Source organism: Polyangium fumosum (assembly GCF_005144585.1).
GTDB lineage: Bacteria > Myxococcota_A > Polyangia > Polyangiales > Polyangiaceae > Polyangium > Polyangium fumosum.
In genome coordinates, this window is record NZ_SSMQ01000016.1 from 57672 (window position 1) to 113794 (window position 56123).

53 protein-coding genes (2 of these 53 cut by a window edge) are annotated in these 56123 nt (G+C 69.8%); 23 read left to right on the top strand and 30 right to left on the bottom strand.

The window, feature by feature from the left end:
* Window positions 1-193: the 3' end of a PEGA domain-containing protein gene (locus E8A74_RS17230; RefSeq protein WP_170229186.1), read on the top strand. It extends 458 nt beyond the left edge of the window; only the last 193 of its 651 coding nucleotides appear in the window; its start codon lies beyond the left edge, outside the window; its stop codon occupies window positions 191-193.
* Between the two features lie 3 nt (window positions 194-196).
* Here the strand turns inward: E8A74_RS17230 and E8A74_RS17235 are convergent, their stop codons facing one another.
* From E8A74_RS17235 to E8A74_RS17270, 8 genes are all read right to left on the bottom strand, one after another.
* On the bottom strand, window positions 197-2281 hold the full coding sequence (locus E8A74_RS17235; RefSeq protein ID WP_136930111.1) for a thioredoxin domain-containing protein: 2085 nt from the start codon (window positions 2279-2281) through the stop codon (window positions 197-199).
* Between the two features lie 69 nt (window positions 2282-2350).
* Entirely contained in the window at window positions 2351-3592 is a 1242-nt protein-coding gene (fabF, locus tag E8A74_RS17240; RefSeq protein ID WP_136930112.1) for a beta-ketoacyl-ACP synthase II, read from the bottom strand.
* A gap of 10 nt (window positions 3593-3602) precedes the next feature.
* Entirely contained in the window at window positions 3603-3854 is a 252-nt protein-coding gene (locus E8A74_RS17245; protein ID WP_136930113.1) for an acyl carrier protein, read from the bottom strand.
* Window positions 3855-3858: 4 nt separating this feature from the next.
* A complete protein-coding gene (locus E8A74_RS17250) occupies window positions 3859-4743 on the bottom strand; it encodes a class I SAM-dependent methyltransferase (protein WP_136930114.1) in 885 nt (294 codons plus the stop codon).
* The gene (locus E8A74_RS17255) at window positions 4743-6509 is read right to left on the bottom strand and encodes a fatty acyl-AMP ligase (protein WP_136930115.1); all 1767 of its coding nucleotides are present in this window, start codon (window positions 6507-6509) and stop codon (window positions 4743-4745) included. Before E8A74_RS17255 ends, E8A74_RS17250 begins: the two co-directional genes overlap by 1 nt.
* Window positions 6510-6716: 207 nt before the next feature.
* Window positions 6717-10106 carry a beta propeller repeat protein gene (locus E8A74_RS17260; RefSeq protein WP_136930116.1) on the bottom strand — a complete coding sequence of 1130 codons (3390 nt, stop codon included), beginning with the start codon at window positions 10104-10106 and terminating at the stop codon, window positions 6717-6719.
* Window positions 10103-11281 carry a hypothetical protein gene (locus E8A74_RS17265; protein WP_232379610.1) on the bottom strand — a complete coding sequence of 393 codons (1179 nt, stop codon included), beginning with the start codon at window positions 11279-11281 and terminating at the stop codon, window positions 10103-10105. Before E8A74_RS17265 ends, E8A74_RS17260 begins: the two co-directional genes overlap by 4 nt.
* 64 nt (window positions 11282-11345) lie before the next feature.
* Complete coding sequence (locus tag E8A74_RS17270) at window positions 11346-11831, bottom strand: hypothetical protein (protein WP_136930117.1); 486 nt, start codon at window positions 11829-11831, stop codon at window positions 11346-11348.
* Window positions 11832-11995: 164 nt separating this feature from the next.
* Between E8A74_RS17270 and E8A74_RS17275 the strand changes: the two genes are divergently transcribed.
* Genes E8A74_RS17275 through E8A74_RS17290 form a run of 4 tightly spaced genes read left to right on the top strand, consistent with a single transcriptional unit; the run spans window position 11996 to window position 16226 of the window.
* On the top strand, window positions 11996-12571 hold the full coding sequence (locus tag E8A74_RS17275) for a Uma2 family endonuclease (protein ID WP_136930118.1): 576 nt from the start codon (window positions 11996-11998) through the stop codon (window positions 12569-12571).
* Between the two features lie 19 nt (window positions 12572-12590).
* Complete coding sequence (locus E8A74_RS17280; protein ID WP_232379611.1) at window positions 12591-13685, top strand: MBL fold metallo-hydrolase; 1095 nt, start codon at window positions 12591-12593, stop codon at window positions 13683-13685.
* Window positions 13686-13737: 52 nt separating this feature from the next.
* Window positions 13738-15282 carry a benzoate-CoA ligase family protein gene (locus E8A74_RS17285; protein WP_136930119.1) on the top strand — a complete coding sequence of 515 codons (1545 nt, stop codon included), beginning with the start codon at window positions 13738-13740 and terminating at the stop codon, window positions 15280-15282.
* A 50-nt stretch (window positions 15283-15332) separates the two neighbouring features.
* Window positions 15333-16226 (top strand): formylglycine-generating enzyme family protein, encoded by an 894-nt coding sequence (locus E8A74_RS17290; protein ID WP_136930120.1) that lies wholly within the window; start codon window positions 15333-15335, stop codon window positions 16224-16226.
* Window positions 16227-16229: 3 nt separating this feature from the next.
* Here E8A74_RS17290 and E8A74_RS53965 read toward each other — a convergent pair whose 3' ends face one another.
* The 5 genes from E8A74_RS53965 to E8A74_RS17315 form a co-directional block, all read right to left on the bottom strand.
* Complete coding sequence (locus E8A74_RS53965) at window positions 16230-16988, bottom strand: hypothetical protein (RefSeq protein ID WP_136930121.1); 759 nt, start codon at window positions 16986-16988, stop codon at window positions 16230-16232.
* 68 nt (window positions 16989-17056) lie between these two features.
* Window positions 17057-17797, bottom strand: a complete 741-nt coding sequence (locus E8A74_RS53970; RefSeq protein WP_211365384.1) for a TPM domain-containing protein — start codon at window positions 17795-17797, stop codon at window positions 17057-17059.
* Between the two features lie 10 nt (window positions 17798-17807).
* Window positions 17808-18431, bottom strand: coding sequence for a LemA family protein (locus E8A74_RS17305; RefSeq protein WP_136930122.1), 624 nt, complete (start codon window positions 18429-18431; stop codon window positions 17808-17810).
* Window positions 18432-18518: 87 nt separating this feature from the next.
* Window positions 18519-21227: an MYXO-CTERM sorting domain-containing protein gene (locus tag E8A74_RS55520; RefSeq protein WP_170229187.1), complete on the bottom strand. Its 2709-nt coding sequence runs from the start codon at window positions 21225-21227 to the stop codon at window positions 18519-18521.
* Between the two features lie 48 nt (window positions 21228-21275).
* Window positions 21276-22400, bottom strand: coding sequence for a glycosyltransferase (locus E8A74_RS17315; RefSeq protein WP_170229188.1), 1125 nt, complete (start codon window positions 22398-22400; stop codon window positions 21276-21278).
* A 109-nt stretch (window positions 22401-22509) separates the two neighbouring features.
* On the opposite strand from E8A74_RS17315, the gene E8A74_RS53975 reads away from it, so the two are divergent.
* The gene (locus E8A74_RS53975) at window positions 22510-22857 is read left to right on the top strand and encodes a hypothetical protein (RefSeq protein ID WP_211365385.1); all 348 of its coding nucleotides are present in this window, start codon (window positions 22510-22512) and stop codon (window positions 22855-22857) included.
* Between the two features lie 614 nt (window positions 22858-23471).
* Here the strand turns inward: E8A74_RS53975 and E8A74_RS17325 are convergent.
* On the bottom strand, window positions 23472-25514 hold the full coding sequence (locus tag E8A74_RS17325) for a serine hydrolase domain-containing protein (RefSeq protein WP_211365386.1): 2043 nt from the start codon (window positions 25512-25514) through the stop codon (window positions 23472-23474).
* A gap of 102 nt (window positions 25515-25616) precedes the next feature.
* Entirely contained in the window at window positions 25617-27524 is a 1908-nt protein-coding gene (locus E8A74_RS17330; RefSeq protein ID WP_136930124.1) for a lipoxygenase family protein, read from the bottom strand.
* A 542-nt stretch (window positions 27525-28066) separates the two neighbouring features.
* On the opposite strand from E8A74_RS17330, the gene E8A74_RS52350 reads away from it, so the two are divergent.
* The 5 genes from E8A74_RS52350 to E8A74_RS17350 are packed head-to-tail and all read left to right on the top strand — an operon-like array spanning window position 28067 to window position 32604.
* The gene (locus tag E8A74_RS52350) at window positions 28067-29164 is read left to right on the top strand and encodes a hypothetical protein (RefSeq protein WP_170229189.1); all 1098 of its coding nucleotides are present in this window, start codon (window positions 28067-28069) and stop codon (window positions 29162-29164) included.
* Window positions 29161-29874: an SDR family NAD(P)-dependent oxidoreductase gene (locus tag E8A74_RS52355; protein ID WP_170229190.1), complete on the top strand. Its 714-nt coding sequence runs from the start codon at window positions 29161-29163 to the stop codon at window positions 29872-29874. Before E8A74_RS52350 ends, E8A74_RS52355 begins: the two co-directional genes overlap by 4 nt.
* Complete coding sequence (locus tag E8A74_RS17340) at window positions 29871-30431, top strand: hypothetical protein (RefSeq protein WP_170229191.1); 561 nt, start codon at window positions 29871-29873, stop codon at window positions 30429-30431. Before E8A74_RS52355 ends, E8A74_RS17340 begins: the two co-directional genes overlap by 4 nt.
* Complete coding sequence (locus E8A74_RS17345) at window positions 30404-31864, top strand: radical SAM protein (RefSeq protein WP_136930126.1); 1461 nt, start codon at window positions 30404-30406, stop codon at window positions 31862-31864. The genes E8A74_RS17340 and E8A74_RS17345 overlap by 28 nt, the downstream gene beginning before the upstream one ends.
* A complete protein-coding gene (locus E8A74_RS17350; RefSeq protein WP_136930127.1) occupies window positions 31861-32604 on the top strand; it encodes an SDR family NAD(P)-dependent oxidoreductase in 744 nt (247 codons plus the stop codon). Before E8A74_RS17345 ends, E8A74_RS17350 begins: the two co-directional genes overlap by 4 nt.
* Before the next feature lie 13 nt (window positions 32605-32617).
* Here E8A74_RS17350 and E8A74_RS17355 read toward each other — a convergent pair whose 3' ends face one another.
* From E8A74_RS17355 to E8A74_RS17380, 6 genes are all read right to left on the bottom strand, one after another.
* Window positions 32618-33022, bottom strand: coding sequence for a phosphopantetheine-binding protein (locus tag E8A74_RS17355; protein WP_136930128.1), 405 nt, complete (start codon window positions 33020-33022; stop codon window positions 32618-32620).
* Window positions 33023-33041: 19 nt separating this feature from the next.
* Window positions 33042-33998: an aldo/keto reductase gene (locus E8A74_RS17360; RefSeq protein WP_136930129.1), complete on the bottom strand. Its 957-nt coding sequence runs from the start codon at window positions 33996-33998 to the stop codon at window positions 33042-33044.
* Window positions 33964-34335 (bottom strand): divalent-cation tolerance protein CutA, encoded by a 372-nt coding sequence (cutA, locus tag E8A74_RS17365; RefSeq protein ID WP_136930130.1) that lies wholly within the window; start codon window positions 34333-34335, stop codon window positions 33964-33966. Before cutA ends, E8A74_RS17360 begins: the two co-directional genes overlap by 35 nt.
* A gap of 3 nt (window positions 34336-34338) precedes the next feature.
* Window positions 34339-35211, bottom strand: coding sequence for a hypothetical protein (locus E8A74_RS17370; RefSeq protein ID WP_136930131.1), 873 nt, complete (start codon window positions 35209-35211; stop codon window positions 34339-34341).
* Window positions 35208-36206, bottom strand: coding sequence for an aldo/keto reductase (locus E8A74_RS17375; protein ID WP_136930132.1), 999 nt, complete (start codon window positions 36204-36206; stop codon window positions 35208-35210). Before E8A74_RS17375 ends, E8A74_RS17370 begins: the two co-directional genes overlap by 4 nt.
* Window positions 36207-36405: 199 nt before the next feature.
* A complete protein-coding gene (locus tag E8A74_RS17380; protein ID WP_136930133.1) occupies window positions 36406-37770 on the bottom strand; it encodes a M20/M25/M40 family metallo-hydrolase in 1365 nt (454 codons plus the stop codon).
* 110 nt (window positions 37771-37880) lie between these two features.
* Here E8A74_RS17380 and E8A74_RS17385 point away from each other — a divergent pair, with 110 nt between their 5' ends.
* The 6 genes from E8A74_RS17385 to E8A74_RS17410 are packed head-to-tail and all read left to right on the top strand — an operon-like array spanning window position 37881 to window position 41162.
* Complete coding sequence (locus E8A74_RS17385) at window positions 37881-38450, top strand: carboxypeptidase regulatory-like domain-containing protein (RefSeq protein WP_136930134.1); 570 nt, start codon at window positions 37881-37883, stop codon at window positions 38448-38450.
* Window positions 38451-38470: 20 nt separating this feature from the next.
* Window positions 38471-38677, top strand: a complete 207-nt coding sequence (locus E8A74_RS17390) for a hypothetical protein (RefSeq protein WP_170229192.1) — start codon at window positions 38471-38473, stop codon at window positions 38675-38677.
* Window positions 38674-39192: a V4R domain-containing protein gene (locus E8A74_RS17395; RefSeq protein ID WP_136930136.1), complete on the top strand. Its 519-nt coding sequence runs from the start codon at window positions 38674-38676 to the stop codon at window positions 39190-39192. Before E8A74_RS17390 ends, E8A74_RS17395 begins: the two co-directional genes overlap by 4 nt.
* Window positions 39192-39845, top strand: coding sequence for a V4R domain-containing protein (locus E8A74_RS17400; RefSeq protein ID WP_136930137.1), 654 nt, complete (start codon window positions 39192-39194; stop codon window positions 39843-39845). Before E8A74_RS17395 ends, E8A74_RS17400 begins: the two co-directional genes overlap by 1 nt.
* The gene (locus E8A74_RS17405) at window positions 39842-40234 is read left to right on the top strand and encodes a hypothetical protein (protein WP_136930138.1); all 393 of its coding nucleotides are present in this window, start codon (window positions 39842-39844) and stop codon (window positions 40232-40234) included. The genes E8A74_RS17400 and E8A74_RS17405 overlap by 4 nt, the downstream gene beginning before the upstream one ends.
* 10 nt (window positions 40235-40244) lie before the next feature.
* The gene (locus E8A74_RS17410; RefSeq protein ID WP_136930139.1) at window positions 40245-41162 is read left to right on the top strand and encodes an STAS domain-containing protein; all 918 of its coding nucleotides are present in this window, start codon (window positions 40245-40247) and stop codon (window positions 41160-41162) included.
* Between the two features lie 15 nt (window positions 41163-41177).
* Here the strand turns inward: E8A74_RS17410 and E8A74_RS17415 are convergent, their stop codons facing one another.
* A complete protein-coding gene (locus E8A74_RS17415) occupies window positions 41178-43316 on the bottom strand; it encodes a hybrid sensor histidine kinase/response regulator (RefSeq protein ID WP_136930140.1) in 2139 nt (712 codons plus the stop codon).
* A 325-nt stretch (window positions 43317-43641) separates the two neighbouring features.
* Between E8A74_RS17415 and E8A74_RS17420 the strand changes: the two genes are divergently transcribed.
* Both E8A74_RS17420 and E8A74_RS52360 read left to right on the top strand, forming a co-directional pair.
* Window positions 43642-43980, top strand: a complete 339-nt coding sequence (locus tag E8A74_RS17420) for a hypothetical protein (RefSeq protein ID WP_136930141.1) — start codon at window positions 43642-43644, stop codon at window positions 43978-43980.
* 58 nt (window positions 43981-44038) lie between these two features.
* The gene (locus E8A74_RS52360) at window positions 44039-44887 is read left to right on the top strand and encodes a response regulator (protein ID WP_170229193.1); all 849 of its coding nucleotides are present in this window, start codon (window positions 44039-44041) and stop codon (window positions 44885-44887) included.
* Between the two features lie 6 nt (window positions 44888-44893).
* On the opposite strand, the gene E8A74_RS17430 is transcribed toward E8A74_RS52360, so the two are convergent.
* From E8A74_RS17430 to fabZ, 7 genes are read right to left on the bottom strand one after another with little or no spacing between them, the layout of a single operon-like run.
* Window positions 44894-45559, bottom strand: coding sequence for a nitroreductase family protein (locus E8A74_RS17430; RefSeq protein WP_170229194.1), 666 nt, complete (start codon window positions 45557-45559; stop codon window positions 44894-44896).
* Window positions 45556-46311 (bottom strand): SDR family NAD(P)-dependent oxidoreductase, encoded by a 756-nt coding sequence (locus tag E8A74_RS17435; RefSeq protein ID WP_136930143.1) that lies wholly within the window; start codon window positions 46309-46311, stop codon window positions 45556-45558. Before E8A74_RS17435 ends, E8A74_RS17430 begins: the two co-directional genes overlap by 4 nt.
* Window positions 46308-47498: a beta-ketoacyl synthase N-terminal-like domain-containing protein gene (locus E8A74_RS17440; protein WP_136930144.1), complete on the bottom strand. Its 1191-nt coding sequence runs from the start codon at window positions 47496-47498 to the stop codon at window positions 46308-46310. Before E8A74_RS17440 ends, E8A74_RS17435 begins: the two co-directional genes overlap by 4 nt.
* The gene (locus E8A74_RS17445; RefSeq protein ID WP_136930145.1) at window positions 47495-48772 is read right to left on the bottom strand and encodes a beta-ketoacyl-[acyl-carrier-protein] synthase family protein; all 1278 of its coding nucleotides are present in this window, start codon (window positions 48770-48772) and stop codon (window positions 47495-47497) included. Before E8A74_RS17445 ends, E8A74_RS17440 begins: the two co-directional genes overlap by 4 nt.
* The gene (locus tag E8A74_RS17450; protein ID WP_136930146.1) at window positions 48772-49836 is read right to left on the bottom strand and encodes a beta-ketoacyl synthase N-terminal-like domain-containing protein; all 1065 of its coding nucleotides are present in this window, start codon (window positions 49834-49836) and stop codon (window positions 48772-48774) included. The genes E8A74_RS17445 and E8A74_RS17450 overlap by 1 nt, the downstream gene beginning before the upstream one ends.
* Window positions 49827-51083 carry a beta-ketoacyl-[acyl-carrier-protein] synthase family protein gene (locus E8A74_RS17455; protein ID WP_170229195.1) on the bottom strand — a complete coding sequence of 419 codons (1257 nt, stop codon included), beginning with the start codon at window positions 51081-51083 and terminating at the stop codon, window positions 49827-49829. Before E8A74_RS17455 ends, E8A74_RS17450 begins: the two co-directional genes overlap by 10 nt.
* Window positions 51080-51547, bottom strand: coding sequence for a 3-hydroxyacyl-ACP dehydratase FabZ (gene fabZ / locus E8A74_RS17460; RefSeq protein ID WP_170229196.1), 468 nt, complete (start codon window positions 51545-51547; stop codon window positions 51080-51082). The genes E8A74_RS17455 and fabZ overlap by 4 nt, the downstream gene beginning before the upstream one ends.
* A gap of 88 nt (window positions 51548-51635) precedes the next feature.
* Here fabZ and E8A74_RS17465 point away from each other — a divergent pair, with 88 nt between their 5' ends.
* The 4 genes from E8A74_RS17465 to E8A74_RS17480 all read left to right on the top strand — a co-directional run bounded on the left by E8A74_RS17465 (window position 51636) and on the right by E8A74_RS17480 (window position 55827).
* A complete protein-coding gene (locus E8A74_RS17465; protein ID WP_170229197.1) occupies window positions 51636-53357 on the top strand; it encodes a radical SAM protein in 1722 nt (573 codons plus the stop codon).
* Complete coding sequence (locus E8A74_RS17470) at window positions 53354-54097, top strand: SDR family NAD(P)-dependent oxidoreductase (RefSeq protein WP_170229198.1); 744 nt, start codon at window positions 53354-53356, stop codon at window positions 54095-54097. Before E8A74_RS17465 ends, E8A74_RS17470 begins: the two co-directional genes overlap by 4 nt.
* 24 nt (window positions 54098-54121) lie before the next feature.
* Window positions 54122-54679 carry a hypothetical protein gene (locus E8A74_RS17475; protein ID WP_136930151.1) on the top strand — a complete coding sequence of 186 codons (558 nt, stop codon included), beginning with the start codon at window positions 54122-54124 and terminating at the stop codon, window positions 54677-54679.
* 101 nt (window positions 54680-54780) lie between these two features.
* Entirely contained in the window at window positions 54781-55827 is a 1047-nt protein-coding gene (locus E8A74_RS17480; protein ID WP_136930152.1) for an arginase family protein, read from the top strand.
* Window positions 55828-55833: 6 nt separating this feature from the next.
* Here the strand turns inward: E8A74_RS17480 and E8A74_RS17485 are convergent, their stop codons facing one another.
* Window positions 55834-56123 carry the final stretch of a hypothetical protein gene (locus tag E8A74_RS17485; RefSeq protein ID WP_232379612.1) on the bottom strand. The gene runs 457 nt beyond the window's last position, so 290 of the gene's 747 nt are visible here — the last part of the coding sequence; its start codon lies beyond the right edge, outside the window; it ends in the stop codon at window positions 55834-55836.

Sequence of the window (56123 nt, forward strand, 5' to 3'; positions counted from 1 at the left end):
CGCGCCGCACACGAACGTGTCGCTCCCCCCAGGCAAACACGAGATCACGATCCAGCGCAAGGGCGCGCCCGACAAGGTGATCACCGTGAACCTCGTCCCCGGACAATCCACGGCGTTCAAGGTCGCGATGCAGATCGAGGCGGAGCGCACCATCCCCGCCAAGGCGCCCGCCCCCCCGCAGCCGCGGCGCTGATCGTCATCCCCTGTCGAGCAGCGCTTCGAGCGCTGCCACGTCCGACACGGGCGCCGAGCAGGTTCGATTCCGACAAACGTACGCCACGGTGTCGTCGCCCCGCGCGCCCTTGCCCTCGGCGAGCACCTTGACGGCCTCGGCCGTCTCCGGCCGGCGCGGATCCACCCACACCACGTTCCTGTGCGGCAAGAAGCGGCGGAACACCGCCTTTGCGAACGCTTGTGCCCGCTCGCCCGACGGATCGCCCACGAGCACCACGTCCACCGTCCCGCGCACGAGCCGATCGAGCACGGCGACGGCCTTGCCGAGGCCGAGCGGGTTGTCGATCGCCGTCGGGCCGATCGGCTCGATCTGCCGCCGCCCGTGCGCGGCGAACCGTTCGTCCGTGATCTCGCCGAGCCGCAGGCAAAGCTCCGCGGCCATGGATGCGCCCGAAGGCACGGCCTGATCAAAGACGTCCTTCGTGCGGGCGATGAGCGCGTCCCCGTCATCGGGCGCGAAGAAGAAGCCACCTTCGCGCGGATCCTCGTGATGCTCGATCATCGCGTCGGCGATCGCGCGGGCCAACGCCACGTACCGCGGGTTGCCCGTGGCTTCGTAGAGATCGAGCGCCGCGCTGCCGACGTACGCTTGATCGTCGAGGAAGCCGCGCCTCTCCTCCGGCGCCTCGTTCTCGCCCGGCATGTAGTACCGGCGCACGCGCCCGTCCCGCACGAGCCGCTCTTCGATCGCCGCGAACGCGACCTCGGCCGCGCCGATCCACGAAGGCTCGTCGAGCGCACGGCCGGCCTCGGCGAGCGCGCCGATGAGCAGCGCGTTCCAGCTCGCGAGGATCTTGTCGTCGCGGGTCGGCCGCGGCCGCTTCTCCCGCGCCGCGAGCATCTTCGTCCTCGCCCGTTCGAGCGCGCTCGCCGCCGCGCCCGGCGCGAGATCCACGATCGCCGCCGTCCGTTCGATCGAGCGCACCTCCGAGAGCACGGTCGCGCCCGTCTCCTCGAAGTTGCCTTCGTCCGTGATGCCGAAGTGGACCCGCGCGACCTCGTACGCCTCGTGATCGTCACCCACGGCCGCGCGCAGATCGCCGAGCTTCCACACGAAAAACTTTCCTTCTTGGCCCTCGGAGTCCGCGTCCTGCGTCGCGTAAAACGCGCCCGACGCGTCGCGCATCTCGGCGAAGAGGTAGGCGACGAGCGCGCGCGCCGTCTCGGCGAAACGCGGGTTTCCGAGCGCGCGGTAGCCGTCGACGTAGAGGCGCAAGAGCAGCGCGTTGTCGTAGAGCATCTTCTCGAAGTGCGGCACGAGCCAGCGCGCGTCCGTCGAGTAGCGGTGGAAGCCGCCGCGCAGGTGGTCCCAGATCCCGCCCTTCTGCATCTTGTCGAGCGCGAGCTCCACGCTCTCCTTCGAGACCGCGTCACCCTCCAGCGTGCCGCGCAGCAAGAGCACGTCGAGCGACATCGTGTTCGGGAACTTGGGCCGCGCGCCGAAGCCGCCGTTGTGGCTGTCGAAGCGCGCGAGCAGACGCCGGCACGCCTTGCGCAAGAGGTCTTGCCCGATCTCACCCTCGCCCTCGGGCAGCGCGCCCACACGCGTGATCTCCTGCGTGATCTCGCCGGCCTGCGCGAGCACCTCGCCGCGGCGCCGCTTGTACGCGTCCGCGACCGCTTCGAGGATCGCCGGGAAGCCGGGCACGCCGTACTTGTCCGCCGGCGGGAAGTACGTTCCGGCGAAGAACGGCTTTTGATCCGGCGTCAGGAACACGGTGAGCGGCCAGCCGCCGCTCCGGCCCATGAGCTGCACGACGAGCTGGTAGACCTGATCGAGATCCGGCCGCTCCTCGCGATCGACCTTCACGTTCACGAAGAGCTCGTTCATGCGCGCCGCGATCGCGTCGTTCTCGAACGACTCGCGCTCCATCACGTGGCACCAGTGACAGGCGGCGTAGCCGATCGAGAGCAGGATGGGTTTGTCCTCCCGCTTCGCGCGTTCGAGCGCCTCCGCGCCCCACGGGTACCAATCGACCGGGTTTCGCGCGTGCTGCAGGAGGTACGGCGACTTCTCCTTCGCGAGCCTGTTCTCGTGGGCGCTCATGCACGAGCACCTAGGGCATCGCGCACCCGGCGGGAAGGTGAATTCCCGGCTCTCCCAGAGGCCTGGTTTTCAGGCCTTGCCGAGCACGAGCGCGCAGTTGTGCCCGCCGAAGCCCGCCGAGCATTTCGCCGCCCAGCCGACGGGCGCGGCCCTTCGATCCCGCACGACGTCGAGCGCGCCGAGCTCCGGATCGAGCTCGTCGACGTTGATCGACGGGTGCAGCACTTGATCCCGCAGCGAACACACGACCGCGATCGTCTCGGCCGCGCCCGCGCCGCCGAGCAGGTGGCCGATCATCGACTTCGTCGCCGAGATCGGGATCTCTGCGAGCCGCTCGCCGAAGACGCGGCGGAACGCGAGGATCTCGGCCATGTCGCCCTGCGGCGTCGAGGTCGCGTGCGGGTTGATGTAGTCGATCGCCTCGGGGTCGATGCCGGCCCGCTGGAGCGCGCGCTCCAGCGCGAGCGCGAGGCCGAGGCCCTCGGGGTGCGGGCGCGTGAGGTGCTCGGCGTCCGTCGTCATCCCGAAGCCGCCGACGACCGCGAGCACCTTCGCCCCGCGCCGCTTCGCGTGTTCTTCCTCTTCGAGCACGAGCACGCCCGCGCCTTCGCCCATGACGAACCCATGGCGCCGCTTGTCGAACGGCCGGCTCGCGCGGGTCGGATCTCCCTCGAACGCCTTCGCGAGCGCGCGCGCATTGCCGAAGCCCGCCACGGTGTTCATCCGCGTCGCCGCCTCCGCGCCGCCGGCGATCATCACGTCGGCCTCGCCTGCCTCGATGAGGAGCGCGCTCGTCGCGATGGAATGCGTGCCCGTCGCGCAGGCGCTCGCCAGGCTGTAGGACGGGCCCATGAAGCCATAACGCATCGAAATGAGCGCGGCCGCGCCGTTCGGCATGACGCCCGGCACGAAATACGGCGACACCGCGCGCGGGCCGCGCTCGTTGCTCCGGGCGATCTGCTCCTCGAAGATGTCGACCGAGCCCATGCCGGTCGACATCAGGCAGCCGACGCGTGATCGCGTGGCGCCGGACTCCTTGTCGAGCCCGGCCATGATCACGGCCTCGACGGCCGCGCCGAGGCTGAAATGCGTCACGCGGCCGTAGACCTCGGCCTCCTTCGGGGACATGTACCGCGAAACGTCGAAATCTCTCACGCTCGCGGCGATGTCGCTGCGGAGTTTGTCGGTGGGGAACTCGCAGATGTACGAGACGCCCGAGCGCCCGGCGAGCAGGCTCTCCCAGAAGGTCGGGACGTCTGTGCCCACGGGGCTCACGACGCCCATTCCGGTCACGACGACGCGGCGGGGCATGGGGGTGGGATCAGCCGCCGGCGGCGAGCCGCTCCTCCACCTTCTTGCAGAGATCCCCGACCGTGGTGAGCTCGACGAGGTCCTCGTCCGGGATCACGATCCCGAGCTCGGACTCGAGCTCCCCGACGATCTGCATCACGGAGAGCGAGTCGATGCCGAGCTCGCTGATCTTGGACGCAGGCGTCACGTTCGGGAAGGGGCGCTTGTCGACGCGCGCGGCCACGGTCTTGAACATCTCGAGCAGATCGCGCTTCTGGTTCATTGTCTCAGCCAATCCTCTGGAGCTCCATCTGGACGAGGGAGCTGTAGTGGATGTCGAATGCGCGGACGCAGGTGGAGAGGTACCGGTCGTAATCCTCGAAGACCTTGTCGCCCCACTTCGCCCGGATCGTCGTCTCGTTCAGGCGGAGGCGCCGGAGCCACTCCGCCGTCGTGCGCTGGTAATGCTCGCGCCGCGTGTGGAGCGTCTTGACCTCCCACCAGGGATTGATGGCCTGGATCAGCTCTTCGAGCCGCGGGTTCAGGCCGTTCGGGAAGATCTCCTTCGACGAGAACGAGAAATCTTCGAGGTCCTGCCGCGTATCGGCGGCGAGCGCGCCCCAGGGCCGCATCTTCGGCGTTCGATTGCGCAGGATCGCCTGGAAGCCGAACGACGAGCCCGGCTTCGTGAGGCGCCAGCATTTCTCGAAATACCGCCGGTAGATGTCGACGGCCTTGCCCTGCCGCGCCTCGTCGAGCGAGCAGAGATGGTCGATCATGCAGATCGAGACGAGGCCGTCGAATGTCTCCTCCGTCTCCCATTGCATGAAATCGGACGCGATACACTCCACGCCCGGGATGTTCCGCTGATTGACCTCCGCGGCCATCGCGCGGGAGAGCGTGATGCCCACGGCCCGGTCGACCTTGCGCGTGGTCGCGAGGTATTCGACACACGCGCCCCAGCCACAGCCGATGTCGAGCACGGATTTGCCTGGGCCGGCTTTCGCGTATTCGCTGAGGATCCGCAGCTTGTTGAGCTGCGCGGCCTCCAGCGATTGATCGGGCGACTCGAAGACCGCGCACGTGTAGTTCATGCGCTCGTCGAGCCAAAGGCGGAAGAACTCGTTGGAGACGTCGTAGCTGACCTCGACGTCCGCTTGGCTGGATCCCATCAGAGAGCTCCTCGGGTTTCGGTCTCCCGGGCCGGCGCGCGGGGTGAAGGAACGGCGGAAGAATCGAAGGGGGCGCTCGCGTCGTCGCTCGGCTCCCCCACGAGATCGAGCTGCCCATTTTCGAGGCGCATCTTCGTCTCGCGGCGGCGCACCTTGCCGCTCGACGTCTTCGGCAGCGTGCCGCGCTTGATCAGCACGACCTCGGCGAGCTGCACGCCGAGCTCGGCCCGCACCGCGTGCGTGACCGCCTCGACGAGCGCGCGTTTCGCCTCGCCCAGGCGCCGCGACTCCGCCACGAGCACCGCCTCCTCCGCGCCGCTCGTGCTGCGCCGCGCAAAGGCCACGCATTGCCCGTCGCGGATGCCGTCGACCGTGGAGGCCACGCGCTCGATGTCCTGCGGATAGTGGTTTTTCCCGTTCAGGATGATGAGATCCTTCGAACGGCCGCAGATGTAGACATTTCCGTCGGCGCGATACCCGAGGTCACCCGTGTGCAGATAACCGTCGCCGAACGACTCGGCCGTCGCCTCGGCATCCCCGAAATACCCCGCGGTCACGCTCGGCCCGCGCAGCCAGATCTCGCCCACCTGGCGCTCGCCGAGCGGCGCGCCGTCGGGGCCCACGATCCGGATCTCGTGCCCGGGGAAGGCGCGTCCGCACGAGACGAGCTCCATCGACGGCGCGTCGTCCTGCGCTGGCGCGGCCTTTCCGTTCTTCATCGTGGCGAGGTCGATCCGATCCGTCGTGAGGGGCTTGCCGAGGTCGTGGAACGTCACGGCGAGCGTCGCCTCGGCCATGCCGTAGCAGGGCAGGATGCTCTCGGGCGAGAGCCCGTTTTTCGCGAACCGATCGAGGAAGGCGCGCAGCACGTCGGCCTGGATCGGCTCGGCGCCGCAGCCGAGCGCGCGCATGCACGAGAGATCCCAGCCGCCGGCCTGGGTCTCCGTCACGGCGCGTGTCGCCAGCGCGAACGCGAAGTTCGGCGCGAACGTGATCGTGCCGCGGAAGCGGTGAATCGAGTCGAGCCAGAGCGAGGGCCTGCGGATGAACGACATCGTCGGCAGGAACATCACCTGCACGAGCGCGTAGACGGGCGCGATCACGAAGCCGATGAGGCCCATGTCGTGGTAGAGCGGCAGCCACGAGACGCCGCGATCTTCGGGCGTCGAGCGCAGCCCGTCGAACATGATCGCGTGGCTGTTCACGCTCAGGTTCTCGTGCGTGACCATCACGCCCTTCGGCCGCGAGGTCGAACCCGAGGTGAACTGGAGGAACGCGAGATCCTCGCCGCGCACGTCGGGCAGCGTGGTGTGCGCGGAGCCTGGATCGATCGCCCCGAGCTCGCGTTCGAGCACGAGGCGCGTGTCCGCGCTCTGCGAGCCGAGCAGGTGCTCCTGGATGAGCGGGCGCAGCGCGTCGTTCGTGACGACCACACGCGCGCCGGACGCCGCGAGGACGTGACGCACGGTGTCGCCGTAGGCTTCGAGCTTGGCGAGCGTCGCGGGCGGATACATCGGCACGGCGACGAGGCCTGCCGTGAGCGCTCCGACGAAAGACAGGACGAACTCGTCGGGCTCCGGGAGGATCAGCGCGACGCGATCGCCTTTCGACAGGCCGAGGGCCTGCAGCGCGCGGGCGCGGCGGCTCGCTTCGGCCCAGAGCTCCGGATACACGACGCGGCGCTCCTGGCCGTTCGTGCGCACGAAAGTGACCGCACGGTCACCATGAATCGTGTTGTCGCGAAGGACATCGATGAACGTGCGCATGGCCCGGGAGGTACGTCCTGGCTGCCTGGTCTGGAAGCGACGGAAAGCCGAGACGCAGGCATAAGCGAATCCCGGACCAAATCAACCAGAAACGATAAATGCTGGATATTGCAACTGAATCCAGCGGACTTTCGGGGTGGGTGTGTCTGATTTTCGACAGGTGCGTTGCGTCAGAGAAAAGCTGTTCGCGTATGCCTTCGCACCGACTCAGGGCGCCCAGACGTAGGTGCCGGGCTGGCTGTCGATGCTCTCGGGCACCGTGGCGCCGGGATCGAAGCGGCAGGTCATGGGGCGGTGCTCGATCGCGAGCGGCGTCGACGGCGCGTGTTTGCCCGTCGGCGGCTTCGGGGGCGCAGGGCGGAAGACCCAGCTCTGCGCGAGGTTGCCCCCGAGCGCGGCGACCACCGGGACGCGGCCGAGGCCCACCGCCTCCCACGCCGCGACACAAGGCGCTTCTTTCGTCCCGTGGAGGACGACGCCGGCCGTGAGCAGGGTCATGGGCTCGGTGAGCGGGACGGGCTTCGCCGCGGACCTGCGTTCGAGGGACTCGCGGACGAGGACGGCGTGGCGGCGACCGGGGTACATGGGCTCGCGGCCGAGGAAGGCGTGCGCGGCGAAGCGGGGCGTCGCGCGGCGCTCGTCGGGTCGGCAGGCGCGCGGCGCGTCAGGGAGGTCGAACGGCGTCGGGACGGCGATGGCCGGGCCGAAGGTGCCGTCGCCGCGGAAGGGATGGAACGAGGCCGCGGCGAAGCCCGCGCGCGGCTCGCTGTAGACCACGAGGTCGCCGAGCGTCGTCCCGCCGATGTAGCTCCAGTCGCTCCGCGCGAGCCGCTCGCCGTCGGCGGTCGTGCCGGGCGCGAGCGACATCGCGTGCGCGGACCACGCGCCCGCCTCGCCCTGCCGCGCGAGGAGGACGGTGATCGGGCCGGTGTCATCGTCCGAGAAGGTGGCGACGGCGAGCGGCTTGCCGTCGGCGAGCACGGCATCCATGCGGAAATCCACGACGCCCTTCGGCAAGAACGTGGACCAGGCGGGGTAGGGGAGTGTTCTCGGTTTGCTCTTCGGATCGAGCAGGTACATGAGGTCCTGCCGCGACTCGGGGGCGTGGGGCCGGAAAAAGATCGCGCCCGGTGAGACGGAGATGAGCGCCGTATCGAGCAGCCAGCGCGTGCCGTCGGCCTTGACGTCGCCGCTCGTGAACGTGCCTGCGTCGGGGAGGCGCACCTTCGCCGTCGTGCCATCCATGTAGTTCTCCCAGACGAGCTCGACGTCCCGCATGGGCCCCGCCGCGCGCGGGCCCTCCGCTGATTTTTGCGGCGGCAGCCGCACGCGAGCGACGGCGTACCCCTCCATCTGGTGCGAGACCTCCATCGCGACCTCCGCGCCCTGGGGCGCGGGTCCGAGGAGCGAACGCGTGGTCACGCGTGCCTCGCCCTCGCCTCGCTCGGGGCCGAGCGCGGTCGTCACGCGCACGGCGCCCGTGAGAGCATCGAACGAGAGCACAGACCAGGACGAGCGACCCCGCGCGAGCTGATCGACGCCGGGGAGCCCGAGCAGGTGGATCGGATCCACGTCCTCGATGCGGGCCCAGTCCACGCGTGGATCGAGCTCGCAGACGATCGGCGTGCGCGGCGAAGGGACGCGGCGCGGCTCGGGCGGGCCCGGGGGCGGCGCGGTGAAGGGCTCGGCTTGCCCGTTCCAGCCGACGCGGCTCATCGTGTCGCCGACGAGGCAACCGGCGCCGCTGCACACGAGCGTCAACGGCCCCGCGGAGATCTCGCGCGCGAGGCTCCGCGTCACGGGGATCTCGGTCCACGTCGCGCCCCCGTCGAGCGACTCCCAAGCGCCTGCGGGCTGCTCGCCGAGCGGCCTCTCGGGGAAGACCGAGAACGCGACCGCATGCCGGCCGGCGCCGCCGACGAGCCCCGGATCCACGGGCGGACGCGCCACGCCGAGCAAGCGTCCATCCTCGTCCGTCGTGACGTACACGAGTCCGCGCGGCGTGAGCAGCGTGATCCCCACGGTGCCATCGTCGCCCGGCCGGAGCGCGGACGGATCACGTGGATCGAGGTCCGTGTCGGACTCCTCCGCGGGGCCCTCGTCGCCCTCCTCCAACGCAGGTCCGTCGTCGCGATGCGCGCGGGACACGTCGAGCGCGCGCTCGCTGAACGTCTCGCCGCCGTCGTGCGACACGTAGAGCGCGAGCCTCTCGTCCTTGCCGCGGCGCGCGAGGAAATACGCCGAGCGGCCGTCGACGGAGAACGCGGGCGAGACCGGCGCGCCCGAGAGCGAAGGTGTCTCCGCGACCGTGGCCACGAGCCTTTCGCCCTCGCGACGCACGAGGAGCGGGGAAGCCCCCGTGCATCCGCCCGATCCGGCCAAGGCCGCGCCGTGGGCCTTGCAGGCGCCCGTGACGAGCGCGTTCCCCCCGCTCGACACCGTGACGGTGGTGAACGTTTCGCCCGTGAGGAGCACGAGCGGCTCGCTGAAGCGCGCGCCGTCATCGCTGCTCATCCGCACCTCGACGATCCCGCTGTCGTCGTCGTTTTGCTTCATGCAACCGAGCGCGACGTGTCGCCCGCGTGCGCCGAGCTTCAAGCTCGTGCATTTGCCCGTGCCGGGCAGGCGCTTCGCGGCGAGGGGCCCGTCGAGGGGGCCCGTCAGCAGCGCGTGGTCCTCGCCCTCCTCGGGCAGCACGACCTCGAAGTAACGATCTCCGTCGAGCACCGCGCGCCCTTCGAGCATCGAGCTCGCCGAGGGCGCGTACGAGGTCTCGAGCGCGATCGAACCCGGCCCCGTGTCGACGTCCACGTCACGCCGCGCGAACGGCGCGCTTCCCTGCGGATCCCACACGAGCGTGCCGGTCATCCCCTGCGCGGCGAGGTGTCCCTCCGCGGTGCGCCCGACGCGACGCGCGCCGATCTGCGCTGCGCCCTTCGCCCGCGTCCACGTCTTCCCATCGTCGCTCGTGAGCAGCGCCTCGGGCAGCGCGAGCGCGAGCGCGCGGCCCTCGTCCGACACGGCGACGTCGAACACGCGCTCTGCGATCGCCACGCGCTTCCACGTCGGCCCCTCGTCGAGATGGTAAAGCTCTCCGCTCGCCGTCGTTCCGAGCACCACGCGGCCGCCGCTCGCGACGTGCACGAGCTGCGCGGGCGCGGGGATCGTGCGTCGCAGCGGCGCGAGCGGCCCTTCGGCTTCGTAGATGCGCCCGCTCTGCCCCACGAAGAGCCACGAGCTCTTTCCTTGCGGCGTGATCCCCACGATCGCCTCCGGGGCCACGTCCGGCGCTGCGACGGCGCGCCCGCGGCACGTCGTCGCCGCTCCGTCTTTCGCGGCGCGTGCGGCGCGGAAGCGGTGTCCCTCGGCTGTCGCGAGCAGGCAGCCTCCGTCCTCGAGCGCGAGCGTCGCCGAGGCCGACGACGGCATCGGCGGATGGAACGACCAGCGCGCGGGGGAGACGAACGGCGGCGGCGGCGCTTCGGCCGCGGGCGGTGGGGGTTTGGGGCGTGCGGCGGGCGGGGGCTCGCCGGCTCCGCATCCCGCGGCGAGGAGGCTTCCGCCGAGGAACGTGAAGGCGCGCGAGCGGACGGTCATTTCTCGGCGTCGACCCAGCGGGCCACGAACACGTTCGTCTCGCCGGGCGTCGTGCCGAAGCGGTTCGAGGCGAAGACGAGGTACTTGCCGTCGGGCGAGAACATCGGGAAGCCGTCGAACCCGTCGTAGAACGTGATCCGCTCGCTCGCGGGCGCGCCCGTCGCGGTCGCGGGCCCCTCCGAGTCGACCACGTAGAGCTCGAAGTTCGGCGCGCCGCGCAGCTCCGGCGGCGAGTCCATGTTCGACGAGAAGATCACGCGGCGCGAGTCGGGCAGGAAGTACGGCCCGAAGTTCGCGCGACCGTTTTTCGTGATGGGGCGCGCGTTCTGCCCTTCGAGGCTGCCGACGTAGATCTCGAGCCGCGTCGGCCGCACGAGCCCCTTCGCAAGGAGCGCGCGGAAGTCGTCGAGCTCCTTGCCTTCGGGCCGGCTCGCGCGCCAGACGAGCTTCGTCGAGTCCGGCGAGAAGAACGCGCCGCCGTCGTAGCCGGGCGTGTTCGTGATCCTTCGGACGTCGGTGCCGTCCGGCTTCATCGTGTAGAGCTCGAGATCGTTGTCGCGGCTCGACGTGAACACGATCCGCGACCCGTCGAACGCCATCGTCGCTTCGGCGTCGTAGCCAGGCCCGCCGAGCAAGAGCTTCAGATCGGAGCCGTCGGGGTTCGCGACGTAGATGTCGTACGGATCGAGCGGCCAGACGTAGCCGAGCGAGCGATCGGGCTTCGGCGGGCACGCGGCGCTCGCGGCCTCGGTCGTGCTGTAGAGGATCTTGTCGCCCTTCGGGTAGAAGAAGTACCCGCACGTCGTCCGGCCCTTGCCGCTCGACACGCGCGTCGTCTCGCCCGACTCCAGATTGAGCACGAACTCCTGATCACAGGCCGCGCCGTCGCGCGTCGACTGCAGGATCAGCTTCTTGCCGTCGGGCGACCAGTACGCCTCGGCGTTCTCGCCGCCGAACGTGAGCTGCCGGAGATCGGCGAGGTGTTTTTCGCGCGGATCGCCCTCGACGGGTTTTCCTGCGCGGATCGCGAAGGGGATCCACTCGGGCTTGGCCGTCGTGGTCGCGCTCGGGATCTGGCCGAGCGGCTCCTTCGGCGCCGGCTCGGGCGTGCAGGCCGCGGCGAACGCGAGGGTGGAAGCGAGGAGGGGGAAGAGGGATCGGATCGTCGGGGTCACGGCGGGGCGCACTCTAGCGCGCTTTCGTGACGAGGGTGGGTGAGGATCGTACGGTCGCGCCTCGTCACGACGCGCGCACCTGCACCTTCTGCCGCGCCGTGTCCACGGCGCTCCGGATCGGATGGGCGCCGATGTCGGGCGCGAGCCACGCGGCGGCCACGTCGACCGAATGGAACACCCGATGCGGGAACGGCAGCTTCGCCATCAGTTGCAACCCCGTCGCCACGCCGCGCACGAGCGCGCTGCGGAACCCCCCGCCTTCGAAGCACACGGCCGAGCGCCGGAGCCGTTTGCCCGCGGCGCCCGTGGCGAGGGCGGCGAGCGCGTCTCGCGCTTCCTGCGACGGCAGCGGCGCGTTCTCCGCCACGACCGTCAGGACGGCGATCCCGTCCGGATATTTTCGCTCCAGCAAATCGAACGCCCGCCGGCAGGCCGCGATGGCCGAGAGCGTCGTCTCGCGTTCGAACACGACGATGAGGACCCGGTTGAACACGGCGACCACGTGGTCCCTCGTCGCCTCGACGGTGATGATGGCGTGCCCGTCCCGCATGGGAAGTTTGTCTAAGGGTGTGCTCCGCGCGCGGCAATACCAACCTCGACGGCTTCGGGCGCCACCGCTCGGGACGTGCGTCGTGGGAACGGTACCGGAAGCCGGCTCCGCCCGACGCCCGAGCCCGCTGGCGCTCTTCCCGTCCTTCACGCAAGATCCGCTTCATGAGCAGCGCCGCCCGCGAGAGGACGCCCGCCACGTACGCCGACCTCGAGGCGCTCCCGCCCGGCGTCAAGGGCGAGGTCATCGAGGGCGTCCTGTACACCCAGCCTCGCCCGCGCGGCGGTCACTCCCGAGCCTCTTCGATCCTCGGCCGTCGCATCGGAAACCCCTTCGACGACGGCATCGGCGGTCCCGGCGGCTGGTGGATCCTCGACGAGCCAGGAATCGAACTGCCGGGCAGCCCCGAGGTCGCGCCGGACATCGCCGGCTGGCGCCGCGAGCGTATGCCGGAGGTCCCGGACGACGGGCCCATCACGGTCGTGCCCGACTGGGTTTGCGAGGTCCTCTCGCCATCCAATCGAACGTACGACCGTCGCATCAAGTTCCCCTTCTACGCGAAGGTCGGCGTCGCCTATCTATGGGTGGTCGATCCGCCCGCGCGCACGGTCGAGATCAAGAAGCTCATCAACGGCCATTTCACCGACATCGCCGTGTTCGCCGATGACGAGCTCCTCCGCGCCGAACCTTTCGACGCCGTGGAGATCCCCCTTTCGCCTCTCTGGTTCCGCGGACCCTAACCCAACGAGGACCCCTTTCATGTCCCGAGCTTCCTTGGAGCGCGAAACGACCGCCGCCCTCTCCCACGAGCGCGCCTACGCCCGCCGGGCGCGTATGGAGCGAGCCCCCCATTTCATCGAAGGCCGCTTCGTCAATCCGGCCGTCCTGAGCTCGCCGCGCGTCGAGTTCGGCGTCCTGCGTGAATTCTTCGCCCCGCGCGTCTCCCGCAGGCCGCCCGCGGCTTTGCCCATGATCTCGCCGCTCGACGGCTGGCGCGACCCGCCGCGGACCGGCCTCCGCACGGCTTGGCTCGGCCATTCGACGGTCCTCCTCGAAATCGACGGCGCGCGCATCCTCACCGATCCTGTCTGGGCCGACCGCGCCTCTCCCACGCGCCTCGCTGGCCCCAAGCGCTTCCACGAGCCGCCTGTCGCCATTGCGTCCCTCCCGCCGCTCGACGCCATCCTGGTCAGCCACGACCATTACGATCACCTCGACGCCGCCGCTGTCCGCCTCCTCGCGACCACCAGCCAGGCCCGTTTCTTCACGGCGCTCGGCGTCGGCGCTCGCCTCGAAGGGTTTGGCGTTCCACACGACCGCATCACTGAGCTCGACTGGTGGGAAGAGGCCCCGATTCCCGGCACCGACGTCGCCATCGCCGCCACCCCCGCGCAACACTTCTCCGGCCGCGGCCCCTTCGATCGCAATACCACCCTCTGGGCCAGCTACGTCTTCCGCGGCCCTCGCCACCGCGTCTTTTTCTCCGGCGACACCGGCCCCGAGCCCACGCTCCCGCTCATTCGCAAGCGGTTCGGCCCCTTCGACCTCATCCTCCTCGAAGTCGGCGCTTTCCATCCTGCCTGGGGCGACATCCACCTCGGGCCCTGGCAGGCCATGGAGGCGCACCGCGCGCTCGGCGGCGGCCCCTTCTTGCCCGTCCACTGGAGCACGTTCGATCTCGCGCTGCATACGTGGGACGAGCCCATTGTCGTCCTCGAAGAGGGCGCGCGGGACGGCCAATTCGACCTCCCCCTCGTCGCGCCGCGTATCGGCGAAGTCCGGGACGTCCTCGATCCGGACGACATCCGCCGCTCGCTCGCGCGCCTCGACGCGTGGTGGCGCGAGGTGCGTTAGACCTCGCGAAACCGCTTGCTTGCCCGCGCCCCCTCGTCGCACCATCCCGCCCATGGAGCGACCCTTCGAGATCCCCGAAGACCTCAACATGGCCGACTGGTTCCTCCGCGCCCGCCTGCGTGAGGGCCACGGCGATCGGGTCGCCCTCCTCGCGGGGGATCGGCGCCTCACGTACGCCGACGTCGATCGCCTCGCGGCGCGCTTCGGCCACGTCCTCCGGGGTCTCGGCGTGCGTCCCGAGGAGCGCGTCATCGTCGCCCTCCCCGACATTCCCGAGTTTGCCGGCGCCTTCTTCGGCACGCTCGCCCTCGGCGGCGTCGTCGTCATGGTGAATTGCCACCTCAAGCCCGACGAGATCGCTTATTTTTACGAATACACCCGCGCCCCCGTCGCGGTCGTCCATGCCGAGCACCTCGCCGCGTTCGTCGAGGCCTCGAAGGGCGCGCGGCACCTCCGCCGCATCCTCGTCGTCGGCGCGGAAGACGCGGCCCCGCATGCCTCCTTCGAGGCCCTCGCCGCGGGCGTGCCGGAGACGATCGACCTCTTCCCGAGCCACCGCGACGACGCCGCGATATGGATCTTCTCCGGCGGCACCACCGGCAGGCCCAAGGCCGCCGTCCAGACGCACGCCTCCTTCGTCAACACGACCGAGCTCTTCGGCAAGCGCGTCCTCGGCTACGGCCCCGACGACCGCACCCTCTCCGTCCCCAAGCTTTATTTCGGTTATGCCACCGGCTGCAACCTCCTCTTCCCGTTCTCCGTCGGCGGGAGCTGCATCCTCTTCCCCGAGCGCTGCACGGCCGAGGCCCTCTTCCAGCAGATCAAAAAGCACCGCCCGACCATCCTCATCAACGTCCCCACCATGGTGAACCACATGGTCTCGCACCCCGACGCTGCCGCGCAGGACCTCTCCTGCCTGCGCGTCGCGACCTCCGCGGGCGAGGCCCTGCCCGTCGAGCTCTACGACCGCTGGAAAAAGGTCTTTGGCGTCGAGCTCTGCGATGGCCTCGGCACCGCCGAGATGTGGCACATCTTCCTGACGAACCGCCCCGGCGACGTTCGTCCGGGCACCCTCGGCAAGGTCGTCCCCGGCTTCGAGGTCAAGGTCGCCGACGACGACGGCCGCGAAGTGCCGGACGGCGAGGTCGGCTGGCTCTGGGTGCGCGGAAATTCCCGCGCGATTGGGTACTGGCACGAGATGGAAAAGACGAAACGTGCCTTCCGCGGCGAGTGGTACGTCTCCGGCGACATGCTCCGCAAGGACGCGGACGGATACTTCACGTACTGCGGACGCGGCGACGACATGCTCAAGGTCGGCGGCAAATGGCTCGCCCCCGCTGAGGTGGAGAACTGCCTCCTCCGCCATCCGGCCGTCGCGGAGTGCGCCGTCGTCGGCGTCCCCGACGACCATGGGCTCACGAAGCCCCACGCCTATGTCCTCCCACGGGAAAACCGGCCCGGCCTCGACGAGGAGCTCAAAACGTTCGTCAGGGAAAAACTCGAGCCCTACAAGGCCCCGCGCGAGGTCTTCCTCGTCGACGCCTTGCCTCGCACCCACCTCGGCAAGATCGACCGCGGCAAGCTCCGCCGCGCCTGACCGCGCCGTTTCCTTCGCTACCTGGGTGTGTTACACGCACCCGTGCTCCGATGACGCTCGCCTCCTCCGCCTACGGCCGTCCCCTCGGTCCCCTCTTCGCGCCGCTCGCCACGCAGGGTGCGCTCGCCGCGCTTGCGCCCAGCGCGCGCCTCGCGCTCGCCGCCGCGATGGCCGAGGGCCTCGGCCGGGCCTTTGCGCCCGGCGATACGCTCGTGGGCGCCGCCGGCTTGCCCACGGTCCTGCACCGACCCACGGAATTGCGATTCGTCGCCATTCCCGGCGGCACGTTCGTGATGGGATTGTCCGACACCGAGATGGGCGAGATCACCGCCCTGTATACTCCCCTCGGCCGCGCCGACGAGGCGCGCGACCTCGTGTGCTGGTCGACGCAGCCGCCGCGCCGCGTCCACGTCCGTCCCTTCCTTTGCGCGCTCCTGCCCGTCACCGATCGCCTCGCCCATGCGCGCCTCGCCGACATGTACCCCGGCGACGACGAGGGATACGTCCCTTCCGACACGCCCGTCCCCTTCACGCCGCGCCTCGCGGCCGAGCTCCGCGGCGTGCTCGGCTTCCGCCTCCTCTCCGAGGCCGAATGGGAATGGATCGCGCGCGAGGGAGGCGCCCGCGCCTGGCTTCGGGATCCCCCGGCATCCATCTCGCTCGCGCTCGATCCGACCCGTGACGCCTCGCCCCACCCCAATGCCTTTGGCATCGACCTGCTCCAGACCGGCCTCGAATTCGTCGCCGATGCCTGGCACGAAGGTTATCTCGGCGCACCGGAAGACGCGATCGCCTGGCATCCGCGCGCCATTCCCGACAACACACGCGGCTGCCATGGTGGTTTCCAGGACGAAATCGAGGCCGTCCGCCTCCACGCCGGCGTCCGCGAGGGTCGCCACGGCGACGAACCGGCCGCCGTGCGCTTCGCGATCGACCTGCCCTGACGCTCAGGGCTTCCCTTCGAGCGCCTGCACCATCCCGTCGAAGAACTTCTCCGACGTGCACTCCATCCCCGTGTAGAGCTCGACGAACGTCGTCTTCACGTGGTGGATCTTCCAGTCCCCCACCTGCGCCGTCCCGCCGCTCGGGATCTGCTCCTCGTCCATCCCGGCCAAGGCATTCACCGAATACAACGTCCGGACCTCCGCCTCCGGACAATCTTTCTTCTGCTGATTCACGCATTCGACCGCGAGCGAGAGCTGCGGCCCGCCGCCCGGGATCGCCGGCAACATCGCCGGGATCTCCGCGTTCGCATACCGCATCGCCACGGCTTGCCCTTTCGCGCCGCTCACCAGATACGATTGATTGTCCTGCTTCGCCGTCACCACGTCCCCCGCGGCGAACACCTCCCCGAGATTCGCGCCCTCCCAGGCGAACCGCGCGGGCATCCCTCCCGCATCGAAGGCGAGCTCCATTCCGAGCGCATCCACCGCCGTCACCGTCGCCTGCGCCCCACTCGTCAGATCCGGCGTCGGATCCTCGAACCCGAGCCACGGCCACGATCCGAGCACGACCTTGTCCTGCTCCGCCGTGCACGCGGGCCCCGGCCCTCCGCCTGCGCCGCCGGCCCCGCCCGCGCCGCCGCTCCCGCCCGCGCCGCCGTTTCCGTCGCCGCCCGCGCCGCCGCTTCCGCCCGCGCCGCCGCTCCCGCCGCCGTCTCCGCATCCCGCGAGGCACGCTCCCACGGCAATCACGAGCCCTGCCATCCAAGAGAATCGTCGTCCCATGCACCATGAAGCACATGCGACTGGGGCGGCGTCAATCCCGCACTCTTTTACCAGCCCCCGCGCGCCCCGCCGCCCCCCGAACGACCTCCGCCGCCGGAGAACCCGCCGCCATCCCCGCCGCCGCCTCCTCCTCCGCGACCTCCGCGCATGAGGAACCACAAAATGGTGAGCGCGAGCGACGGATTCACCGCGAACAACACCAAAAACGCCACCACGGCCACGCCAATCCAGACGAGCTCGTGCCCCCGCTTCGCCTCCGGCTGCGTCGTGTGCCCCGGCCCGGGCTCGGGCGCGAACGCGCGGCCCTCGATCGCTTGCAGCAACGCCGACACGCCCGCGTCGACGGCGCCGTTCGGATCTCCTGCCTGAAGCCGCGGCGCCATCACCTCCCGGATGATCCGCGAGGCGATCGCGTCCGGCACGCGATCCTCCAGCCCATATCCCACTTCGATGTCGATCTTCCGGTCCTTGGCCAGGACGAACATCACGAGCCCGTCATCGAGCCCCTTCCGCCCGACCCCCCACGCCTCGAACGTCCGCACCGCCCAATCGTCGAGCGCCGCGCCCCCGATCGAATCGCCGATCCACACCACGACCTGGTGCCCCGTCTGCCGCTCGTATTGCGCGAGGCGCTCGTCGAGCCGATGCCTCGTCTCGGGCGACAGCAGCCCCACGGTATCCGTGACGTGCTCGGTCGGCGCCGGAGGAATCGGCGCGGCTTGTCCCCGCGCGAGCCCGACGAACGAAAGCCACGCGGCGAGGACGAGGAACGTGACGGCGCGAATCATGGCCGTCCGGTCAGAACTGCACGGCCGGCGGCCGCTCGGCGCCGCCCGTGGCCCGGAAATACGTCTTCGTGTCGAAGCGATCCCCGAACATGTCGGCGATGAGCGTCGTCGGGAAGCGGCTGCGCGTCGTGTTGAACTCCCGCGCCACCTCGTTGTACCGCATGCGCTCGACGGCGATTCGATTCTCGGTCCCCTCGAGCTGCGCCTGGAGATCCCGGAAGTTCTGCGTCGCCGACAGCTCGGGATATCGCTCGACGACCACGAACAGGCGACCCAGCGCCGACGAGAGTTGATCCTGCGCGGCCTGGAATTGCTCCATCGCGGCGGGATTCTCGGTCGCGTTCGCAGCCCCGCCGCCCGCTTGCATGCCGCCGCCCGTCACGGCCGCGGCGCGGGTCCGCGCGTCTGCCACCTGGACGAACGTATCCCGCTCGAAATTCGCCGCGCCGCGGACGGTCTCGACGAGGTTCGGTACGAGATCGAGGCGCCGCTGGTAGACGTTCTCGACCTGCGCCCATTGCTGCTCGACCGCCTGATCGAGCGAGACGAGCCGATTGTACGTGCTGATTCCTGCGCCCGCGACCACGAGCACCAGGATGAGGACGCCTGCGAGGACGAGGAGCGCCTGCTTCATCGATACCCCCGTGCACACGGCGAATGCCGCGCCGCACGGGGGGATGCACGGAGCGTGCTGGCCGCCCTCGTCGAACGAAGGGCCCGGTCAGCCCCTCCGCCTGCGGCGCCGCATCGCCATCAACGCCATTCCAGCGAGGACCCCGAGCCCGCCCGCCGCGCCCGCCTCGCGCCCGGCGGCCCGGCAATCGCAGCCGCTCTCGTCCGGCGGATACGTCAGCACGCCTCCGCTGCCACCCGCGCCTCCACTCCCGCCCGCGCCGCCGCCTCCGCCCGCACCCCCGCTGCCACCCGCGCCGCCTGCGCCGCCGCTTCCACCGGCGCCACCACTCCCGCCCGCCCCGCCGCTCCCGCAATCGGGGATCGGCACGTACTGGCAGCCCGCTTGCGGATCACACGAATCGGCCGTGCACGGATCGCCGTCCACGCAGACCCTCAGCCGGCCCGTGCAGACCCCGAACGCGCAGCCGTCGTCGAGCGTGCACGCATTGTTGTCGTTGCACCCGACCGTATTCGCCGTGTGCTTGCAGCCGAGCTGCGGATCACAGGCGTCGTCCGTGCAAAGGTTCCCGTCGTCGCAGCTCGTGGCCCTTCCCCCCGCGCACGCGCCCCCCGCGCACGCCTCGCCCGTCGTGCAGGCGTCTCCGTCGGCGCAGGCCATTCCGTCGCTCGCGCCGGCGTCCTGACAGACGTCCTTCACCACGATCTCGGCCCGCGTCATCTCGATCGGCGCCGCGCCCGGCACGTCCTTGTTGTGCTCCCAGAGCTGCCAGATCGTATCGCCCCAGGCCCGGAGCTGCCCGAAGAACGGGTCCGTCTGCGCGATGTACGCCGCGGGCTCCCCCGAGGGCGTCGGGCTCGCGAGCGACGTCCCCGTCCCGAGGATCTCGTCCCGCAAGAACTCCACGTATTCGCGGCTCGTCGTCTGGTAATAGAGCCGCACCTCCACGCGGCTCCCGCCCGCCGGCAACGTCAAGCTCACGTCGTCATAACCGCCCGTGTACTCCTCCGCCGAGAACAGGCCGGGCGCGACCGACCCCTCCCAGACCGGCTCGGACAGGCGCTTTTCGGCCTCGGCGATCCGGAATCCCTTCGGCGGGATGCGGTTGTCCTTCGACCGCTCCGTCCCGAGGAGGAAATGGAACGATTTCGTCTGTCCCGTCAACGAGCTCGCCATCTTCACCTCGTAGACGAGCCCCTCGTCGTGGGTCTCGTTCGCTCCGAGCGGCGGGCTCGACGGCGCGTGCGCGGGATCGAGCCCGCGGAGCGTGCCCACGCCGTCGTCGTACGGGTTCACCTCGTGGAGCATCGTATCCCCGTCGAACACCCGCACGTTGAGGAACATCCGCCGGCCCTCGGGATACCCCGTGATGAGCTTGTGCCCCGTGTTGTTCCGGACCCGGAACGACGTCGCGCCGCTCAGCGGGTCGTAGGCCAGCGAGAGAATCGTCGCCGCGCGGCCGAGCGTCCATTTCGCGCGGTTCGACCCTGCGAGCAGCGCCCCTGCGTCGAGCCTCGTCCCCTCGTCGAGCGAGAGCGTCAGCGCCGCCGCGCCTTGCCCGAGCAACGCCGCGTTCGTCGCGTCGTAGTTCGTCGACGACGGCACCGTGCTCGCGAGCAGCCACGGCACGAGCGCATTGCCGCCCGTGAGATCGTGCAAAGGCTGCCCGCTCGAAGGATGCTCCACGCTGTCCGTCGGTCGGATCACGGACCCGACGATCGACGCCCCCGCGCCCACGCCGTCCGGCATGTGGCAATCCTGGCACGACGCGATCGTATTGCCCGGCTGCCCCGTCTCGAACACGCCCGGCGCATACGGCCCCACGCCCGGCGCGCCGCCGGGCAGCCCGTAATCGCTCAGCATGAACTCCGACCACGTCCGCTCGACATGCGAATACTCGGCCGGCGGCTGGGTCTCCGTCGGCAGCACCGTCGTCCCGTCGTTTGGCATCGTGCCCTTCGCTCCCATGTTGGCGAGCACCGGGTTCGACACGTCGTGGCACGTCCCGCAATAATACTTGCTCTTGTGATAGCGGCTGTACTGCATCGGGTGGAACGCCTGCGCGTCCGCGAACGAGCCCCGCCGCTCCGGCTTGTCGCTCACGTAATATTGCCCCGCCCCGTTCTCCAGGTACGTCGCGCGCACGGGACGATGATCCGCGCCGAACATCGGGGTCCCATTGAAGAGCGTGTGCGACTGGGATTGCACGATGTCCGCCTCGCGCGCCTTCTCCGCCCCGACCGACGACATCGACCCGCTCATGTTCGTCTCGTCCCAGTACCCCGCCCAGTCGCTCCCCTCGCGCGTCCCCTGGAACGTGTCCTCGAAGAACGGGTCCACCATGCGGTGGCAGAAATCGCATTGCACCCCGTCGAAATCGGCGTCGCCCATCGCCTGGCCGTTCGTCGGATCACTCCGTAGCTCCAGCCACCCCTTCGGCATGTGGCAACGCAGGCAGATATCGGTCCCGTTCGGGTTGCCGAGCGCCCATATCGAGTCCTGCGCGGCGACCGTCAGCGCGGCCCAGAAAAACGGGTCCCGCGCGGCCTGCCCCATCATCGACCCTTTCCACCCGAACCCCGGCTCGATCGCCGGCGCATACCCCGCGTGACAGCCGAGGCACTGCGAGGGCGGCTCGATCGCCATCTCCGCCCGCGGCTGCGTCCCCGGCATGCGGATCAGCGGATCGTATTGCACGATCATCGGCTCCCACGCCCACGCGAGGGCGGGCGCGGCGGCGAGCGCGAAAGCGAGGAGGGCAGGGGTCTTGATCCGGGGGAAAGCGCGTTTCGTCATGGCCAAGCTCCGAGGCCGGTCATGCTCGCACGACGCCGCCCCCGTCCGCTACCGCGAAGGCTTGCGCCGCCGATCCACGTAGAACGCGAGGTTCTGCTGGAGCCGTGCGTCGTTCGGCCGCGCCTTCGTGGCCTTCCTCGCGGCCGCCTCGCCCACGTCGAACGCCCCGAGGAAGTAGGCGGACGAGGCCACGAGATCGGCCATCTTCCACGTGTACACCTCCTCGTCCACGAAGAGCCTGTCCTCGACCGGCAACGGCAGCTCGTCGCCGCGCCGCGCGTAGAGGTACGTGAGCGCGTGCTCCTTGCGTGTATCGTGGTGCAGCGCGATCGCGTAGAGCGGCTCGGCCCGATGCGGCGCCGCGAGGTGCGCGTCGAGCCAGCGCGAGAGCACCCGCGGCCAGGGCAGGTTTTGCCCCACCCCGCACCGCGCGATTCCCATCTTCGACTCGAAGATCTCCTCCGCCCATCCCCCCATCGCGATCCGACGCGAGAATGCGGCCTCGGCCTCCTGGAATCGGCCGAGCCAGAGCAGCGTCTCGGCGAGGTAAAACGCCGCGCGCGCGTTCGTCGGATCCTCGGCGAGCGCCCGTTCGAGCAGCCCCACGTCGCGCTCCCAGCGCTTCTTGCTCCGCTCCGCCGACACCTCGCCGCGGTCGTGCCGGATCCGCACGTCGGGCACCCGCACGCTCGGCGGCGGCCGATCGTCGTGCATCAGCACCTCGTGCACCACGCCGCGGAACCGCCAGCCTGCGGCGCTGCGCACGATCCGCGGCGAATCGAACTGGATCCCGAGCGCCACCCGCACGTAGTACGCCTCGCGCTCGGGCCCCTCGGCCGCCCGCTCCCGTTCGAGGAATGCGCGCAGCGCCTTGCCATTCTCGATCTCGTCGTCCGCGTCGAGCCAGAGCACGAACGTCGTCGCCTCGCCCGCCAGATCGAGCGCGCGATTCCGTGTCGTCGCGAAATCGACGAACGGCTCCTCGAAGAGCTCCCCGGGCACCCCTTCCATTGCGCGGCGAACCACCTCCTGGGTGCCGTCCGTCGAGCCCGTGTCGAGGACGACCCAGCGATCCACGAAGGGTTTTGCGCTCGCCAGCGTCCGCGCGATCGTCGCCGCCTCGTCCTTCACGATCATCGACAGCGTGAGCAGGCTCCCGGGCTTCTTCGGCATGGCGGGGGCCATGAAAGCCCGTGGGGCGGGGGGCTTGTCAAGCGCGGAGGGAGGGGAGCCCAGCATGCGGGATCTTGTCGTCCGCGTTCGTTTCTGCTCTCCTCGTCGCATGCGTAAATTCTTGGTTGTCCTGGGTATCCTCGCGCCTCTTGCCCTCTCCCTGCCGGCCCGCGCGGACATCCCGCCCGCGACCTCGTCCGGCACCGGCGGCGCCGGCGGCACGGGTGGCAACGGCGGCAACGGCGGCAACGGTGGCAACGGCGGCAACGGCGGCAACGGTGGCAACGGCGGCAACGGTGGCGCTGCGAGCTCGACGGGCGGCTCCACGGAGCAACCGAACACGGACGAGGGGAGCTGCTCCGTCGTGGCCCCCGGCGCCGTGACCTACGGCGCCACGGGCGCGTGGATCCTCGGCCTCGGCGTGCTGGTCTACAGCCGCAGGTCCCGCCGTCGGTGAGGGCGGCTTCGCCGTGCGCAGCATGCTGCGGCACGCGCGAAAGCGTTTCCGCCGATGAAGACGATCCGGGAGGAAGGGGGGCGTCACCCTCTGCCGACCGGGGTCATCGCCTCGACGAGGACGTCGCACCCCTCCCCTGACAGGGGGCCGAGCCCTCGGCCAGCCTGTCGCAATCCTCTCCCAGCAGGGTCCGAGCCTTCGGCAAGGGGGACGCACCCCTCCCCGGACCGGGTCCGAGCTCTCTCCAGGCATGTTGCAGCCCACCCCCGACAGGGTCCGAGCTCTCGGCAAGGGGGCCGTGACCCTCTGCGGACAGGGGTCCGAGCCTCTGCGAGGAGGGTTGCGACCCTCTGCGGACAGGGTCCGAGCCTCTGCGAGGAGGGTTGCGACCCTCTGCGGACAGGGGTCCGAGCCTCTGCGAGAGTGTTACAGCCCACGCCCCCCAGGGTCCGAGCTCTCTCCAGACGTGTCGCGACCCTCCCCCGGCAGGGTCCGAGCCCTCTCCAGACGTGTCGCGACCCTCCCCCGGCAGGGTCCGCACCCTCGGCGAGGGGATCGTGACCCTCTGCGGACAGGCGTCGTCGCCTCTGCACAGCGGGTCGGGAAAGCTCGCGTCAGTCGCTCTCTGTGAACACGTACTCGTGCTGCGCATCGCGAATCTTCAGGGTTCTACGCCCCGCCTGCGCGGAGGCGACGAACTCGGGCGACCAGCTCGGCGCCATCGCGATGAACGTGATCGTCCCGTCGGGGTTCTTGCGCGATGCAATCGGCGCCTTCCACGTGCCGAAATCGAATGTCGCGCCGTCGCCCGTCTTGGTCACCCGGATCTCGCCGAGCACATCGCTGCGGTAACGCGACGCGAGCTTCTCGACCTCGCCCTGATCCGGCGGGATGGTCAGGAGCTTGCGCGAGGCTGCGATCCATTCCTGCGACGCCTTCGCGGAGACCACGACCGCGTCGTCTGCCTCGGGCCTGCCATCAAACAGCACCTCGAGCAGCTTGCGCGGGAATGCGTCCATCAGCACATTGCCGGAATCTGCGTTGGTGAGGATCACCGCCCCGACTCCGTGCTCCGGCAGCCATACCATGTTGCTGCGGTAGCCGCGCATCCGGCCGCCATGGAACACCATCGGCGTTCCCGAGGAGGTATCGACGTCGAGCCCCATTCCGTACCACGAGTCCTTGCCGGTCTTGACCTGCGGAGCTTGCCGCGCGGCCAGGACCGCCTCGGAGACGTAGCGCTTGCCGCCGGGCAGCGCGCCCTTGGCGAGCTCCATTTGCACGTATTTGAGGAGGTCTCGGACGGTGCTCCACGCACCACCGGCCGGACGCACCGCGCGGATCGGGTCGTTCAGCGCCATTGCAACCCGCGCGATCTTGCCGTCGACGTCGAACGCGTACGGCCGCGCGTAGTTGTCGCGCATCGCGACCTTGAAGTCGAGCGTCGTCCGCGTCATTCCGAGCGGCCCGAAGACGCGCGTCGCCATCACCTGATCGTAGGCGGCGCCGAGCTCGAGCTTGGGAAAGGCCACGTGGCCACCGACCAGCCCCGCCGCCGCGGCAATGGGGTTCGAATACTGGTACATCTCGCCAAACTTGCTCGTCGGCTGCATCCTGCTGAGAATCGTGAGCGCGAGCGCCGGCGTCGCGCCCGCGGGCCCGAGCAACCACTCGAGATCGTGGCGCGGCAGCCCCGTACATGCGCACAAGAGGTGCTTGACCTGGACCTTGCTCGTGGCGTCGGGGTCGCCGAGCTTGAACTCCGGCAAGAGCGTGGTGACCGGGGTCTCCCAGCTCAGCTTGCCCTCGTCGACCAGCTTCCCGAGCATCAGCGTGGTGAGCGACTTGGTGTTCGACGCGATGAGGTACGTCGTGTCCGCGTCGACCCTGGCCGGCTTGCCGAGCTCGCGGACGCCAAACCCGCCGGCGAACACGACCTCCCCGTCTTGCACCACGCCGATCGAAATGCCGGGGACGGAGAGCGTCTGCTGGGCCCGGGTGATGAACGCCTCGAGCTCGGCGACGCGCGCTGCATCGAGCTTATGCGCTTTGCGCCCCGCGAAGGTTTCGCGCACGTAGCCTTTCGGCAAGAACTGGTCGAGCAAAAGCGCGAGCTCAGCCTCGCGTTTCCCGGCCACCGCATTCGCCACGTCGTAGATCCGCACGGTCCACTGATCGCCATGCCGCATCGTCCGCGCGGTGACCGAACGAAGCTCGTTCGGCGAGGTCTGGTACGTGTACGTCCGCTGGTCCTGCCAGCCATTCTTGTTCTGCGTGGGCGTGGTCGACCTGAGCGGCCATTTCGCGTCCGGCCGATACGCGGCCCACGCCTCGGCGAGCGCGGCCTCCGCGTCCTTCGCCTGGGTGTCGACCAGCGCAATCCACGAGCCGCCCTCGGGGGCTTCGAGGATCACCGCATTGCCATTCTCGCGCAGCGACCAGCCCGCTGGCGCGATGAAGGTATGGCCGGCGGCCGTCTTGCTCGGCGTATCCGCGGAGAGCCTTTGCGCTGCGGCCGGTTGCACCGCGGCCGGTTGTACCGCGGCCGGTTGCGCCGCGACCGGCGCGGGTTGCTTCGTCACGGGAGCTTTCGGCGAAAGGTCCGGCGAAGTACAGCCGATGGCAGCGAGGAGGACGGTGACAAGGAGGGATCGCACGGGCGCCGAGCGTAGCACCGACGTTCCGAGATTGCAGAGGGCGGAATGCTGCTGCTCGGGGCGATCGTGGTGTGGCGGGGCGGCGCGCCGGGACGCGGCCGCTCAGATATTGATGCTCTGCGGGATCAGCGGGGGGTCCAGGTACGGATAGGGCCCCAGCCGGCTCGCATTGCGGTCCTCGATCACCGCGCTGATCTTCTTCAGCTCCTCCTGGAACGCGAGAAGGTGTGGCAAGACGCGCAGGTCGTGGAAGTGCAGCGGCCTGTAATCCCCGAGCTTCGTGTAATGGACCGAGCCCAGGAGCGTGAGGAAATCGAGCTGCGTGGCACCCATGTCCAGCGGCGGGAACTGATCCAGCAAGGGGTTTAGCGCCGCGTCCTCGCGTGACACCAGGGCGGCCCGGTAGCCAGCGCCCGGGGCGAGCGGGGTGAAGGTCATCAGCCCTCCCTGCGCGAAGTTCACGGCCGCGTGTTGCGCGCTGGCCGTGAACACCAGCATCGTCAGCGCCTCGACCAGGTACGAGACCGTGGTCAGCTTGCCGGCGACCCCACCCTCGCCAAACCCTTTCACCCGACCCCCGTCCTGGGCCACCAGCTCCGCGCTCCACGCCTGCAGGGCCGCGTCCGCCTGCACCTCCGCGTCTGATTTATAATGCACGCCCACGTAGCTGCGTACCCACTTCTCGATGGCGCCCCACACCAGCAGCGCGTCGTCCCGGTAGGGATACTCCAGCGCGGGATCGTTCACGTCGCGGCGGGCGAGGTCCTGCGGGAGCATGCCTTTGTTGAAATCGAAGTCCGGGTCCGCGATCAGCGAGGCCACGGCCACCGCGCGGCTCGCCTGGATGGTGCCGCCCAGCAGCTTGTCCACCTGATAACCCGGCGCGATGAGCGTGGACTGCGCCGCGTTGTTGATGAACAACGTGCCCTCGAAATGCGGGCGCAAGAGCAGGCTCACCGGGTGGTCGTTGGAGAGGTTCCGGTGGGTGGCGACGACGAAGGGCTCCACCAGGAGGTGCGTGTGCCCCAGGTGGGCGACCATCTCGTGATCATTAAAAGCCGCCACCTCCACGGCCGTCTTGGCCTGCAGCCAGGCCTCGCCGTCGGCGGGCGTGAAGAGGGGGAAGAGCGCGTCGTCCTGGCCCCAGCGGATACCGAGCGGCACGAGCCTGCGCCGCCCCTTGCCCCGGGGCAGACCGAAGAGCGCCCGGGGCGCGAAGCAGTACTTGGGCCCATCGGGGAAATTGCCGTTGACCACGCGCGTGAGCCGCGCATAGTCCGCGATGTAAAGCCGCCCCTCCGCGAGCGCCGCCTCCACCCCATCCCCATCGCCCAGCGAGGCCGCGAGCTCGGCGTCGGAAATGCCGAGCGTGCGCCGGGGATCCGTGACCTTCTGGAGGACCAGGGGATTGAACCCTGCCACCTGCATCCACGCGAACGTCGCGTCTTCTTGGAAGCTCTGGGCAGCCCACGGCAAGGGCAGCGTGACGAAGAGGTCCTGATAATCTTGCAGCGATTGGGGCCTGCCTTCGGGGTTGGCCCGCAGCGAATCCAGCACGAGCCTCAAGAGCTCCAGCGGATCCTTGATCTCCTGCTCGACGGCCTTGCTGGCGAGGCGCATGCAGAACGCGATGGCCTCGGCCGCGTCTTGCGCGGCGGCTTCCAGCCCCCCCTCGTTCGGGCTGATCTTGTCGATGATGGAGTGATCACTCGGGATGCGCGAGAGATCCACCTGCCCCAGGCCGAGGTGACCGAGATCGAGGATCTGCGCGCGCTCTGCCTCCGTCGTGGGGGGCTGCGCGCCGTTCGGCTGCTCGCTCAGGCCCTGCTTGACCTTCCAGGCGAGGCGGTTCTTCGCGATGAGCAGCACCTCCCAGGCGACTTTGATCCACCAAAGGACGGCAGGCTCTTGGCTCTTCGGCACGCTGTCGGCCATCGCCAGCGGCGGCACGTAGGTATAGTTGTACTGGTACGAAGCGCTGGACGCCGGAGAGCTCGGTTCCGTGGACATGACGGCTCCTCGGGGTGTGCGCGCGAAATGCGCGGCGGTCCCCCCACGCCATCATCGCCGAAGCGCGCGCCCGAAGCTATAGGCTCGTCAAGGGCAGGGCATGTACATCGACGCGCTCGCGCTCGTCGTCACGTACACCCGTACGCCCCCTCGTGTCGGTTCAGCGGGACACGGTTGTCCGCCGCGCGGGAAGCGTGTTACGCCCCCGAGGAGGAACCGGCGCCCGAGGGAAGCATTATCACGACATTCTCCAGCGGATATCCGGAGCCATTGGGCCTGGCGTCCTATTTGATGAGGCGAAACTCCGGACCTGCGCGCGAGCCTTCGTCCCGTCGGTGAACGTGCGGGAGTGCCGCGCTGCCACCGTCCTCCCGCCTCGCATGCTCTCCGCCCTGGACCTCGTGCTGGACCACTTCCAGGAGCTTTCTGCGGCCCCCTCTCGGATGCTCCACGGTCGGCTGTGCTGGAGACGGAAGCACAACGAGCCCCCACCGTGGCGGAATCTTCCCAAGGTTCCGCCCCGGCGCAGTAAAGTCACTCCCGTGAAGGCCGGATGGATCGGGGGGCGCCGCTTCGACCTCGTGTTTTTCTTCGGCAGCGCGCTCCTCGCCGCGCTCGTTGGGGCCTTCGCGCTCGCCGTCCCGGGGGCGGTGGTGCCGCTCTTCGTGGCCTTCCTCGTCCTCGTCGACGGCCCGCACCTCGTGGCGACCTGGGCCCGCACCTACCTCGACCCGGACTTCCGCGCGCGCCGCGGCCGCCTGCTCGCCCTGAGCCTCGCGTGGCTCCTGCCCGGCCTCGCCGCGTGGTCGATCTCCCGCGCCACGGGCCTGCGCGCCCCGATCGATCTTTTCCTCCTCGTCGCCGCCCTCTGGAGCTTTCACCATAACGTCCGGCAATCGTATGGTGTCCTCGCCATCTACCAGCACCACGCGCGCACCGCGCTCCCCGCGCGCAAGACCGATCGTCTCTTCTTGCACGGCGCCCTATGGCTCGCCTTTGGCCTTTTTTCCTTCGGTCACCCGCAAAATCGTGTCTTCCTCGGATTGCCCGCGGAGCCGCCGCGCCTCCTCGCCACGCTCGGCCTCGTCCTCCTCGGCCTGCTCCTCGTCGCGACGATCGTGTATGGCGTCTACCGTCGAACCCGCTTTCGCGGCGAGGACGAACGTCCGCTCCTGTATCTGCTCGGCCCCACCCTTGGCCTCCAGCTCTTCGCGCTTTTCGTCGTCGGCTCGTTCGAGCCGCTCGTCCCGCGCCCCGCGGATCCGGAGCAGGCGTTCATGGCGTCCACGGTCGTCGGGGGAATCGTGCACGGCGTGAATTACCTCGGCATCATCGCGGCCGTCTCCAGGCGCCGTTTCGAGGGCAGCGATGCGCGCACGCTCGTGGCGTCTTTCGGGCGTCGCCCGCTCGTGGCGTATGCCGCGTTCGTCCTCGTCTCGCTCGGTTACCTCGCGCTCAATGCGGCGCGCGGCGTCCTGCCGAGCCTCGCGCCCGTCTCAGGCGGGGCCGCGCTCCCCGAGCTTTTCCTCGTGCTTTACTGGGGCCTCTTCTTCCACCATTACTACATCGATCAAAAGATCTGGCACGTGCGCGAGGATCAAACGCTCCGGTTCGAGCTGGGGCTTGGGGGCGCCTCGTGACCGACGCCCGCCTTGCGCTCGTGCTCGGGGGCAGCGGCTACGTGGGCCGCGAGGTCGTGCGTGCGCTCGCAGCCGCGGGCGCCCGGGTCGCATTCACGTACCAGCGCGGCGCCGCCCTTTCGGAGACCCTCGCCGCCGAGACGGGCGCGCGCGCTTTCCAGACGAACCTCGCCGAACCCGCGTCAATCCGCGCGCTCTTCGACACGCTCCATGCGGAGGACGCCGCGCCCGATCTGCTCGTGCATGCCGCTGTCGTCTCCGGCACGGGCGCGCTCGCGGATGTCACGGACGCGCTCTGGGACGAGATGCACGCGGTCAACGTCCGCTCCGTGTACGTCGCGATGCAATCGTTCGCCGCGCGGCTCGGGGGCCGGCCCGGGGACGTGGTCCTGACGGCGGCGCTCGACGGCATCGCAAAAATCCCGACGGCGGTGCATTTCGCCGCCACGCAGTCCGCGCGGCTCGGCATGACACAGGCGCTCGCCAAGGAGCTTGGCCCGAAGGACGTCCGGGTGAACCTCGTCCTGCTCGGCGCGCTCGGCGGCGGCATCTCCGAGGGCCTCGATCCGGCGCGGCTCGCCGATTACAAACGGTACAGCGCGCTCCAGCGTGTCGGCACGCCCGGGGAGGCCGCGCGCGCCATCACGCGCCTCGCGCTCCACAATCGATGGATGACAGGCTCCGTCCTGCCCATCACGGGGGGCTTGTGACGCCGCGCTGGGTCGGGCTCCTGCTCCTCGTCGTCCTCGTCCTGCACGCGGTCGTCGCGAAAATGCCCTACGGGCTCCTGCCCGAGATGCTCTATGCCTGCCACGTGGCGACCGCCGTCCTCGCCGTCGGCGTGCTCCTCCGCAAGCCCGCGCTCGTGGTCTTCGGGTTTTCCTTCCATATCGGCGCCGGCCTCTGGGGATATCTCATCGACCTCTGCGAGACCCGCACGACGTCCTGGACCTCGGTCCTCGTGCACGTCGCGCCGCTCGTCGTCGGCGCGCGCGAGGTCCGCCGCTCGGGCCTGCCGCGCTGGGCGCCGTGGGCCTCGTTTGCCTTCCTCGCGTCGATGGTCGTGTTCGCGTATAACACGACGCCGCCTACGCTCAACGTGAACCTCGCGCACCGGCCCTTCCCGCCCGTCGCGCGGATCACCCCGGCCCTCTGGGCCACGTGGGTGACGAACCTCATCTTCGGGTTTTTCCTCATCTTCACGACCGATTTCGTGGTCCGGAAATGGCTGAAGCGGCAATGGCAGACGCAGCAAACGAAGGCGTGATCCTCGGCGCCACGACGGGCCTCTGCGGGGCGTGCAAGCGCGCCGTTCCGGCCGAGACCGTGCGCGTCTCCGGCAAGATCGTCCTGCGCAAGCGCTGCGAGCTGCACGGGCCGGAAGAGGTGCTCGTGTCGAGCTCCGCGGACTGGTACGAGGACACCGTCCGCCACACCTCCGTCCTCGCGCCCCCCGCCGCGCCGCGCCCTGTTTCCGCGGGTTGCCCCTACGATTGCGGCCCTTGCGAGCAGCACGAGCAACGCAATCACCTCCCGGTCATCCCGATCACCTCGAAGTGCGACCTCGATTGCCCGATCTGCTACACGCACAACAAAAACGAGGGCGCCTACCACATGTCCGAGGGCGAGCTCGCGGCCATTCTGCGCCACCTCGACCATGTCGCCCCGGATCGGCGTATCATCAACATTACCGGTGGTGAGCCCACGCAGCACCCCGATTTCGAGCGCCTCGTCGAGATGTGCGTCTCGGCCGGCGTCCGGCGCGTCACTGTCTCCACGCACGGCCTGCGTTTCCTCCGTGACGAGGCGTTGCTCGAGCGCCTCGCCCGTATCGACGCCCGCGTCATTCTCTCGTTCGACTCCTTCGAGGCCGAGGCCAACAAGAAGATGCTCGGCGGCCATCACCTGAACGCCAAGCTCAAGATCCTCGATCTGCTGGAGAAACACGGCGTGGCCACGACGCTCCTGCCCGTGCTCGCGCGCGGCGTGAACGACCACGAGGTCGCGGCGTTCATCGACCTCGCGCTCGCGAAGGATTTCATCCGCTCCGTCGAGTTCCACCCGATGACGTTCACGGGCCAGAGCGGCGCGAGCTTCGAGCGCAGCGCCCGCTACACGGCGTTCGACGCGCTCTCCGACATCGAGCGCCAATCGGGCGGCCGGCTCGCGGTCCGTGATTTCGTCCCTTCGCCGCTCGCGCACCCGCTCTGCTACCAGATCGCGTATCTGCTCCGCCTGAAGGACGGCCGCTGGCTGCCGTTCACCCGCTTCATGGGCCGCGAGGATCTCCGGAGCCTGCTCTCGCAGGAGCTTTACATCATGCCGGGCCCCGAGATGGAGCATATCCTCGTGGACGTGCTCAATCGCCTGTGGGCGGGGGACATCGACTGCGAGGAGACCGACGCGGTCCTCTCCGCCTTGAAGGACCTCGTCGAGCGCATGTTCGCGCCCGGCACCGACGAGGCCATCCGCATGCGTATCGCCGAGATGCACACGAAGGCCATTTACGTGCACACCCACATGGACGAGGAGAGCTTCGACACGGACCGCATTCGCCGCTGCTGCGTCGGCATGCCCGGCCCCGACGGCTCGAACGTCCCCTCCTGCGCCTACAACGTCCTCTACCGCGAGCGCGACGCGCGATTCTCCCCGCGTCCCGCGGCGCCGCTCGTGCAGCTCGGCCGGGGGAGGACACGATGAGCGGGCGGCTCGCGGGGAAACGTTGCCTGGTGACGGGCGGCTCGCGGAACCTCGGCCGCGCGATTGCATTGGCCTTCGCGCGGGAAGGGGCGCGCGTGGCGTTCACGTACCACACGCGGGAGGATGCGGCCGAGGAGACACGGGCGCTGCTCGAAGCCGCGGGCGCTTCGCCGCTCGTGCTCAAGGGCTCGGTCTCGGACGCGGCGCACGTGGCGGCGGCGGTGAAGGCGGTGGAGACGGCGTACGGCGGCATCGACGTGCTCGTGAACAATGCGGCGCTGACGCAGGTCCTTCCGATCGCGCTCCTCGAAGAGGCGGAGTGGGACGCGGCGATGGACACGAACGTGAAGGGGCCGTACCTGTTCTCGCGCGCGGCGCTGAAATCGATGATCCGCGCGAAGAAAGGCCACATCCTGAACGTGGGCTCGTTCGGCGCGGACCGCGTGCTCGACGCGCCGGTCCATTACGCGGCCTCGAAGGCGGCGCTCGTCGGGTTCTCCCTGGCGCTCGCGAAGGAGATCGGCCGGTATGGAATCGCGGTGAATTGCCTCGTCCCGGGCCTGCTCGAAACGGGATTGTCCGCGCGGCTGCCGAAGCACCGCGTCGAGAGTTACGTGGCGCAGGCGGCGCTGGGGAGGCTCGGGACGGTGGAGGAGGTCGCGGATCTCGCGGCGTGGCTGGTGTCGGACGAGAACTCGTTCATGACGGGCGGGCAGGTCGTGATCGACGGGGGGCTCTGAGTCGCCCCGTTCGTCACACCACCACGCCCCGTTTCTTCGCTTCCACCATGTTCACGAACGTCTGCACCGAGAAGAGCCCCAGGATCTGCACGGCCCGAAGCCCCGGCTCGATGCGGTCCTTCGCCTCCGGCATCAGCTCGCGCAGCCGTTCGAGGCCCTTGTCGCTGACGACGCCGCCCGGCGCGAACTCCTCGTCGCTCATGTCGCCGCGCGCGGCCTTTTGCATCTCGCCCCGCGTGATCTGGATGCCGAACGTCCGCTCGATCTTGAACACGATATCGAGGTAATCGAGCGACTCCGCGCCGAGGTCGGCCATGAGGAGCGACTCGTTCTTCACCGCGGCCGGATCGAGGGCGAGCGCTTCGGCGACGATGAGGCGGACTTGCGCGGCGATCTCGGGGTCGTTGGCTTCGGACATCGCGCGTGATCCTACAAGATCACCAGTCCCACATCAATCCGGGCGGCAGGGAATCCGAGACCCCCCGCCCGATCCGGTCGATCTCCGCGAGGTCCGAAGAGACGAGCGAGACGTCGCCGGCGCGCGCATTCTCCTTCGCCTGCGCCTCGTTCCTCGCGCCCACGATCGCGCACACGCCTTTTTGTGCGACGAGCCAGCCGAGCGCGAGATGGGCCAGCGTGACGCCGTTCCTCGCGGCGATCGGCCGGAGCGCATCGAGGGCCGCGAGCGCCTTCGTGAACGTCTCGCCCTTGAAGAGTCGGTTGTCCACGCGGTTGTCGCCCTCGGCGAAGACGTGCCCGCGCCCGAACTTGCCCGTGAGCAGCCCTTGGGCGAGCGGCGAATACGCGAGCACCGTGATCCCGTTCGCTTCGCAATACGAGAGCGTATCCTCCACCGCTTTCCGGAAGAACAGCGAATAACAAGGTTGCAAGCTGTCCACCGGGCCCACGCGGCGCGCGGCTTCGAGCTGCGATCGATCGAAGTTCGAGACGCCGATCGCCCGGATCTTCCCCTGCGCCTTCAAGTCCAGGAGCGCGCCCATCGTCTCCTCGATCGGCACCACCGCGCTGCCGAAGCTCCCGGCCGGCCAGTGGATCTGGTAGAGGTCGATCCGGTCCGTCCCGAGGTTTCGGAGCGATCGCTCGCACGCCTCGATCACCTTGGCGCGGCGCAGGTGGTTCCAGGACACCTTCGTCAAAATCACGATCCGCTCGCGCTCGCCTGCGAGTGCCTTCCCGAGGATACGCTCGCTGTGCCCGGCCCCGTATTCCTCGGCCGTGTCGAACGTCGTCACGCCCGCGTCGAGGGCCGCCCGGTGCGCGGCGATCTGCGCGGCGTCGTCGATGCCGACCCACGACGCCTTGCCCGCCTGCCAGCCGCCGAAGACGACGGCGCTCACGTCAATCGATGTCGTCCCGAGCTTTTTGTGCTTCATCGCCTTCGTGCTCCCGCGTGCTCGTGTGTTCGTCGATCCAGGCGAGGAACTCCGGCAGGCCCAGGGCGATCGGCGTCGCCACGATCTGCGGGAGTTCGTAGGAATGGTTCGCCCGGACGAAGGCAACGATCGCGTCCCAGAGCGCTGCGCGCGAGAAGAGCGTCACGCGGTGCTCGGGGTGCGCGTGGATCGCGCCTCTCCAGCGGTAATGGCTGGTCGTGATCGGCTCGACCTGGGCCGAGGCGGCGAGCCTCCGCGCGACGGCGGCCGCGCCGAGCGCCTCGGCCTCCTCGGCCGAGCGTGTCGTGATGTGGACGAGGATGTGGCCGGATCGCATGGCTCAGCCCCCGGAATTCGGATCCCAGCAAATGCCTTCGATGCAGTAGTTCGTGGCGCAGTCGGTCGGGACCACGCAAGGCGAGCCGACCCCGCAGCCGGCGCAGCCGCCGCCGCAATCCAGGTTCGTCTCGCCGTGGTTCTGCTGCCCGTCCGTGCAATGGTTGACGCAGGTCGTGCCCACGCAGACCATCGTCCCGCCGCCGCAATGGGCGGTCTCCAGGCAACCCACGCAAGTGCCATTCCCGTCGCAGACGCCGGCGGGACAGGCGGTCCCGGCATTCCGAGGCGCGCTCTGCGGGACGCCCTCCATGCACGCGGTCGCGAAGCACGGGGACGGGGGCGCGGGCGGGTCGGCCGCGAACACCGTGACGGCCACGCCATTCGCGCCGCAGGCGGGCGCCATGCAATCGCCCGGGGTCGGATCGGGCAAGGGGGTGCCGGGGGGCGAGGCGTTCGTCACGCAGATCCCTTGCTGGCACGTGATCGGCGCGCACGGGTGGGCCGGGCCGCTCTGGCACGCCATGTCGTCCATGCAGCCCAGGCATTTGCCCGCGCCGTCGCACCGGAGGAGCCCATCGAGCCCGCACGGTGAATCCGCGGGGCGCGGCGTATTTCGGGGCGTCGTGCCCTCGCAGGCGTCCTCCGTGCATTCGTTCACGTCGGAGAGGACGTCGTCCGGATCCAGCTCGGCCACGAGCTCGCCGTCCTTGCAGACCTCACGCTGGCAATCGGCGGGCGTCGTATCGTAGACCTCGCCCTCCTCGCAGGTCGCGAGGCGCAAATCCGACGCGATGCCGAGCACGACCTGGCAACCCCCGAGCACGCCGAGGGCGACGAGGGGCGCGAGGCGGAAGAAGCGGGGCCTCATGCTCATGCCTTGAAATAGGAATATTCGTCGGCCCGCGGCGCGAGCCTCCGCTCGAGCGACGCGAGCGTCTCTTTCGTCTGCGGCGTGAGCGCCCGGCCAATGCCGAGGTTCTGGCGCACCTCGGCCGGGCTCTTCATGCCCACGATGACCGTGTCCGCGAAATGGGCGCCATACCCGATGAGCTCCTCGGGCGTCGCCGCGCCGTCCGCGAGGATCCGCCCCGCAGCCATGACCTTCATGCCGATCACGCCCATGCCGCGCCGCCGCGCCTCGGGCACGACGGTCGTCAAAAACGGGAGCCGCGCCGGATCGGCCGGGTTCACCGCGCAAAGCACGGTGTCGAAATCGTACCGCTGCATGGCCTCGACGAGGATGGCCGGATCGTGGTGCCCGGTGATCCCGACGAACCGGATCCGGCCGTCCTTGCGAGCCGCCTCGACGGCCTGGATCGCGCCGCCCTTGCTGAAGATCTCGTCGAGATCCTCCCGCGTGCGCAGGTCGTGGAGCTGCCAGAGGTCGAGGCGGCTGGTCCCGAGCCGCTTGAGGCTCTCGTCGAGCAGGCGCAAGCTCGCGTCGCGGCCCCGCTCGTGGGTCTTCGAGGCGAGAAAGACCTGATCCCGCGCGCCGGACGGCGCCTGCCGGAACGCCTCGCCATAATAATCGAGCGAGCCCGCGTAGGCCGGCGCGGTGTCGCAATACCGGACCCCGAGGCGCAGGGCTTCGAGGATCATCGGCACAGCCTCATGCTCGCGGTTCCACGTCCGCAAGATCCCCTCGCCGCCGAGCGACACGGGCTCGACGGGCGCGCCCGTGCGTCCGAGCGTCCGCGTGGCCGAAGGCGCCGACGCCCCAGGCGCCGGCAGCGCCGCAGAGGCCGGCGGTGTCGCGCTCGTCTCGCCCGCGCCCGCCGTGGTCCCGCTGCTCGTGGTTTTGCAGCCCGCCGCTGCCGCCGCCGCGGCCACGAATTTGAGCACGCCCCGCCTCGAAAGCTCGTCCGCCATGGTTGCCCTCGCTCCACGAAAAGGATGGACCGGAACGACCGCCGCGGGAAGGCCTTCTCGACGGTCGAGGCCCCTCGCCGGGGTTTCACCCCGGGCCCGACCAGGGGCTCTTCGCCCCTGGACCCGAACCAGGGCACAGCCCTGGACCGAGGGTGCATCGACCGCGATGCGGTCGATGCAAAGGGGATGGGAGAGCGTTTTACTGGGAAAACCTGCGCACGACGTCGAAGAGGACCTCGGTCCCCCATTTCAACCCGTCGACCGGGATGCGCTCGTCGTGGCCGTGGAAGAGGTCGGCGAAACGCAGGCCCTTCGGCATCTTCACGGGGGAAAATCCGTACCATTTCGCGCCGAGCTGCGTGAAATACTTCGCGTCCGTGAAGCCCGGGATCATGTAGGGCACGACGGTGGCCCCAGGCTCGCGGTCGAGGATCGCCGCGCGGATCGTGCCAAAGAGCGGGGAATCGACGGGGTCGGTCGTGGTGGGCGGCGCGCTCTTCACGATCTCCAGGGAGACCTCGGGCCCGAGCACCGCGCCGAGCTCACGCAGGAAATCGGCCTCGGTTTGGCCGGGCAGCGTGCGCCCGTCGATCTCGGCCTCGGCGAAGCCGGGGATGACATTCACCTTCGTGCCCGCGCGCAAGATCGTCGGCGACGCCGTGTTCGAGAGCATCGCGCCGAAGCTCCGCGCGATCATACGATCGGGCAAGGCGCGCAGGACGTGCGGCGCGATCGCAGGGTGGAGGAGCCGGCGCAGGAGGGCGCGCAGCGGCGCGGGTTGCTTGGCCGCGAGGCCGTCCACGAAATCACGGACGTAGGGCGTGACGTGCACGGGCAGCGGCGTTTCGCCGAGCCGCGCGATGGCGTCCGCGAGCTTGATGACGGCCGAATCCTCGCGCGGCATCGAGCCGTGCCCGGGTTCGCCGCGGACACGCGCGCGCACCCAGCAGAGGCCCTTCTCCGCGACCTGGATCGGGTAAAACGTGGCCTTGCCGAGGTGCAGCGTGTAGCCGCCGCTCTCGCCGATCGCGTATTCGGCGCGCACGAGGTCGGGGTGGTTCTCGACGAGGAAGCGCGAGCCGTAGTCGCATCCCGCTTCCTCGTCCGCGACGGCCGCGAAGATGACGTCGCGGCGCAAGCGCGTCTTCTCGCGGGCGAGGCGCGTGAGGATCGCGACCGACATCGCGGCCATGTTCTTCATGTCGATCGCGCCGCGCCCCCAGAGGCAGCCGTCCGCGACGGCGCCCGAGAACGGCGGGTGTTTCCACGCCGAGGCCTCGGCCTCGACGACGTCGAGGTGCGCCGTGAGCAGGATCGGAGGCAGCTCGCCCGTGCCGCGCAGGCGCGCGACGACGTTCGCGCGCTCGGGCGCGCTCTCGAGGGTGATCGGTTCGAGCCCCGCGGCGGCGAGCTCGCCGGCGACGACCTCCGCCGCGGCGCGCTCGCGGCCCGGCGGGTTCGTGGTGTCGATGCGGAGGAGCGTCTGGCAGAGTCGGAACGCGTGCTCGCCAAGCTCACGATCGGGCGTTTGCGGGGAGGGATCCTGCGCGGAAGCGGACGTCATGGCGGTGCGCATCCTATCAACCACGCGGCGCGAGGGTAGGGCTTTCCGACGGCCGTCTTGCCGAGCGCCTGCAAGAGCGCGTATCCTCGAACGGTACGAGGCGCGAGATCATGCACGGCAAGAAATGGCGCATCAGCACGCTCTCGGACGTCGTATGGATCGTGCCGCGCCTCGGCGGCGGCGCCGTGCCCGAGGGCGCGTCGTCCGTCGCCCGGGGGCTCGCCGCCTGGTTCGTCGATGGCTGGTTCCCGGACGAACCCCGCGCGCACGCCCTCGTCGCCGACATCACGGCCTTCCTCGCGGGGCCGCTCGGCGCGCGGGAAGGAGCCTCGTTCGCCGCGCAGCGCGCGCGCGTCCGGCGGGCGTTCGAGGCGGGCGAGCTCCGCGCGTTCAAGATGGAGATGCAGTTCGTCCTCGCGGCGGGCGGCCGCAAGGAGGAGCCGAAGGGCGAGAAGGTCGCAGCACGGGAGGAAAAGACCTGGTTCGGCATCGAGCTCGTGGACGACGACGATCCGCCGAAGCCCGTGCCGTTCAAGCGATACCGCGTCGAGCTGCCGGACGGCGCGACGCGCGAGGGGATGCTCGACGCGGAGGGCCGGGCGCGCATCACGGGGATCGACCCGGGCCAATGCTCGGTCACGTTCCCCGATTTCCACGGCGAGGATTGGCGCCGGCTCTAGCCGGCAACGGAGACATGGGCGTGGGCAAGGAGCTCGTGCAGGTCGTGGAATTCGTTCGCGGGCGTGCCCGCGGGAGCGCCGTGGTGGAGCTGGCGCGGCTCAACTTGCTCGTCGGGCGCGCATTGTCGCGCAACGCCGAGTCGATCCCGGACGACCCGGAGCTCGTCGCGCGCGCGTGGGTCTGCGCGCGGGAGATCCTGGAACACGAAAGGAAGGCAAAACGATGAGCTTTCACCTCGCTCCGCAGGCGGACCTCGAGCGCGGCATCACCACGCTCGGCGGACGCCGTCTTGTGTTCCATTGTCACCATTACAACGTCTTCCTCCAGCGCACGATCGAGGACGCCCTGCAGGAGCGGGCGCCGAGGTTGCTCGTGGCGGCGGGGATGGAGGCCTCGCGCTCGATGCTGCAAGGGCGCGAAGGCGAGGCGCAGAGCGGCTCGGCCGCGCGCGTCTTGCAGCGCGCGGCGGACACGTTCGCGGCGCAAGGGTTTGGCCGGGTCGACGTCCGTCAGCTCGGCGAGGGCGGCGGGCAGGCGACGCTCGACCATTCACATTATGCGGTCGGCTGGGTCTCGCGCTGGGGCAAGCGGCCCGCGCCGGGGTGCTTCTTCGCCGCGGGGTTCCTCGCCGGCGCGGTCGCGGTCGCCTACCGCCTCGCGCCCGAGCGGGTCACGAGCCGGGAGGTCGAGTGCGTCGCCGCGGGGGATGAGCGGTGCTCCTTTCGCGTGGAGGTGTGGTGATGGCCATTGACGAGCGCGTCATCGTCGAGACCGTCACCGGAATGGGCCTCGCCGGCAACGAGGAGGGCCTCATCCCGGCGTTTGGTCTTTACCTGACGAACCATTACGCGGATTTCTACAACCGGATCTCGTTCGGCGTCCTCGGCGCGCTCGTCCGGGAAAACCCCGAGCTCACGGAGGACGCGGTCGCGCTTCTCACGGAAGCCGCGCATGTCTGCGCGTTCCACACGTTCGGCGGGATCATGTCGTCGGTCGAGTGGGACGCGCTCGTCCAGCCGATGATCGAGAGCCGCGAGGATTGGGTCCGCGGCATGATGGCGGTGGTGAACGCGTTCGGCTGGGGCCGTTTTCGCGTGGCCGAGCTCCTGCCCGACGAGCGGCTCGTCGTCGAGCTGCGCGATAGTTATGAGTCGTCCGGGTACCTCGAATCGTATCCGCGGACCGACGGGCCACGTTGCTTCCTGGCGAACGGCGGGATGGCGGGGCTCATGAACCTCGTCTACCAGGGCGACATCACGCGCAGGCCCGCGCTCACCGAGGAGCTTTATCGCGAGGTGTTCAGCGACCCGCGATCCTTCCGTTCCCGCGAGCGTCTTTGCGCCGCGAAGGGTGATTCGCACTGCGAGTTCGTCGTGGAGCGAATGCAGGGATGACAGCGGACGCCGGGCAAGACCGGCGGAGCGTCGCTTCGTACGGAGAGGTCCTCGACGTGGTCGACGTCGGCCGCGTGCGGCTCACGCGGCGTTACGGCTGCATCCGGCGGGATCAGTTCGAGATCGTGACGAAGGAGCCATTTCCTTCGGCGTTTCGCGATTGGATCGCGTCGCGCGGGGAGCTCCGCGAGCGGCCCACGTTTTACGTGATCGAGGCGCCGGGCGCATTTCAGCTCACGGTCGCGCCGCGCGCGGGCCGCGCGATTCTGATGCCTCGCCTTGCAACGGACCTCACGTGGCAAGCGCAAACCGCGCGCGAGATCGCCGAGGTCCTCGACGGCATGCTGAATCACGGCTCCTGCCTGGCAAACACGCGACAAGCGGGGTAGAAGGGCCAACGTGGACGTCGTGGACATGCAGTCGCGAATCGCGGCGCTCGAGGCGCGGCTCGCCGAGGAGATGCAGGCCCGGCAGCTCCTCGCCGAGGAGCTCGACCTGCTCCGGGCCGTGATCGACGAGATGCCCGTGGGCGTGATCGTCGAGGATACGTCGGGCCGGCGCCGCATGTACAACGCGCATATGCGGGCCATCGCGGGCGAGCCCGGGGCGCGGCGTGTATTCGTCTCGGATGGCGTGTCGCCGGCGCCCCCGGAGCGGGATCCGACGCGGCGGGCGCTCGGCGGCGAGGTGGTCGAGAACCTGGAGAGCCTGCTCGGCGCGACCGGCGAAGAGGGCCCCGGCACGTGGATCTCGCAGTCGTCGCGCCCGCTCTTCGGCGCGGACGGCGTGGTGCGCGCGGCGGTGACCGTGACCCGCGACGTGACCGAGCACAAGGACATCCTGCGCGAGCTCGACGAGGCGATCGTGGCGAGCGACGACGAGAAACGCGCGCTCATCGATCGGCTGGAGGCCGGGATTGACGCGCTCTCGACGCCCATCATCGAGGTATGGGAGGACGTGCTCGCGCTCCCTGTGATCGGCGCGGTGGACGATCGGCGCGGCGCGGAGATCACGTCGCGGCTGCTCGACGCGGTCGTCGCGAGGGGCTCGCGTTTCGTGATCATCGACTGGACCGGCGTCGATACGATGGACACGAACAGCGCGCGTCATTTGCTGGATCTCGTGCGCGCCGTGGAGCTCGTGGGCGCCGAGTGCATCCTGACCGGCATTCGCCCGGCCGTCGCCGTTTCTTTGCTCCACCTCGACGTGCGGTTCGAGCACCTCCGCCTGCTGCGGAGCGTGAAATACGGCCTGCGCCATTGCTTCGCGCGGCTCGGCCGCGGCGCCGGAATGCGCCGCCAGCGCAGCGCGGGATAAACCCCGCCGCCGGGCTCAGCGCAGCCGCGACGACGTGGGCGACGACGGGAGGGGCACACGCATGACGAAGACGGCGCCCTTGCCGGTCCCCTCGCTGTGCGCGGTGATGGTCCCGTGGTGCAGCTCGACCAGGTGCTTGACGATCGCGAGGCCGAGGCCGAGGCCGCCGTGCGCGCGGGTCATTCCGCTGTCGGCCTGCTTGAACTTGTCGAACACGTGCGGAAGGAATGCCGGCGGGATGCCTTGACCGTCATCCGTGACGGAGAGTTCGATCGACCCGTCCACGCGGCGCAGATGCACGCGCACCCAGCCGCCCTTCGGCGTGAACTTGATCGCGTTGCCGAGCAGGTTCGTCACGATCTGGAGCAGCCGGACCGGGTCCCCCTGGACGCGCTCCTGGGTCTCGATCTGGCCCTCGACGCGGATCGTCTTGGCCTCCGCCGCCGGGCGGACGGCTTCGATCGCCGCTTCGACGACGCCCGCGAGCTCGAGCGTCTGGATGCTGTTCAGGTGGAGTTTGCCCGCGACGATACGCGAGACGTCGAGCAAGTCCTCGATGAGCGCGACCTGCGCGCGGATGTTTCGCTCGACCGTGGCGAGCGCGCGCTCCCGCTTCTCGGCGGGGAGGATGTTGTCGCGGAGCATCGTCGTCCAGCCGAGCGAGGCATTGAGGGGGCTGCGCAGCTCGTGGCTCAGGAGGGCGAGAAACTCGTCTTTTGCGCGGTTCGCGGTCTCCGCCTCGGCGCGCGCGCTGGCCTCGGCGTCGTAGAGGCGCGCGCGCTCCATGGCCTGCGCGCAGAGGCGCGCGAGCGTCGTGAGCAACGCCCGGTCCGCCTCGCTGAACCCGCGGCGTTCGTCGAAGGCGAGGACCAGGGAGCCGAGCCCGCGCTCCTCGAAGAGCAGGGGGACGGCCGCCAGGGCCTCGTCGCCGGGAGAACGCAAAGGCGCGATCTCGGGATATCGCTCGGCCACCGCGGCGGCGGACTCGAAGTAGAGCGGGCGTCGCTCCCGGATCGCGTCCGTCATCGGGATCGGGTGGGAGAGCGGGACGCTCGCCCAGCGCGCGATCTGCGCCTCGTCGTAGCCGACCGTTTGCAAAAGCGTGGCCGTCTCTCCCTCCGAGAGCACGCCCAGGGCGGCCCGTTCGGCGCCGAGGAGCGCGCGACCCTGGCTCACCGCCACCTCGGCCACCTGCAGGCTCGTGTGCGCCTCCGAGAGGGCCGCGGCCACGCTCATCAGCCGGTGCAGGTTCTGGCGCTTGGCGGCGGCGCGCGCCTCGGCGGCGCGGAGGGCCGTCACGTCGACGACCGTCATGGCCACGCGCGCGACGCGTCCCTCCACGCGCACGGGAAAGTAACTCGTGAGCGAGTATTGATGGCTCGACCGTCCGGGGAGGGGCCGGGCGACCTCGAGGTTGAGCAGGGGCTCGCCCGTGTCGAAGACCCGCTCCAGGCGCTCGATGGTGGTGGCCGTCTCGGGGCCTTCGGGGAGCGTCTCGGCCAGCGTGCGCCCGACGTGCGCGTCGGCGGGCACGCCGTGCATCGCTGCGAGCGCCGCGTTGATGCGCTCGCAGCGCAGGTGCGCGTCGAAGATGGCGATGCCGATGGGCGCGCCCGCGACGACGGCGTCGAGCACGGCGGCGCTGCTCGCGGCCTCGGCCTGGGCGCGCTTTTCGCGGGCGACGAGGTCGGCCCGCTCCCGTTCGAAGAGCTCGGCCTCGCGGACGCGGAGGTTCTCGGCGCGGCGCCAGAGCTCGGCGAACGCGGCGACCTTGGCCCGCAGCACGTCCGGGTTGAAGGGTTTGGGCAGGTAGTCGACCGCGCCGTGCGCATACCCCTTGGCCTGGTAGGCGTCGTCGCGGTGGATCGCCGAGACGAAGATGATCGGGATGTCCCGCGTGCGTTCGAGCCTGCGGACCAGGTCGGCGGTCTCGAACCCGTCCATGTCCGGCATCTGGACGTCGAGCACGATGACCGCGAACTCGTTGCTCAAGAGCTGCCGGAGCGCGTCTCGGCCCGAGCTCGCGCGCATCAAATGCAGCCCGAGGGGCTCCAGCACGACTTCCAGGGCGAGCAGGTTCGCCGGGTGGTCGTCGACGAGGAGCACGCAGGGGACGGGGGGTGGTGTGGACGGCGGGCAGATGTCCTGGCTCATGAGGTCAGGGACGGCACACAGGGTGGGACGTCGTCGCAGCCCCGAGTGTAAAACATTTGTGAATTGGAACCGTTACGGATTCGAAAGAATCTTCATCGACCTCGGCTGTTGTTGGGCATGGTATGCCAATCCGCAGATGTTGGGTTTCGTCCGAGACGATGTGGCGTCGATGGAGGTGGGATCCTCCAAAATCCGAAGCGCCACGGGAGAATCCCGACCCATCACTGGGGCTGGGTCCGCATGGCTGGCCGTGCGTCCGTGGCTTATCGTCACTCCTGGAATGAAGGTGCTTCCCGTAGGTGACGGGTCTCTCACGAGTTTCCTCATGCGCGTTCTCGAGACGTCGCTGACAGGTCCGCTCGCGCACGCCTTTCGCTCCACACGTGTCCCCGATCCCGTGGTGCTGGTGTTGTGCAGGGAGGAGGGGCTGGACGCGGGGGACATCGAATGCGCCGTCGAGTCGACGGAGCGCGCCGCCAAGGTGCTCGTCGATATGGCCGCCGCGCGCGGGGACGACCGGCCCGCGCGGGTCGCTCGGGCACTCCGCACCATGGAAAGGCCCATCGGCTTCGTTCCGTGCGTCGCGGGGGCCGACGACAAGATCGTGCTCGTGCTCCTCGAGCAAGCCGCCCTCGAAAGCTTCCGTGGCAACAATGCTCCATGACAGGCCTGCTCGAACGCACGTGCCGAAAGGTTGTTCATGAGCAAGGAACCGAGACCCCATGACACCGCGCTCCCTCGTCCCCAGCATCCTGCTCGTCGATGACCATCCCTCGAACCTGCTCGCCCTGGAGGCCGTGCTCGAACCGCTCGGGATGCACCTCGTGCGGGCGAGCTCGGGCAAGGAGGCGCTGACGCACCTGCTCCGCGAGGAGTTCGCGGCCATCGTGCTCGACGTCCAGATGCCGGACATGGACGGATTCGAGGTCGCCGCGCTGATCCGCAGGCGCGAGCGCACGAAAGAAGTGCCGATCATCTTCATCTCGGCGATCCACCGCGACGACAGCTATCAAGCCAAAGGATATGCGCACGGCGCGTTGGATTACTTGCCCAAGCCGTTCAGCCCCGACGTGCTTCGCGCGAAGGTCTCGGCGCTGGCCGACCTCTGGCGCCGCGGCGAGGTCAATCGCATGCGCGAGGCCATGCAATTCGAGCGGGAGCGTGTCGAGCTCGTCGCCCGCGAGCGGCGCGCGCAGACCGAGGCCACGAGGAGCGCGTCGGTGCTCGACGTGGTGGTCGGGCGATCGCCGATCGGCATCGCCGTCGTCGACGCGGACCTGCGTTGCGAGCGCATCAATGTCCCCTTCGCCGCGGCGAGGAGCGGCGCGCCCGCGGAGGCCCCCCTCGGCCTCCCGCTGGCCGAGATCCTCCCCGAGGGAGCGGACACGGTCCTGCTCGCCGAGCGCGTTCGGCAGGTCTTCGCCACGGGCGAGCCGCTCTTGAACGTGGAGGTCGGCTGGCAGGCGGACCGCCGCGCGCTCGCGAGTTGTTATCCGGTGTGCGTGGAGGGCCGCGTCGAGCGGGTCGCGCTGATGGTGGTCGAGGCGACGCGCGAACGCGCCGAGGATTGAAGCGCGTCAGTCCTCCACCCATTGCACGACACGATCGATGGGCTTTCGCCCGGGCGGCGGCGCGTCGCCGAGGGGGTAGCCGATCGCCACGGCGCCGACCATCCGGAACGGCTCCTTGATGCCGAGCAGCGCTTCGATCTCGGGCTTCGCGATCATAGGGCCGGCCATCCAGCAAGCGCCGAGGCCCTCGGCGTGCGCCTGGAGCAGCATCGCCATCACGGCCGCGCTCGTCGAGCAGAGCTCGGCCTGCATGCTGCGGGCCGTGTGGTACTGCGCAGGATCCCCGCCGCCCGAGGTGATGAGGTCGGCGATGAGGTCGGGATAGTCACGCCATTGAGGCACCACGATCGCCGCGGCGCTCTCCAGCGGCTCGTGGAAAAAATCGCCGTAATTGGCGAAATCCTCGGCGTGGTGCCCGCGGTGGATGATGGCCTTGATCTCGTCGGCCCGCGCCCGCACGGCCGCGGCGATTTGCTTGCGTTTGTCTGCGGCCGTGACGACCGTGAAGCGCCAGGGCTGCCGGTTCGTGTTCGAGGGCGCCGTGATCGCAGCTTGCACGAGCCGGGCGAGCACCTCCTTCGGGACAGGTTCGTCCGCGAATTCGCGGCGCGACCGCCGCGTTTCGAGCCACGCCAGCATCCCCGGGCCCTGCACCCCGCCCGGGCCGCTCATTCCAGCTTGAATCCGCCGTCCACGTTCCATATCTGTCCCGTCACGTAGCTCGCCTCGTCCGAGACGAGGAAGGCGACCACCGCCGCGATCTCCTCGGGCCGGCCAACACGCTTGAGCAGGATGCGTTTCGCGAGCTCGTCGGGCGCGAGGGCCCGGAGCTCGGCCGTCATGTCGGTCTCGACGAGGCCCGGCGCCACCGCGTTCACGCGCACGCCGCGCGGCGCGAGCTCGACCGCGAGCGCGCGGGTGAACGACTCGACGGCGCCCTTCGACGCAGCATAAAGCGACTGCCCGCGGCCCGGGCGTTGCGCCGCCACGCTGGAGACGTTGACGATCACGCCGCGCCGCCGCGAGATGAAGCGCCGCGCGGCCTCGCGGCAGCAGGCGACGACACCCGCGGCGTTCGTGTCGAAGACGTGATCGTAATCGTCGTCCGTGCTCGCGCCGAGGAGGCCGTCGCGCGTCACGCCGGCATTGCAGACGAGTGCGTCGAGCGGCCCGAGCGTAGTTTCCGCTTGCTCGAAGAGGGCCGCGACCTCCGCGGGGCGCGAGACATCGGCGCGAAGAGCGACGGCCCGCGCCCCGTGCGCCTCCACGGCGGCCACGGTCTGCCGGGCCGCGTCCTCGTCGTGGCGATAATCGACGGCGACGGCATATCCGCGCCGCCCGAGCGCCTCCGCGACGGCGCGCCCGATCCCGCGCGAGGCGCCCGTGACGAGCGCGACGCGGGAGCGCTCCTTGGGCTCGCTCATGGAACCTCCACGCGCAGGGCGCCGGCGAGCCCCGGCATGCCGGCCGAGAGGGCCAGGGCCGAGCGGGCGCGTGTCTCCTCGGCGCGGGCGAGCGGGCGGAGCGGGCCCGCCGAAGGACGATCGAGGCCCGCGATGGGCGGCAGCGCGCCCGCGCGGAGCGCCTCGGCGAGCAGGATCGCCTGCACGACCGCCGTCGCGCCGCCGAGCTGGCCCGTGGAAGCCGTCAAGGCGAGCAGCGTCGCGGACGGGCCGAGCACGTCGGCGAGCGCCGCCCGTTCGGCCGTATCGCGCTCGGGCGAGGCGAGCGCAGCGCCATCGACGATCATGTCGCCCACGGAGAGACCGGCCGCGAGGGAGGCGAGCGCGCGCGGGCTGGGAAAGCCTTCGGCGCCGTCGGCCGTCGCCGCAGCCGAGACGAACGAGAGCGCTCGATCCCCCGCGTCGTCGGGCCGCTCCAGCACGACGGCCGCGGCCGCTTCGCCGGGCACGAACCCCGCCGCGCCCTCGTCGTACGGGGCGACGACCGCCTCCGTGGTCGCGGCGCTCGTCGCGGCGCCGGACATGCCGAGCGAGAGGAGCGTCTCCGGCTCGACGAGCGTGTCGTACGCGAAGACGAGCGCCGCATCGACGCTGCCGACGGCGAGGGCGATGCTGGCCGCCCGGAGCGCCTGCGCCCCCGCGTTCGAGCCCGCCGTGGTCGTGCCGTCGCCCTTGCCGCCGACGTCGATCGACAGGAGCGCGTGCGCGTTGTTCGACAGGTGAAAGAGCATCCAGAACGGGTGCAGCAAGGAAAACCCCTGCGCCCATGCGCCCGTCGCGCGCGCGTCGCCCGTTTGTCGTTCGAGCACGGGCATCAGATCGTCCCAGTGCGCGCGCAAGCCACCATAGCCGCAAAAAAGCCCGAGCCGCGCGCCTTTCGCCGGCGTGCCCGCGCGGGCGAGGGCCTCGGCCCCGACCTCCATGCCGAAGAGCCCCATCCGTTTGACGAATTTGCGGTGCTTCGTCGGCCGCGGCGCGCCGGGGATCGTGGCGGCGAGGCGGCAGGTGTAGGTGCTCGCGTCGAAATGGGCGTTCGGGGCCGCCGCGCGCTCGCCCGCGAGCAGCCTCCGGAGCACGGCCCGGGCGTCGTCGCCGAGCGGGGTGCGCAGGGAACACCCCGTCACGGCCATCCGGCCCGCGTGCGTCATCGAGGTCTCCCGAGGACCACGCTGACGTTTTGCCCGCCAAACCCGAAGGAATTCGAGAGCACGTACTCGACGCGTCGCTGGAGGGGCCGGGGGCCGATCACGTGGATCGGGCACTCCGGATCCGGCTCCTCGAAATGCGCCGTCCCGGGGAGCAGGTCCCGCGTGAAGGGGAGCAAGCACGCGGCGAGCTCGATCGCTCCGGCGGCGGCCATCAGGTGGCCGACGGCGCCCTTGATGCTCGACGTGGGCACGTCGCCGAAGAGCGCGCGGATCGCCTTCGCCTCGGCCATGTCGTTGAGCGGTGTCCCCGTGCCGTGGGCATTGACGTACCCGATGTCCGAAGGCGCGAGGTTGGCACGACGAACAGCTCGTTCCATGGCCGCGAGCGCGCGCGATCCGTCGGGGCGGGGCGCCGTCGCGCGGTAGGCGTCCTGCGTGGTCGCGGAGCCGGCGAGGACCGCGAGGAGATCCGCGCCGCGCGTCCGCGCCCGCCCCTCCTCCTCGACCACGAACATCGCCGCGCCCTCGCCCACGACAAGCCCGTCGCGCCGCCGATCGAAGGGCCTGCACGCCGAGGGCTCGGCGCGCGGCGAGGGGGCGCCGAGGCGCGACATGCCACCGATGCCGAGCGGGTTGACCATCGAGTCGGCCGCGCCGCAAAGGACGACGTCGGCCGCGCCCCGCTCGATCAGCGAGGCCGCGTGTGCGACGGCCGTGCCGCCCGCCGCGCAAGCCGAGACGTGCACGGCGACGCGGCCCGACAGGCCGAGCACGCCGCGGATCTTCTCGGCCGTGAGGTCGACACGCGAGCGGAATCGAACGCCCTCCGGGCCCGCGAGATCCCCCGCGCCGATGCGGATCTCGTCGCCGTCGAGCTGATCCGCGAAGTCCTCCAGGAACGCCTGTTCGAGCCCGAGCCCGATGGAGAGCGCGGCCCTGCGCTCGGCCGTCCCGCACCGCGCATGGCGCCACGCCTCGGCCGCGGCGATGAGGCCAAAACACACTTTGCGATCCCGCAGGAGGCCCGAGTGCTCCCACGCCGCGGCCTCGCCGATGTGGAGCAGGACGCCGCGGTGTTTTTCGAGGAGCGAGGCGCTTGTTTTTTCGATCGGCACCTCGCCCGCGACACGCGTGGGGAAGGTGCGCGCATCGAAATTTCGGATCGGGCCGATCGCGCTCCGGCCCGCGGCGAGGCCGTTCGCGAGCGCGTCGTAGCCGACGCCGAACGCGCTGACGGCGCCGACGCCCGTGATCACCGCGCGCCGCCGGCCCATCACGCGCCCCCTTTCGCGAGCACGACCACCCCGAGATCCCCGTCCGGGCCCGCGGAGAGCACGAGCGCGCGCGGTTTGTCGAGGTGCGCGAGCAGGTCGAGCGTGACCGCCCAGGCGAGCGCGGGCGTCGCGGCCAGGGATTCGCCGAGGGTGAGCGAGGTGTCCACCGAGAGCTCCGCTTCGAGCACCTGGGGCAGATCCAGGAGCGCCTCGCGCGCAGGCGCGCCCCAGGGCGCGAGCACGACCACGTCGCACGGCTGATCTTCGAGCGCGTCGAGCGCGGCCGGCACGGCCGCGTCGCGCAAGACGCCTGTGCGGGGCACGAGCGTGCCGCGCGGGCGCTCGACGGGAAACACGCGCACCGCTTCCACGTAGCCGAGCGGCGCTTCGGCCGTGCTCGTGATCGCGAGCGCCGCGGCGCCTTCGGCCGGCGTGAGCCCTTGCCGCAAGAACCCTTCTCGTTCGAGCTCGGCCATCGTGACCGGGTGCAGGGCCGTGTCCGCGCCGCCGACGAGCGCGCGCTCGCACGCGCCCGACATGATCGCGGCGCACGCCTCTTCGAGCGCCGTCACCGTGCCCGTGCCGCGCGAGAAAAACGCGGCGTTCGGGCCGGCGAGGCCTTCGAGGATCGCCCCGTGGCAGAGCGTGAAGTTGTTCATGATCTGGAACGCGAAGAGGGGGTTGCACGCGTCGAGCCCCTCGCGGCCGCACCGCGCGAGCGAGAACTGGCCGTCCTCCATGCTCGCCGCGACGAGCCGCGCGACCTCGTCCATCTCCGCGCCCGAGGCGCCGACGCCGAAGAACGCGCCGATCTCCGCGCGCGCCTCGTCCCACCGCGCCTCTTCGAGCGCGCCGCGCATCACGAGCGCCGAGAACCACGCGGCCCGCGACATCAGCTTCTTTTGCCGGATGTCCTCGGGCCGCGACGGCGCGGGCGGGGCGAGCTCGGACGGGCGCGGGAGGCTCTTTTCGAGCACGCGCTGGGCGAGCCCGCGGCCCGCGAGGCCCGCTGCGGTCAGCGTCGAGACCGCGATCACGGGGAGGCCCTTTCCGTCTAGGCGCATCGGCTCACCACGAGGCTCGTGTTGGCGCCGCCGAACGCGAAGGCGTTGACGAGCGCTGCTTCCACGGGTTTTCGCTTCGCCGCGCCCACGACATGGGGCAAGACGCACGCCGGATCGGGCTCCGTGAGGCCCGCCGTCGGCAAGCAGATCCCTCCCTCGACGGCTTCGAGCGCGCACAAGAAGCCGATCGCCCCCGCGCCCGCCACCCAGTGCCCGACCGCGCCTTTCACCGCGCCGACGTGCACGTTCGGGAGCGCGTCGCCGAGCGTCCGCCGGATCGCCGCGGCCTCCACGGCGTCGTTGAGCTGCGTGCTCGTCCCGTGCGCCTGGACGTACCCGATCGCCACGCGGCCCGCGTCGTCGAGCGCGCCGCGCATCGCCCGCTCGGCCCCGTCTCCCGCTTGATCGGGCGCCGTCAGGTGAAACGCGTCGAGCGTCCGCGCGGCCCCCGCGACCTCGGCGCGCGCGTCGCCCCGCTCCGCCGCGAGCACCACGAACGCCGCGCCTTCGCCCACGACGAACCCGTCCCGCCGCAGATCGAACGGGCACGACACGCCGCGCGCGCTGAGCGCGCCGAGCAGGCCGAATCCTACGAGCATGAACGGATCGACGTCCGCGCCCACGCCGCCCGCGAGCGCGACGTCGCAGAGCCCGAGCCGGATGGCTTGCGTGGCCGAGACGATCGCGGCTGCGCCCGACGCGCAGGCGAGCGAGATCGTCTCGACGGGGCCCTCGGCGCCGATGCGCGCCGCGAGCGCCGAGGCGACCGCGGCGGGCGAGACTGCGGCTGCGTGCACGGCCGTCGCGAGGGCCCGCGCGTCCTCGCCGAAGCGCGCGTGATCGAAGCGCGCGCCGCCGCCCGCCGCGCGCGAGAGCGCGAAGATCGTCCTGTACGTGGCCCGTCCGCTCTCGGCGCCGACGAACACGCCGATCCGCGAGGGCGCGGCGCTTACCCGCGCCTCGGCCCACGCCTCGTCTGCGGCGCGCCGGGCGAGCGCGAGGCGGCGATCCTCGGCTTCGTCGAGCGGGGGTTTGGGGGCGTAGCTCGGCTTGTCCGAGCGTAGCCCCCAAGCGCCGAGTGGAAAGGGGACCGTCGCCGCGACCTGCGACGGATATCCTTCGACGTCGAAATGCTGGACGGGCGCGACGGCCGATCGGCCCTCGGCGAGCGCGTCCCTCGACGCGGGCCACGTCTCGCCGAGCGGCGTGATCGCGCCTCGACCCCGCACGAAGACACGCCGCTTCAAGGCTCCTCCGCGGCTCCGGTCAGCCATATGTCGAGCACCTCGCGCCGCCGCGCGAGGACCTTCGGGTTCGTCACGCGCGTGAACGCGAAGCCGAGCTCGGCCGTCGCCACGACCTCGCCGTCGACCCGCGCTTTGCCTTTCACCTGCCCGCCTTCTTCACGGGCGAGGATCGTCTCCGCTTCGAGCTCGAGTTTGTCCCCGGGCCGGACGACGCGCCGGAAGCGGGCGTGATCGATCATCGTGAGCAGCGCGTGTACGTCCTCATGCCCCTCGGCGCGCCGGGTCGCTTCGAGCAGCACGCCGCCGAGCTGCGCGAGCGCCTCGATCACGAGCGCGCCGGGCATCATGGGGTGCCCTGGGAAATGGTCCGCGAAGGTGTCGTCGGAGAGCGACACACACTTGACACCCGTCGCGAGGCGCGGCGGTTCGAGCCGCGTGATCCGATCGAGGAGCAGGTAACGCACGTGCCGCGAGACTAGCAGAGCTCCTCCGGCTCGAATTGACGGCCGAGGTCCCAAAGGAGGTAAGATGCGTGCTCACGAGGGGAGCGCCATGGATTGCGTTAGCTGTATCACTCCGACCCGACAGGACCGTCCGCATACGTTTTTCCACCACGAGCGGGCGGCGTGTCCGACGTGCCGCGAGACGCACGAGGGGCGCGTGGTGCTCCGCGGCGACAGCCCCGTGCGGCTCTTGCTTTGCCCCACGTGTGGGCCTTCGGAAGAAATTCTTCCTGGCACTGCAAATGCCTATGTCGACGGCTTCCTCGCCCGGGGCGAGGTGCCTGAGGGGTTCGAGGGCGAGATCGAGTTCAAGGAGACGACGTCCACCTGCCCGAGTTGCCTGACGCTGCTGCCCGCGAAGGTCGTGATCCGCGAAGGTCGCGTGTATTTCAAGAAAAACTGCGCGGCGTGTGGCCCTTCGGAGGCGCTCGTCTCGGAGGACGCGAAATATTACGTGCGAGCGTATGCGTTCGCCCGCGCGGGCACCGAGCCGCTCAAGTTCGCCACGAAGGTCGAGCACGGCTGTCCCACGGATTGTGGGACCTGCAATGATCACGAGCAGCACACCTGCTTGCCGATCATCGAGGTCACCGATCACTGCAACCTCGAGTGCCCGATCTGCATCGTCGACAACCAGTACTCGAACCACATCGATCTCGACACGTTTGCGCGCATGATCGACACCCTCGTGGTGAACGAGGGGCAGTGCGAGTCGGTGGCGCTCTCCGGCGGCGAACCCACGAGCCACCCGCAGATCCTCGAGCTCGTGCGCATCGCGTGCCGCCCCGAGATCGGCCGCGTCGTGGTCATCACGAACGGCATCCGGCTCGGCAAGGACCGGGCCTTCGCGAAGGCGCTCAAGGAGAGCGGCGCTTACGTGGGCCTGCAGCTCGACGGTTTTACCGCCGATACCCACGAGAAGATCCGCGGGCGTGACCTCGTGAAGGAGAAGGAGGCGGCGCTCGCGGTGCTGCGCGAGCTCCAGATCCCGACGCAGATCATCTTCGTGGCGACGCGCGGGGTGAACGACGATCAGATCGGAAAGGTCGTCGAGCTCTTTCTTTCGGAGGACCATTTCCTGTCGCTGAACTTCCAACCCGCCGCGTACACGGGCCACGGCGGGGGCCTCTTCGGCCACGATGCGATGGATCGGCTCACGATCCCGGGCGTTGTGCGGCGCGTGGACGAGCAGACGGGCGGCAAGCTCAAGGTGGAGGATTTTTTTCCGCTGCCCTGCTCGCATCCGCAATGCGTGTCGCTCACGTACCTGCTCCGCCTCGAAGACGGGACGTTCCTGCCGTTCTCGCGGTTCGTCGATTTCACGAAGCACGGCTCGCTCCTCCGTTCGAGCGCGACGCTCCCCGCGACGCCGGAGATGGAGCAGACGCTCCAGGACGTGCTCTACGACGTCTACGCGCGGCAGGATGAGATCGAGCGCGGGCCGGAGATCCTCGCGGCGCTCAAGCGCACGCTGAAGGTGATGTTCCCGGATCGGCCGATGACGCAAAAGGAGAGCTTGCTCATCGGTGAGCAGCAGGCGAAATCGATCTTCCTGCACCATTACATGGATCGGCACGATTTCGATCTCGAACGGCTGCGCAAATGCTGCCACCATTACCCGCAGACGGACGGGCGGATCATGCCGGCGTGTGGCTTCAACATGTTCCACCGCGGCGCGGCGAAGGGGCCGGGGACGCAGACGCCGTCCTGGGGCAAGAAGCCCTGGGTCAAGGAAAACGGGACGACGCGTCTTTCGATCGTGAGTTCATGACGAAGCTTTGTGAAGGGCACATCGCCCTGGTGACGGGCGGCGCCAAGGGCCTCGGGCGGGCGATCGCCGTGACGCTCGCCCGCGAAGGGGCGCACGTCGGGTTCAACTGGACGAAATCGGAGGTCGAGGCGAAGGAGACGCTCGCCGAGATCGAGGCGCACGGGGTGCGGGGGTTTTCGTTTCGAACGAGCGTCCTTGACAAACAGGGGCTCGCCGCGGCCGTGAAGGAGATGGAGGGCGCGGTGGGGACCGTGGACATCCTCGTGAACAACGCGGGCGTCTCCGACGTGGTGCCGCTCGCCTTGATGGATGAGGACGACTGGGACCGCGTGATGGATACGAACGTGAAAGGCACGTTCCTCGCTACGCAGGCCGTCCTGCGGGGCATGGTCAAGCTCCGGCGCGGGCGGATCCTCAACATCGGCTCGCTCGCCGGGGTGAAGATGATGCAGGCGCCGGTGCATTACAGCACGGCGAAGGCGGCCATCAAGGGGTTCACCGAGTCGCTCGCCAAGGAGATCGGGCGGTACGGGATTACCGTGAACAACCTCGCGCCCGGCGTCCTGGAGGGCGGGGTCAGCGTGAATTTGCCCAAAGGTCGGCTCGACGAGTACCTCCGGCATACCGCGCTCGGGCGGCTCGGCACGTTCCAGGAGGTCGCCGAGATGGCGGCGTTTCTGGTGTCGGACCGGTCGTCGTACGTGAATGGTGCGACCATTCTGGTGGACGGAGCGGTGTAAGGGTACGCAAAGGGAGAACGTCGCGTGGAAGAACCCGAGAAAACGAAGCGGAAGAAGCGAAGCGAGCCGAAGATCCAGATCCCCCTCCGCAAGCCCTACCGGCAGCTCGTCCCGAGCTTCCTCCTGTTCGCCCTCTGCGCTGCGTTTTTCTTTCATCGTTCGAGCGTCAACGACCGGGGCCTCATCCTGAACGGCATTCTGCACTTCGAGGCGGACGGGGCGGACGTGTTTTACGCGGTGCTCGGCGTGCTCTCCGCGGGCCTGAGCGTGATGGGCCTGCTCGGCATCGTGCGCTTCTCGCAGATCGAACCCTTCGAGCTCGTCCTCGGCGGCAAATCCTTGTCGCTCCCCTACGGACGCCCGATGTCGATGCGGGTGATCACGGTGCCGATCCGCGACATCGTTTCGGTCGGGCTGCAGCCGCCGGAGTGGCCCAAATCGATCGCCGTGCAAACGCACGACAAGGTGTACTGGATCCCGAGTTCCTGGCTGCCGAAGGAGTGGACCGCGCAGGACCTCAATGCCGCGATCGTCGAGCGGCTCCGGCGGCCCGAGGACGAGAGCGCCGCGGAAGGCGGATAGAGCATCGGGGCGCCTCCCCGAGCGGGGGTTTGGGGCGTAGCTCGGCTCGTCCGAGCGTAGCCCCAAGCGTCAAACGGTCGATCGTGCTAGAGGCTGCCGTCATGACCGTTTCGTTTGATCCCAACGCGCCCGCGGCCGCGGACTCCGGCATTTATGGATTGCCTTTCGCGGAGGACGAGGCGGCCGTCGTGCTCGTGCCCGTCCCCTGGGAAGTGACGACCTCGTACGGCGGCGGCACGTCCGGCGGTCCCGCGGCGATCCTCGCGGCGAGCCGGCAGGTGGACCTCTACGACCTCGACGTGGAAAAGCCTTATGCGCCCGGCATTTTCATGCAGGACGAGGCCGAAGAGATCGTCCGCTGGAACGAGGAAGGGCGGGCGCTCGCGCAGAAGATCATCGAGGTGGGCGGCGTCATCGAGACGGACGAGCTCCGCGCGGCGCTTGCGCGGGTGAACGAGCTCGGCGCGAAGCTCAACGCGCGGGTCGAGGCGGAGACGGAGCGGCTCGTGGCGAAGGGGAAGATCGTGGGCGTCGTGGGCGGGGACCACGCGGTGCCGCTCGGCGCGATCGAGGTGCTCGCGCGGCGGCGCCCGGGGCTCGGCGTCCTGCATTTCGACGCGCATTCGGACACGCGCGGTGCCTACGAAGGTTTTACCTTCTCGCACGCTTCGATCATGCACAACGTGCTCACGCGCGCGCCGGGCGTCGCGAAGCTCGTTCAGGTCGGGATCCGCGACGTGTGCGAGGAGGAAATGGCGTTCGTCGCGTCGCAAGGCGAGCGCGCGCGGGTGTTTTTTGATCGTGACCTCGCGCGGCGCAAGATGGGGGGCGAGACGTTCGCCACGGTCACGCGGGAGATCGTGGAGGCCCTGCCCCGCGAGGTGTGGGTCTCGTTCGACGTCGACGGGCTCGATCCGCGGTATTGCCCGCACACGGGCACGCCCGTGCCCGGCGGGCTCGATTTTCACGAGGCGGTGTACGTGATCGGCGAGGTGGTGCGGTCCGGACGCACGATCGTGGGATTCGACCTCAACGAGGTCGCCCCGGGGCCGGACGGCGACGAGTGGGATGCGAACGTGGGGGCGCGGTTGCTCTACAAGCTGATCGGGCTCACGCTCGCGAGCCAGGGCAAGGCGAAGCTGCGCTGAATCGAATCAAGGGACCTTGGCGGGCTTGGGCACGGTCGTCCCGGTCCGCACGGCGTCCACGACGAGATCGTTCAGCGCTTTATCGGCTTTCTCGCATTTCGCGGAGACCGCGCCCATCGTCGCGCCCTTGCATTCCTTTTTGCGCTCGATGGCCACCTTCCCGAGCGCCTCGTTTTGCTTCAGCGCCTCCTGGGTCGCGTCCTCGAGGATGCGCCAAGGAATGACGGCGTGCTTGGGCTTCGACGGGGCCTGGAAGCGGACCTCCTCGGTGGACAAGGTCGCGCACGTGCCGTCCC

Coding starts and splice junctions, on each gene's coding strand:
- E8A74_RS17235 (WP_136930111.1), bottom strand. CDS start 2,281: ATGAGCGCCCACGAGAACAGGCTCGCGAAGGAGAAGTCGCCGTACCTC.
- fabF (WP_136930112.1), bottom strand. CDS start 3,592: ATGCCCCGCCGCGTCGTCGTGACCGGAATGGGCGTCGTGAGCCCCGTG.
- E8A74_RS17245 (WP_136930113.1), bottom strand. CDS start 3,854: ATGAACCAGAAGCGCGATCTGCTCGAGATGTTCAAGACCGTGGCCGCG.
- E8A74_RS17250 (WP_136930114.1), bottom strand. CDS start 4,743: ATGGGATCCAGCCAAGCGGACGTCGAGGTCAGCTACGACGTCTCCAAC.
- E8A74_RS17255 (WP_136930115.1), bottom strand. CDS start 6,509: ATGCGCACGTTCATCGATGTCCTTCGCGACAACACGATTCATGGTGAC.
- E8A74_RS17260 (WP_136930116.1), bottom strand. CDS start 10,106: ATGACCGTCCGCTCGCGCGCCTTCACGTTCCTCGGCGGAAGCCTCCTC.
- E8A74_RS17270 (WP_136930117.1), bottom strand. CDS start 11,831: ATGCGGGACGGGCACGCCATCATCACCGTCGAGGCGACGAGGGACCAC.
- E8A74_RS17275 (WP_136930118.1), top strand. CDS start 11,996: ATGAGCAGCGCCGCCCGCGAGAGGACGCCCGCCACGTACGCCGACCTC.
- E8A74_RS17280 (WP_232379611.1), top strand. CDS start 12,591: ATGTCCCGAGCTTCCTTGGAGCGCGAAACGACCGCCGCCCTCTCCCAC.
- E8A74_RS17285 (WP_136930119.1), top strand. CDS start 13,738: ATGGAGCGACCCTTCGAGATCCCCGAAGACCTCAACATGGCCGACTGG.
- E8A74_RS17290 (WP_136930120.1), top strand. CDS start 15,333: ATGACGCTCGCCTCCTCCGCCTACGGCCGTCCCCTCGGTCCCCTCTTC.
- E8A74_RS53965 (WP_136930121.1), bottom strand. CDS start 16,988: ATGGCAGGGCTCGTGATTGCCGTGGGAGCGTGCCTCGCGGGATGCGGA.
- E8A74_RS53970 (WP_211365384.1), bottom strand. CDS start 17,797: ATGATTCGCGCCGTCACGTTCCTCGTCCTCGCCGCGTGGCTTTCGTTC.
- E8A74_RS17305 (WP_136930122.1), bottom strand. CDS start 18,431: ATGAAGCAGGCGCTCCTCGTCCTCGCAGGCGTCCTCATCCTGGTGCTC.
- E8A74_RS55520 (WP_170229187.1), bottom strand. CDS start 21,227: ATGACGAAACGCGCTTTCCCCCGGATCAAGACCCCTGCCCTCCTCGCT.
- E8A74_RS17315 (WP_170229188.1), bottom strand. CDS start 22,400: ATGCCGAAGAAGCCCGGGAGCCTGCTCACGCTGTCGATGATCGTGAAG.
- E8A74_RS53975 (WP_211365385.1), top strand. CDS start 22,510: ATGCGTAAATTCTTGGTTGTCCTGGGTATCCTCGCGCCTCTTGCCCTC.
- E8A74_RS17330 (WP_136930124.1), bottom strand. CDS start 27,524: ATGTCCACGGAACCGAGCTCTCCGGCGTCCAGCGCTTCGTACCAGTAC.
- E8A74_RS17345 (WP_136930126.1), top strand. CDS start 30,404: ATGGCAGACGCAGCAAACGAAGGCGTGATCCTCGGCGCCACGACGGGC.
- E8A74_RS17350 (WP_136930127.1), top strand. CDS start 31,861: ATGAGCGGGCGGCTCGCGGGGAAACGTTGCCTGGTGACGGGCGGCTCG.
- E8A74_RS17355 (WP_136930128.1), bottom strand. CDS start 33,022: ATGTCCGAAGCCAACGACCCCGAGATCGCCGCGCAAGTCCGCCTCATC.
- E8A74_RS17360 (WP_136930129.1), bottom strand. CDS start 33,998: ATGAAGCACAAAAAGCTCGGGACGACATCGATTGACGTGAGCGCCGTC.
- cutA (WP_136930130.1), bottom strand. CDS start 34,335: ATGCGATCCGGCCACATCCTCGTCCACATCACGACACGCTCGGCCGAG.
- E8A74_RS17370 (WP_136930131.1), bottom strand. CDS start 35,211: ATGAGCATGAGGCCCCGCTTCTTCCGCCTCGCGCCCCTCGTCGCCCTC.
- E8A74_RS17375 (WP_136930132.1), bottom strand. CDS start 36,206: ATGGCGGACGAGCTTTCGAGGCGGGGCGTGCTCAAATTCGTGGCCGCG.
- E8A74_RS17380 (WP_136930133.1), bottom strand. CDS start 37,770: ATGACGTCCGCTTCCGCGCAGGATCCCTCCCCGCAAACGCCCGATCGT.
- E8A74_RS17385 (WP_136930134.1), top strand. CDS start 37,881: ATGCACGGCAAGAAATGGCGCATCAGCACGCTCTCGGACGTCGTATGG.
- E8A74_RS17395 (WP_136930136.1), top strand. CDS start 38,674: ATGAGCTTTCACCTCGCTCCGCAGGCGGACCTCGAGCGCGGCATCACC.
- E8A74_RS17400 (WP_136930137.1), top strand. CDS start 39,192: ATGGCCATTGACGAGCGCGTCATCGTCGAGACCGTCACCGGAATGGGC.
- E8A74_RS17405 (WP_136930138.1), top strand. CDS start 39,842: ATGACAGCGGACGCCGGGCAAGACCGGCGGAGCGTCGCTTCGTACGGA.
- E8A74_RS17415 (WP_136930140.1), bottom strand. CDS start 43,316: ATGAGCCAGGACATCTGCCCGCCGTCCACACCACCCCCCGTCCCCTGC.
- E8A74_RS17420 (WP_136930141.1), top strand. CDS start 43,642: ATGCGCGTTCTCGAGACGTCGCTGACAGGTCCGCTCGCGCACGCCTTT.
- E8A74_RS52360 (WP_170229193.1), top strand. CDS start 44,039: ATGACACCGCGCTCCCTCGTCCCCAGCATCCTGCTCGTCGATGACCAT.
- E8A74_RS17430 (WP_170229194.1), bottom strand. CDS start 45,559: ATGAGCGGCCCGGGCGGGGTGCAGGGCCCGGGGATGCTGGCGTGGCTC.
- E8A74_RS17435 (WP_136930143.1), bottom strand. CDS start 46,311: ATGAGCGAGCCCAAGGAGCGCTCCCGCGTCGCGCTCGTCACGGGCGCC.
- E8A74_RS17440 (WP_136930144.1), bottom strand. CDS start 47,498: ATGACGCACGCGGGCCGGATGGCCGTGACGGGGTGTTCCCTGCGCACC.
- E8A74_RS17445 (WP_136930145.1), bottom strand. CDS start 48,772: ATGGGCCGGCGGCGCGCGGTGATCACGGGCGTCGGCGCCGTCAGCGCG.
- E8A74_RS17450 (WP_136930146.1), bottom strand. CDS start 49,836: ATGCGCCTAGACGGAAAGGGCCTCCCCGTGATCGCGGTCTCGACGCTG.
- E8A74_RS17465 (WP_170229197.1), top strand. CDS start 51,636: ATGGATTGCGTTAGCTGTATCACTCCGACCCGACAGGACCGTCCGCAT.
- E8A74_RS17470 (WP_170229198.1), top strand. CDS start 53,354: ATGACGAAGCTTTGTGAAGGGCACATCGCCCTGGTGACGGGCGGCGCC.
- E8A74_RS17480 (WP_136930152.1), top strand. CDS start 54,781: ATGACCGTTTCGTTTGATCCCAACGCGCCCGCGGCCGCGGACTCCGGC.